This window comes from Candidatus Pantoea persica (assembly GCF_013753875.1).
Lineage (GTDB): Bacteria > Pseudomonadota > Gammaproteobacteria > Enterobacterales > Enterobacteriaceae > Pantoea > Pantoea persica.
In genome coordinates, this window is record NZ_SMDS01000010.1 from 172,037 (window position 1) to 228,350 (window position 56,314).

Below are 56,314 nucleotides of genomic sequence, written 5' to 3' on the forward strand. Positions count from 1 at the left end.
GTCACATCGCGCAGGTAGTCAGTTTTGCTTTTCGTTTCCGCTGAATCACTCATCCGTTTTTCCTTTTGCTGTTTTAACCAATAAATATCTCGCATCACTATTTAAACGTAGCGGAGAGTAATGAAGCGGCCTTCAGAATTGTCGGAAGACGCGGCTTGCGCGCGGTCACGGTTGACATGAATACGCGTTATGCTTTGCGCTCTTTTGCAGTTTTAACAGGACGTTAAAATGAAAAAATCCCTTCTGCTTGTCGCTTCGCTGCTGCTTTCCGCCTACGCCTCATCGCCGCGCCTAGCGCCATCAAATTGAGGGCTACGTGAAGTTTGCTTTGACGTCGGTAAAGCGGGCAAGGTAAGCGAAATGCGTATTGTGCAGTCGGAGCCGCGCGGGTTTTCGAACCCTATGTGATCGCGGCCGTCAGCCAGTGGCGCTATGAACTCAACAAGCCAACAAAAAATCTGTCGATGACCATCCGCTTCAGGCTGCACCACAACGCCGACCCCGCCAAAAGCACCATCATCTTCTGATAAAACAGGGGACGCTGCGGCCCCCTTTTGGCTGGCCATTGCCCGACTCCGCTACAGGTATTTACCCGCCAGGGTAAACAGCTCCTCTTTCGCTGCCGCGCCCAGATGCGCGAGACCCTGCTGCACGAAATCAAACGCGGTGTTGAAATCTTTCACGCCTGCGCTGAATTCGTTTTGTTCCGTGTGAACGGATGGGGAGGACGGCGCTGGCGCCTCGCTGCTGGCGGCAGGCTGCTGAGGCTGAGCAGCATCGTCAGCAGCCCGCTCGCTCGCCTGCCCGACAGCGGTATCCGACACGGATACCTGCGTCTGGGACTGCGGGTCGGCTGAAGCAGCATCAGGCGCTGCGGGTTCCGAGTTCTGCATCGCGATGGAGGGCTCGATCGGTACCGGTCTGCTCTTCAGACTGCACGGCGGCTGAGGTATCGGGCGGCGCGGGCCGCTCATCGAGCAGTACGGCAGTCGATATATCCACCTGGGCGGGCTGCGGCATCTGCCGGCGCAGGCTGCTCCGCAAGTTGTGCAGCGGCGGGATCCGCCGACGCGGCCGGATCGATCGCGCTGGTCGCCTTCATCCTCTACCGCAAAATGGGTGCGTCCGCAGCTGACGCGTAAACGCGAAACGGAAAAAGCGACCATGGAAGCCGCAGCGCAGCACGCCGTCGCCGCACAAGAGGAAGAAGCCTACAGCGTGCAGCTCAGCAAAGATGAGCAGGACGTAGAGCGTAAGTCTAACAACCGCATGAGCGCCGAGGCGATGAGCCAGCGCGTCCGCGATATGTCCGAAAACGAGCCGCGCGTCGTCGTGCTGGTTATCCGCGAATGAATGGATGAGTAAAGAGCTATGAGTCTGACCGGAACTGAAAAAAGCGCCATCCTGATGATGACCATCGGCGAAGAGCGCGCCGCCAGCCTGCTGGAGGGTATTCTTGAATCTCGCGAAACCACCAGCAAGATGGAAACACTCAACTTTATGGAGCCGCAGGCCGCTGCCGACCTTATCCGCGACGAGCATCCGCAAATCATCGCCACTATCCTGGTGCACCTCAAGCGTGGCCAAGCAGCGGATATCCTGGCACTGTTCGACGAGCGCCTGCGTCACGACGTGATGCGCTGCGTATCGCCACCTTCGGCGGCGCTGGCGGAGCTGACCGAAGTGCTCAACAACCTGCTGGACGGCACCAACCTCAAGCGCGCGAAGATGGGCGGCGTGAGAACCGCGGCCGAGATCATCAACCTGATGAAAACGCAGCAGGAAGAAGCGGTTATCGAAGCGGTACGCGACTTCGACGGCGAGCTGGCACAGAAGATCATCGACGCAATGTTCCTGTTCGAAAACCTGGTGGACGTGGACGACCGCAGCATCCAGCGTCTGCTGCAGGAAGTGGAGTCCGAGCAGCCGGTGCGCGAGAAGTTCCTCAAGAACATGTCGGCGCGCGCTGCCGATATCCTGCGCGACGACCTCGCCAACCGCGGTCCGGTACGTATGTCGGCAGTGGAAAACGAACGGAAAGCCATCCTGCTTATCGTGCGCCGTCTGGCGGAATCGGGCGAGATGGTGATTGGCGTCAGCGAGGAAACCTGTGTCTGATGCCTTGTCCGCTCGCCCCTGGCAGCTCTGGCAGCCTGAGGATTTAGGCCGTATCAATGGAGCCGGAGCCGGAGCTGTTCGCCTCAGAAGTGGACGAGCAGCTGCTGCAGTTTGAACGCCTGCAGCAGTAGGCGCCGTTACAGGCGCGCATGCAGCAGCTGGTGACAGAGTTCCAGCACTCGCTGGAGGCGCTCGACAGCGTTATCGCCTCGCGCCTGATGCCGCTGGCGCTGGAAGCAGCGCGTCAGGTGATCGGCCAAGCGACCACGATGGACGGCAGTGCCCTGCTGCGCCAGATCCAGCAGCTGCTGGCCGACAGCACCCTGCATCCGGTCGGCTGCAAGCTGAGCACTGAAGATGGCGACCTCGACACCAGCGTGGCGACGCGCTGGCAGGAGCTGTGCCGTCTTGCCGCGCCGGGAGAGTTTTAATGACCTCACGCCTTTCCCGCTGGCTCGGCGCGCTGGACGCCTTTGAAACCCGCATCGCGCAGGTGCAGCCAGTGCACCGCTACGGCCGCTTGACGCGCGCCACCGGTCTGGTGCTGGAGGCGACCGACCTGCAGCTGCCGCTCGGCGCCACCTGCGTGATTGAACGCAACGACGGCAAAAAACTGACCGAAGTCGAAAACGAAGTGTTTCTGATGCCGCTGGAAGAGGTCGACGGCATTCTGCCCGGCGCGCGCGTCTATGCGCGCGACAGCGGCCATAGCGGCAAACAGCTACTGCTCGGTCCTGAGCTGCTGGGCCGCGTGCTCGACGGCCTGCCCTTGCCCGATACCGGCTACCGCGCGCCGCTGATCACTCCGTCCTTTAACCCGCTGCAGCGCACGCCGATCACCGACGTGCTCGATACCGGCGTGTGCGCCATCAACGCCCTGCTCACCGTCGGGCGCGGCCAGCGTATGGGCCTGTTCGCCGGCTCCGGCGTCGGTAAAAGCGTGCTGCTCGGCATGATGGCGCGCTATACCCAGGCGGACGTCATCATGGTCGGGTTGATCGGCAAGCGTGGCCGCGAAGTAAAAGACTTTATCGAAAACATTCTTGGCGCCGAGGGCCGTGCGCTCTCAGTCAGTGGTGATCGCCGCGCCGGCCGACGTCTCGTCGCTGCTGCGTATGCAGGGCGCCGCCTACGCCACGCGCATCGCCAAAGATTTTCGCGATCGCGGCCAGCATGTGCTGCTGATCATGGACTCCCTGACGCGCTACGCCATGGCGCAGCGCGAGATCGCGCTGGCCATCGGCGAGCCTCCGGCCATCAAAGGCTATCCCCCGTCGGTGTTCGCCAAGCTGCCGGCGCTGTTGGAGCGTGCCGGCAACGGCACGCACGGCTGCGGTTCGATCACCGCCTTCTATACCGTGCTCACCGAAGGGGACGCTCAGCAGGATCCTGTCGCCGACTCGGCGCGCGCCATTCTTGACGGCCATATCTTGCTGTCGCGCCGCCTGGCGGAAGCGGGCCACTATCCGCCCATAGATATCTAAGCCTCGATCAGCCGCGCCATGACCGCGCTTATCGATGAGGATCACTACGCGCGGGTGCGCCAGTTTAAACAGCTGCTCTCCAGCTTCCAGCGCAACCGCGACCTGGTGAGCGTCGGCGCCTATGACGCCGGCGGCGATCCGATGCTCGACAAGGCGATCCGCCTCTAACCGCAGATGGAACAGGGCATATTCGAACACAGCCATTACGACGACGCCTGCCTGCACCCTGCACGCGCTGTTCGGCTAACCGTGGAGGAGTAAGCAATGAAAAGCGCCAGTGCCATCGACACGCTGCGCGATTTAGCGGGGCAGGATCTGGAAAAAGCGGCGATCTACCTCGGCGATATGCGCCGCGGCGTGCGCCAGGCGGACGAGCAGCTGACCATGCTGCTCGACTACCCGGAGGAGTACCGCAAAAAGCTGAACAGCGATATGTCCGGCGGCATCGCCACGACGCGCTGGACCAACTACCACCAGTTTATACAGATGCTGGAAAAGGCGATTGAGCAGCACCGCGCCCAGCTGAACCACTGGAACAAGCGACTGGAGCAGGCGCTGACCAGCTGGCGCGATAAGCAGAAGCGGCTTAACGCCCACCAGACGCTGATTAGCCGCGAGGCAGAGCGCGCGCTGCTGCGAGAAAACCGTCTCGCCCAGAAACAGATGGATGAATATGCCCAACGGGCCGCATTGAGGAAAGGCGAATGATTACGCTGCCAACTATTGCCACCGCGATCAGCGCGCAAGGTGACCTGAACAGTTCAGAGACCACAGACCTTTTGCACAGCGTCAAATATCTGCCGCAGGACTTTCTGACTGAGCTCGTCAACCGTCTGCTGACGCTGGCGAAACAGCAGGGAAACCAGGCACAATCTATTGAAAGCGCAGAAGAAAGTTAGCAAGAGCGCGTACCGGTGGGTCAGCTGAACGCGCTGCTGGCGACCTTTGAAAATCCCGGCAGCCTCGACGCGCGGTTGACGACGGAAAATATTAAAGCCGACAGCAAATCCGCCGATGATAAAGAGCAGGAAAGCACAGAAACGCTAAACAGCAGCGACGCGCAAACCATGCAGGCGCTGTTCGCGATGTTGCCGATAACGTCAACCGCCGCTGCGCTGACCAGCACCGCCGCAGAATCCCTGCCGGCTGCCGGCGGCGAGACGCGCCGCAGCATGCTGGCCGCACTGAGCCAGATCTTAAACAACACGCCGGGCCAGGCGTAAACGGCACGCTGGCGCACGGCCGGGCTGACCTTAGCCTGCAGGCGGATGTCGCCAGCGCGCCGCCGAGCGACGACGTGTTCAAAACGTTCGAGAGCAGCGCCGCCGCCGGCTCGCGGCAGGATATCGACCTGATTATGGATATCCCGGTGAAGCTCACCATGGAGCTGGGCCGCACCAAGATGACTATCAAAGAGCTGCTGCGCCTGACGCAAGGCTCGGTGGTGGCGCTGGACGGTCTGACCGGCGAGCCGCTGGATATCCTGATTAACGGCTACCTGATCGCCCAGGGCGAAGTGGTGGTGGTCATAAATATGGCGTGCACATCACCGACATTATCACGCCCTCTGAGCGCATGCGTCGCCTGAGTCGTTAAGAAAATGATGAATACCCAGTCCCACACGCTGCAACCCGCCGCACCCGCGGCTCCGGCCCTCTCTGCCGGCTCCGTGCTGGCCCAGGTCAGCAGCGTGCTGGCGGTGATTGTGCTGCTGATCCTCGCCTGCGCCTGGCTGGCGCGCCGTCTCGGCTTCGCGCCGAAGCGGATAAGCAGCCAGGCGCTGAAGGTGAGCGCGAGCGCGTGGTGATTGTAGATACCGCCGAGGCGCGCCTGGTGCTAGGCGTCACGGCGGCGCAGATTACTCATCTGCATACCCTGCCGCCGCCGCGCCGCAGGATTTTCGTCAGCTGCTGCAGAACCTGGTTAAACGTCCCGGAAAACCCCAATGATGCGTCGACTGCTCCCCTTTCTGCCGCTGCTACTGCTGGCACCGGCCGCTTACGCCCAGCTGCCGGGACTGGTGAGCCATGCATTGCCCAACGGCGGGCAAAGCTGGTCGCTTCCGGTGCTGACGCTGGTCTTTATCACCTAGCTGACCTTTATTCCGGCCATGCTGCTGATGATGACCAGCTTTACCCGTATAATCATCGTGTTCGGCCTGCTGCGCAACGCGCTGGGCACGCCGTCGGCGCCGCCCAACCAAGTACTGCTCGGCCTGGCGCTGTTTCTCACCTTCTTTATTATGGCGCCGACCTTCGACAAGATTTACGACGAGGCCTATCTGCCCTTCAGCCAGGACAAGATCAGCATGGAAGTGGCGCTTGGAAAAAGGCGCGCAGCCGCTGCGCGGCTTTATGCTGCATCAGACACGTGAAGCGGACCTCGCGCTGTTTGCCCGCCTAGCGAATACGCCGCCGATTCAGGGACGGAGGCGGTGCCAATGCGCATTCTGCTGCCTGCCTACGTCACCAGCGAGCTAAACACCGCGTTCCAGATTGGCGTTACCGTGTTTATCCCGTTTTTGATTATTGACCTGGTGGTCGCCAGCGTGCTGATAGCGCTGGGGATGATGATGGTGCCGCCGGCGACCATCTCGCTGCCCTTCAAGCTGATGTTGTTTGTTCTGGTGGATGGCTGGCAGCTGCTGGTCGGATCGCTGGCGCAAAGCTTCTATTCCTGATTATTCCGATTCCCCGGAGAGAAAAATGATGCCAGAATCCGTGATGGTAATGGGCCTGGAGGCGATGCGCCTTGCCTTGATGCTGGCGCCGCTGCTGCTGGCGGCGTTGGTCAGCGGGCTGATCATTAGCCTGCTGCAGGTGGCGACCCAGGAATCGGCCTTGCGGTGCTGATTACCTGGCTGATGGTGCCGATGCCGCCGCCGGTCGAGGTGACGCGGTTTTCGCCTGCCGGCTTCTGGCTGCTGCTACAGCAGCTGCTGATTGGCGTCGAGCTCGGCTTTACTATGCAGCTGGCGTTTGCCGCGGTGCGCCTGTCGGGCGAAGTGATTGGCTTACAGATGGGGCTGTCGTTCGCGACCTTTTTCGACCCTGGCAGCCGCCTGAACATGCCGGTGCTGGCGCGCTTTCTGGATATACTGGCGATGCTGCTGTTCCTGACCTTCAACGGTCACCTGTGGTTGATCTCGCTGCTGGCAGACAGTTTTCATACGCTGCCCATCGGGGTCGTGCCGCTAAACGCTAACGCTTTCAACGCGCTGGTCAAAGTGGGCGAATTAATTTTCCTTAATGGCATGATGTTAGCGTTACCCTCAATCGTTCTGCTACTTCTGATAAACTTGGTTCTAGGTTTGTTAAACCGTGTTACACCTCAGCTGTCGATCTTTGCGGTAGGCTTTCCAATTACCTTAACAGTGAGAATTTTAACAATGGGGCTGATGATGCCACTGGTTGCGCCCTTCTGTGAGCATCTGTTCAGCGAAGCCTTTGATTTGCTAGCCCAGTTTCTGACGGAACTGTCCCACCCCTGAAAATTAAGTATCTAATCATCTCGCTAAAGTGATATTTAAGCTACCCAGAACATTCTGTGTGTTTTTCAAACCAGTTTTCTCAGAAATCAACCAAGGAAATTCTGATAAATGAAAGCTGGCTCTGAAAATTATTCTTATTAACTCCCGCATCAAGTATTTTATTTCCCAAATTCCGAAGGTTGCTAACTCAGCGGATTCGTTGACAAAATCGGCAACAAGTTGTTTTCGAACCAAAAAATCTTTTAACGATTTTTCTTGTCAGAACTTTTTTCCAGCATTGTCAATGCTCGCTGAAACGTCACACTTTCGCGAATCAAATGTTTTTAAGAATCGTCCTATCAGCATTGAGTGAGTTATGCGAGATAGTGACGAAGCTCCCAAAACAGAGTGTTATGCACGCTTATTGCAAACCCCCAGCGATTCCCGCTATCACTGGAGAGATAAGTGACGTTAAGACCGCACAAAAAATCTTTGCAGAAACGGGTCAGGGAAGCATACTTTTGGCATGCGTATGGCCTGCCGCCAGACTGCTGAGCAGAATAAAAAAGTGTCTTAGAAATCTCTCTCGTACCGCAACGCGTAATTCATCGTTGATTTAAACGGATAACAAATCGGTGAGGGGCGCTAACATGCCAACGATTATTATGGATTCATGCAACTACACACGCCTAGGATTATCTGACTACATGTCCTGTAAAGGGGGCAAAAAGAAACACATCTTTTCCGTCCCCGACATTGACCAATTACAGCAGCGCTGCGAACAGCTAAAACCTAGCGTGCTGTTTATTAACTAAGAATGCTTTATTCATGAATCTGATTCCAGAGACCGCATTCGAAATATTATTATGCAGCATCCGGATACGCTGTTTTTCATTTTCATGGCAATCTCTAATATCCATTTTGAGGAATACCTCTACGTTCGTAATAAAATGATTATTAAATCAAAATCGACAAAAACCACGACGCTCGACTCCTTACTCAGCACCTATTTGCAGAAAAAACTTAACGCCTCTCCGCGTATTTCATCAAGCCTGGATATGCATCCGCTGACGCTAATCCAGACGGAGTCGAATATGCTGGAAATGTGGATGTCAGGACATGACACCATTCAGATTTCAGACAAGATGCAAATTAAAGCAAAAGCCGTTTCGTCGCATAAAGGCAATATCAAACGCAAAATCAAAACCCACAATAAACAGGTTATTTATCATGTGGTGCGCCTGACGGGTCACCTCTGGCATCTATGTCAACGTGCGATAATCGCTTCGCAAACAAACCGGCCTCGTGAGGCCGGTTTTTTTTCGCCTTTTTGGCGAGCGGAATCGCATTCATGGCCCTAACCCTTTTTCTTGCTCTGCCGATGTTAGCCTCATAACCACGATATGAGAGCAAGGATATGAACATAACACCGGTTTCTTCTGAGCAGTCCAGGCTTGCCCTGTGGCGCAAATTGCGCCTGATGCCTCTCTTCAGCGCCATCTTTAGCGGCATTATGCTGTTGTTCGCCCTCTGTATTGGACTCGCCAGCTACTTTCTTACCCAGAGCAACCAGTCGCTGTATGACGCCACCGATGAAATACAGGTGCGCATGGGCATCACCAACAGCTCCAACCATCTACGCACCGCCCGGCTAAATATCATCCAGGCGGGCGCCGCCGCGCGCATTAGCGAAATGGATGCGTTTCGCACCAACGTCGCCGCGACGGAAAAGCGTATCCAGCAGGCCAAAGATGGATTCAAGATCTATCAGGATCGCAAGGTGAAAACGCCGGATGATATGGCGCTCGACGCCGCGCTTCAGCGATTACGTCGAGAAGGGCCTGATCCCGATGATCAACGCGGGCAAACAGGGCAGCTTTGAGGGGATCGTCGCGCAGGAAACCGACGTCACCCGCAGGCTCGACGACGCCTATAACGCAGTGCTGCTGCAGGCAATTAAGCTGCGCACCGCGCGGGCGGACGCCATCAACGCCACGGTGGCGAATGAGTCGCGCATCGGCTTTATCACCATGGCGGCCGCCTTTGTCGCCGCCCTGCTGCTGACGCTGCTGACCTTTGTGTTCCTGCGCCGCGTGGTGAGCAATCCGCTGCGCCAGTCCGTGACGCGCATTGCACATATCGCCCAAGGCGATTTAACGGCGCCGATGGAGGCGCACGGCCGCAGTGAGATCGCATGCTGCTGCACAACCTGCAGCTGATGCAGGCGTCGCTGGTGAAAACCGTCGGCACGGTGCGCGAAGGTGCGGTGGCGATCTATCAAGGCTCCGGCGAAATCTCCGCCGGCAACACCGATCTCTCCTTACGCACCGAACAGCAGGCCACCGCGCTGGAGCAGACCGCCGCCAGTATGGAGCAGCTTACCGCCACGGTGAAGCAGAACGCCGAAAACGCCCACCACGCCAGCCAGCTGGCGGCGGACGTCTCTGGCAAGGCGCGCAGCGGCGGCGAACTGGTCGGCGAAGCGGGCAAAACCATGGGCGAAATCGTGGAAGCGATGCGCCGCGTGACCGATATTATGGCTGAGATTGCCGCCGCCTCGGACGAGCAGAGCCGCGGCATTCAGCAGGTGAGCCAGGCGGTGACCGAAATGGACAACGTGACGCAGCAGAACGCCTCACGGGTCGAGGAAGCCTCGGCGGCAGCGGCGTTGCTGGCAGGCCGGCAAGCTGACGAAGGCGGTGGCGGCATTCCGTCTGCAGGATACGCCTGTACGCTCTGCGGCACCCGCGACCCCTGCCCTGCCTGCCCTGAAAAGTCCGGCGCTGGCCGCGGTGAACGACGACAACTGGGAGACCTTCTGAGGTTGCTGTGACAGAGGCACACCCATGCCGCTGTCGCGCAGCGCCACACAGGCGCAGCCATAAAAAAATCCCGGCTCTCTGCCGGGATTTTTTTGCCTGTTAGTCAGCCGCGCGGGCTGAGGGCCTCAGGCCTCGCGGTAAGGTTCAACAAAGATGCCTTCCGGATGATCGCCCTCGTTAAAAAACCAGATCCCCAGCGGATAATCCTCCAGCGCCACCAGATACATTACGCCCTCGTTAAACGGCTCGACGGCGAGAACGGTGCCAAGGCGGCATGGGCCGCCATCGGTTTTGACGGTGACGCGGTCATTGACCTTCATGCGCGTTGCTCCTGATGTGGTAAATGATATTAGTGTAAACGAAGAGGCCGCCCTCAGCGACGCGCAATTACCCAAACCGCATGAATAATGCCGGGAATGTAGCCGCACAGCGTCAGCAGGATATTGAGCCAGAAGGCGCCGCCAAAGCCCACCTGCAGAAAAACGCCCAGCGGCGGCAGAATGATAGCGATAATAATACGTAACAGATCCATGGTATATCCTTGTCGCGTTATGATTTTACTACGCAACTAACTATAGCTGATCGCTATGATTGCAAAGGAAAAATAGGTAAATTTAGGTAAGCGGCGAGTTTTTCACTTTCTTAACGTTTCACGACAAGACCCCTGACAGGGCATCTTTTTACACTTTCCCTATTGCACCAACCCCAAAGGAGCAGTCAACCTAAAAGTAACAAGGATTTTGCCCGCGCAGCGCGGGCTTTTTTGCCTGCTATTCCCGCGCCCTCTCTCCCAACTCATCTACACTTGATCGATCCGCCGCCTGCGGCAGGAGAATCTGTAGATCCTTTTTATGAAAGGGATAGTGACGATGAAATCCAACGATAATCGCGACGCTGAGGTGCAGGGTGCGGCCGACCCGGAGGTCAACAGCGCTGCTGGAACCCCTTCCGCCCCACGCGTCCGCTTCGCCGGAAACAGCTGTCGAGGCAGACGACAGCCGCCATCTCGCCAGCGGCGGCCGCGCCTGGGTCAGCCATCCCGAGCTGGCTGACGAATATGAGCTGGATATTCGCGACTGCAGCTGCAACGAACTCAACCGTTGAGCAAGCGGCCAAAAAATACCCGGCAGGGAGTACCGGGTAAAAAGTGGGCTCCGGTGGTGCTCTGCTCCAACAAAACCGCCGCGGAAATCGCGCTGCTGCAAAAGCGCCTCGGCCTCGCCGGCATGCCTTTTATCGCCGAAAACGGCGCAGCGGTGCGTGCGCATTCCGCCGGACAGCGCCGACTACGACGCGCTCTGTCAGACGCTGCGCTCGCGCTGCAGGCCCACTTTCGCCTGCAGGGTTTTTATGACTTTACCGACACCGAAGTGGCGGCGATGACCGGCCTGACGGAGAGCGAATCGGCGCTGGCGCGCCATCGCGAAGCCTCTGAGGTAATTGTCTGGTGCGACGAGGAGGAGAAGCTGGAGGCGTTCCGCGCCGCGCTGGCGCAGGGCGGCCGCTTCTGGCACGTGATGCCGGCGGGCAGCGGCAAGGGTGAAGCCCTGCGCTGGCTGTTCGGCCAGTATGAACATCCGCCGGTCACCCTGGGCCTCGGCGACGGCCCGAATGACGCGCCGATGCTCGACGCGGTGGACTTCGCCGTGGTGATCAAGGGCTACAGCAAAACCCCGGTTACGCTCGCCAGAGCGGATACACAACAGGTCTACCATACGGCGTACTATGGCCCCGAAGGCTGGAAAGAGGGGCTTGACTATTTTCTGACCTCCTCCAGCTAAGCCGCCCCTACTGCTTACCAAAAGGATAGCGCGATGAGTGATTTCTATTAGAATAACGTGATTACCAATTTCCACAATCTCACCGACCGCAGCGTCGAGTCGCTGGAAAAAGAGATGGTGCGCTTTGCGCGCAAACGCAAAATGGGGCTGATCCTGCCGTCGCTCTTCTCGGAACTAGAAGGGCCCGCGCTGGGCAATATCGTCGACGAACTGGCCAAAGTGCCCTACCTCGACGAGATCGTGATTGGGCTGGATCGCGCCGACCGCGACCAGTTTCTCTACGCGTGGGAGTTCTTTTCGCGCCTGCCGCAGCACCATCGTATTTTATGGAACGACGGACCGCCGACGCGGAGCTGGATAAAGAGGGACTCTGTCGGCCCGCTGCTGCGCTCGCTGCAGAAGGTCTACGGCCACTCTGACTATCTCGACTACCTCGCCAGCTTCCGCTATCTGCTGTCGGAGGAGTTCGCCATGCGCACCCACGTGCTGAACAACATCAAAATTCCCGGCGACTGAGGGCTGGAGATCGGCGTGCTGTCGAAAATCTTCCGCAACTACACCACGCGCCAGTCGTTCTAGGTGGAGATTGCCGACAACTACGATCACAAGCATCAGCCGCTGGCGGAAGATGATGGCACCGGCGGGCTGAAGCGCATGAGCAGCGATATCGTGCAGTCGATGCTGCGCAAGCTGGCGACGATGGGCATGCCGCTTACCAGCGACTTCTTCCGCGTGCTGAAGGCGACCTACTACCGCAACGCGCTGGATATGATGGAGATTTACAACCACAAGGCGGCGGTGGAGATGTTCACCCAGTCGATTCTGGAGGCGGGCCAGGCCTTCATGGAGTGGCCGACCAAGATCACTTGTTGCAGACGCAGATGGCGGATGGTTTCATCTACCTGGTTCGCCATTGACGCCACGTCGTAACCCGCGATGCCCGCCGCCTCGCCAAACCCCGGCATATCAACTACCACGCAGCGGAAGCCGCGATCGAGATAAGGCAGCGTGGCGCACCAGGTGCTGTGTGAACCGCCCAGATAGTGCATCAACACAAAGGTGGTGTCGCCCATTCCCTGTACGCTGTAAGGCAGCATATAACCTCCTAAATCAGGGTACTGTGAATATCGCCCAACTGCGCAATCACTGCTTCGCTATAGCCCGCCTGGCACAGCGGCGCGACCACCTCGCGCGCCACATCGGGCACTTAGCCGATCAGCAGCTCACCGGCGTCGTGCAGCATTGCCGCTTTCAGCGCGGCGGGCAGCAGCAGCGATTCGGTGCGCTTCCGCGTCACGCTGACGCCGTTCGCCTCGACCGTTAACAGATCGCCGATATTGGTCACAATGCGCGCGCTGCTGACGTGCAGACGCTGTAGCTGGCTAAAGCGCCAGCGCTCCAGCACGAAGTAAGGCCCGGTGCAGCAGAAAAGGCGCGTTAATCCCTCTGCTTCCAGCGCCAGTCCCGGCTGCGGCGTGCAGCGCAGCTCGGGCCGTAGCTCCGTCAGCAGCGCATCGATATTTTCTTCCTGTTCCTGTTCCTGTTCCTGTTCCTGCCGCGACAAAGGCGTGCCATCCTCCATGCGCCACGGCATCACGTGCTGCTGAATATTGGAGGTCTGCTCAATCTCATAGAAGCTATGCGGCATGCCGCCCGGCACGTAAAAGGTATCGCCCGCTTTCACCGGCACCCGGTGTATCACCGCATCGTATTCCTGCGCCAGCAGCGCCGCCTTGAGATGGGCGTGTCCACCCCGTCGCGCATGCCCAGCAGGCAGGTGGCGTCCGGCGCGGCCCACAGAATATGCCAGGCTTCGGTTTTGCCGTTCGGCTGCTGTTCCAGCCACTGCGCCAGCGCGTCGCTAGCGTGCAGATAGACCGGCAGCATGCCGCTGCCGTCGATAAACTTGCTCAGCAGCGGAAAATGGGGGGCGCGCCAGCCGGGCGCGACCATCTCGTCAGGGTAGCGTTCGGTCAGCTCACGCAGGCTGCTGCCCGCCAGCTCGCCGTTGGTCACCGTGGCGATCATGCCGTCGACGTCGCTGATTTCCCAGCTTTCCGCCTCCGGCCCATCGGGCAGACCCGCTTTTCCCAACTGCTCCCTGATGCGACGACTGCCAAAAACGTGGGTAGCGATCGGCGTCGTCAGCTTTAAAGGGTAGGCTTTAATCTCTCGCCCTGAAGCAGGTTTAAATCACCGCCACGCCGCCCGTCACGGCAATGGTCGCGCTGGAGACATAGCTGCTCTCGTCGCTGGCCAGCATCACATAGGACGGCGCCAGTTCGGCGGGCTGCCCCATGCGCTGCAGCGGCACCTGGTCGCCGAAGCTCTCGACCTGTTCCGGCGGCATGGTGGCCGGGATCATCGGCGTCCAGATAGGACCGGGCGCCACTGCATTGGAGCGAATGCCTTTCTCAGCCAGCAGCTTCGGTTTCGGCTGGTCGGCGTTGATTGAAGCGGTATTGATAATCGAGCCGCCGGCCAGTATATGCGGCACCGTCGCCTTGCAGATATAAAACATGGCGTAGAGGTTGGTTTTCATGGTGCGGTCGAACTCATCGTCGCCGATCTCCTCCAGCGCGCTGTGCGTCATCTGAAACGCCGCGTTATTCACCACGATGTCGATTTTGCCGAAGCGCTCGGCGGTCTACGCGACGATGCTGCGGCAGTGCGCCGCCTCGGTGATGGCGCTGAATCGTTATCAGCATGAGCTATAAGTGTAAGCAGCCATGTCAGAATCGCAAGGGCAATAGCTAAGCATAACGGTTTGATGGGTAAACAGTTTTAAGCCGCCACGGCCTTAAAAAGCCCGCGCAGCCGGGGCTGGGCCACGCCTGACGCCGCACTAAGCGCGTCGGCTAAAGCAGATCGTCCCAGGTGGTAATCAGCTTCGCCGGCAGTGGCAGCAGCGTTTCGTCCAGCTGCCAGCTCTCCCAGTCGCGAAAGGCGTCGAAGTTCAGTCCGGTGAGCGTCTCTAGCGCGCCTACCGTGACGCGGTACTCGTCGACATTGAGCTGCTGCGTGCCCTGCGCGCGCGGCAGCACGCGGCGCGGCTCATCCAGCAGCTCCGCTTAGCTCACCAGCAGCGCCGTGGCCTGCGGCTTGCCCGCCACGTTGACGCGCAGCACCACCTTCCAGAACATCAGCGGCACCCGCCAGTCGGCATACTGTCGCCACTGATCATCCAGCACCGGTCCGGTCAGCACGCTGATCTTACGCTTCAACGCCAGCACCCCCGACTCAAGGATATAGCGCTCCACGCCCTGCCAGTACTGCAGGCTCTGGTTAAAGCGGAAGTGCTGCGGCGAGCAGTTAGTGAAGTGGAAGGTGTCCTTGTTGGCGCACACCGCCTCAGCCGCCGTACCCCAGGTGGGATCGCTGCGGCGCGTCAGATGGCCGCGGTCGAACCAGCGGCTGTATTCGCTGTAGAAGGCCTGGCCAGTGACATAGAGGCTGTCGATGCGGCTGTCCTCATATCAGCGATCCCCCTCCTCCAGCAGCGATGGCTGGCCACTGCCGTGATCGATGGAAAGATAGCGCGCGCCCTCGATATTGGTGGCAGTAAAAAAGGCGAGCCGCCGCTCCGCGCTCATCAGCAGCGAAAAGTGCTGATAGTCGAGCCGCGCCTCCGCGCCCTGCCTGCCGTCGCGCAGTGGTGCCACCTCGGCGGCGCGCGGCGCGATAATGGCGGCGAGATCGATCGGCGCGCCGTCGAGGAAGTCGGGGCGGAAGCCGTCGCGGTTGCCGTAGTTGGTATCGGGCGCGGCGGCGCTAGCGACGGCCGTGGTCGCCGCCGCACTATAGGCGGTGAGCGCCTGCATCAGCCGCGCCTGCTGCGCGGCGGGCAGCTGCGGCACTTGCAAAAAGGCGATCGGCAGTAGATCGTTGCTGTCGCCGGCGATCACGCCCTGATGCAGATGCCGCTGAAAGGCGTAACGCTGCGCGCCTTGCGCCAGCACAGTGCGGGTCTGCGCGCGCTCGTTTCGTTGTCGCTCATTTGCTTCTCCATGAAAAAAGCCACGACGCCCTTTTAACGATAGCCGCTGCAGATGAACGATCGGCAAACTTACACCTCGGTCCAGCCGCGCAGCAGATTATGGTCGAGGTTGAGCAGCGACAGCACCTCTTCGCTCTCGCCGTGGCGCGCCTTCAGGCTTTGCAGGGTGCGGTCCAGCTCGAACAGCATGGCGCGCTGTTTATCGTCGCGCACCATCGACTGGATCCAGAGAAAGGTGGCGGTGCGCACGCCGCGCGTCACCGGCGTGACGCAGTACAGGCTGCTGGCGAGATAGAGCACCAGATCACCCGCCGCCAGCTTCACCTTATGCTGGCCGTAGGTATCGTTGATCACCAGCTCGCCGCCGTCGTAACTCTCTGGTTCGCTAAGAAACAGCGTGGCGGAGAGATCGGTACGCATCCAGCCGCTCTGGCCGTTGTTGCGCACCGCGCCGTCGATGTGAAAGCCGTAGGTTTCGCCCTGCTGGTAGCGGTTGAACAGCGGCGTAGAGATAGTGCGCGGCAGCGCGGCGGCAAAAAAGAGCGGATGGCTGTGCAGCGCCTTCAGCACCGCCGCCTGCAGCGCGTCGTAGAGCGGTGTGCGGGTGTCGATCTGCTGATTGTTTTTCACCTGCGTACCCTGGCTGCCCACGGTGACGCGGCCGTCGACCCAGCTGGCCTGGGCTAAATGCTGCTGAAACTGCGCGACCTTGTCGGGCGTCAGCACGCTGGAGATTTGGTACATCATGGTTCTGCTCTCGCTAAAAAAATGGGGCCTGCGCCTCACGCTTGTTTCTAGAAATGCACGTTCGCCGTAAACAGGAAGGTGCGCGGCTCGCCCGGATGATAGCGATAGCCGCTCTTGTTGATCGACGCCACATAGTGGGTATCGAACAGATTATAGACGTTAAGCTGCAGGTAGAGGTTGTTGTTGACCTTATAGCCCAGCTTAGCATCCGCCACCCAGTAGCCGTCGGTTGAGGATGGCGTGCCGACCACGCCGTCGCTGCCGCGATGCATGGCGCCGCCGCCAACGGAGAGGGCGTCGGTTGCCTGGTAGTTGCTCCAGAGCGTAAAGGTGTGCTCCGGCGTGTAGGGCAGATCCGCGCTGCCGTCCTGCGCTACCGCGCCGCCGTTGCGCACCGAGGCGTGCTGCAGCGTATAGCCGGCGATCACCTGCCAGTCCGGCGTAATATTGCCCATCATCGACAGCTCATAGCCCTCGACGCGCTTTTTACCATACTGCGAATAGGTACCGTCGTCGTTCTGCGCCACTTCATTTTCGACGTCGGTGCAGAACAGCGCGGCGTTAAGCAGCAGGCGCTTGTCGAGCACCTCCCACTTGGTGCCAATTTCGCTGGTTTCCGCCTTCTGCAGCTTGAAATCGGTGCGGTTGGCGTTGTTGCTGGTGCCGCTCTGCGCCAGGGTAAAGCTGCTGCCGCCCGGCGGCGGCTGCGAGATGGCGTAGTTGACGTAGAGGTTGCCGCTGTCGGTCAGATGGTTGAGCGCGCCCGCCTTCCAGTTCACCAGGTTGCCCGATTTCGCCGTATCCACGGTGGTGATCGGCGTGCCGCAGGCGGTGGCGCTGTCGTACTCGGTATGGTAGTTGTGGAGACGAATGCCGCCGTTCAGCTCAAAATCGCGGGTAATCTGCAGCGTATCAAAGGCGTAAATGCCGAAGGTATCGCTCTGCCTATTGGCGTTGGCGCCGTTGCGGTCCAGCCCGCCGACACAGAGATTGCTGACCGGGTGATAGATATTGACCGCGGGCGGCGTGATGGCGTTGACGCCGTAGTTGATCTGGTTCTCGCGCGTGAACTCCACGCCTGCGCTGAAATCATGATCCAACGAACCGGTGGCAAATTTGGTGGTGAGATTGATCTGGTTGGTCAGAATGCGATTGCTGACATCTTTGGTGTTCTCCAGACGCGCCCACTGCCAGCTGCCGACGTCCGCCGGGTTCGGCTGAATGATATTGCTTGCCCCGCCCATTACCACGGTCAGCAGGTAATCCTGCTTTACGCGCGACCAGCGCGTGGTGTTGCGGACATTGGTGCTGTCGTTGATGTCGTGCTCGAAGCGAATGGTTGCGCTGTCGGTAGTGGAGTCGTCGTAGTCGGAATCGGTGCCGTAGAAGTTATGGGGGTTAACCTTGCCGACGCCGTTGAGCGCGGCGGTCGCGGCGTTGGGGGCCGAGTAGTGCGGCAGGCCGATGGTGGGAACACTGCCGTCCGGCGTGTTGTACTGCTGCACGTGCAAGTAGTTCAGGGCGTCAAGGTCTCGAGGCCAAACGCCAGCGACGGCGCGAAGCCGTAACGCTCATTCTGCACCCTGTCACGCCCTTCTTCGTGGCTCTTTTCACCCATGAGGTTGAGGCGGGTCGGTGCCGGAAGGCCCTTTGATCACCTCGACCTGCTCGGTGTTGAAGGTATCGCGCGTCACGCTGCCGATGTCGCGCACCCCGTCGATATAGATACTGTTAGAGCTGTCGGCGCCGCGCATATAGACCGCGTCGCCCGTTGAGGAGCTGCCGTTTTCGCCGGCAAAGAACGCGCCGACGCCCGGCACGTTTTTCAGCGCATAGCTGAGGTTGGTCACGCCCTGGTCATGCATAACGGTTACCGTGCGCGTGGTGTCGACCAGCGGGCGCGTAAATTTCGGATCGGCGGAGTGGGACGGCGCGTAGAGCGACGACGTCTCGGCGTTGACCACCAGCGTCTCTCATCAGTCGCCGTGGCGTTCTCCGTCGCCAGCGCCGAGGCGGCGGGCGCGATGCCGAGGCACAGACCGGCGAACAAGGTTAATGAATTAAAAGTTGTAAAAGGCTGGTTGCGATTTTTATCCATTTTCAACGATACGCATCTTTTTTTATTGTTTTTCCTCTCCCCCCGCCACTGCGCGCGCATTGCACGGCGCCGACTTCACCTTCGGGATATGCATGAAATGATAAAAATAATGATTATCATTTATTTTCTTGTTTTTATCACGAAATCCTGTAAATAAGAATACGTTTCTTTACACTTTCGAGACGCTTCGATTACAAAGCAACGTTATGTAAAGAAAGCGTTTTTCCCGGGACGAAAAAAGCCCGCTGTGATGAAGCGGGCTCAGGTAGAGAAGAAGCAACAGACGCTATTTTTCAAGATAGCGCTCTATCGCAGGTAGGTATTCGAAGCCGTAGAGCTAGCTGACCGGGATCAGCAGCTCCGTTTCCAGGCTCGCTTCTGTTTCTGCATGCGCACGGCCTCCTCTCTCAAGGTAAGCGGCAAGCCGGTTTTTCCACTGCTGCAGTAAGGTTGTCATCAGGTCGCCCTTGCAAAGTCAGGGCTTCAGTAAAGCCTGTTTGCGCGGCGGACTGAAGCAACCCTTTCTGCGCGGCTCTGCGCGGCAATGCCGAAAAGCGCATAAGTCTTGCCCGCCGACGGCGCGGCGTTACGTCTGTTTCGCCGCCATCTTGCAGTAGTTATCCAGCCACTTGCCGCTGTTCAGCCGCCACCAGAAACAGACACCGCGCACTGCCCAGTCTAGGAACATGCCGAGCCAGACGCCGATAACGCCCATGTCGAGCACGATGCCCAGCAGATAGCCCACCACAACGCGCGCCCCCCACATGCTGAACATCGACACATACATGGTGTAGCGCGCGTCGCGCGCCCCCTTCAGCCCCGACGGCAGCACCCAGGAGGCGGCCCAGATCGGCATAAAGGCGGCGTTCAGCCAGATAAGGTGCTGCGTGACGCTAATCACGTCGGGATCGCGCGTGTAGAAGCGGGCCAGCACGCCGGAGAGTGGCACGGTAAGAAACGCCAGCGCGCAGAGGCAGAGGCTCGCCAGCCAGAAAACGTGGCGGATCTGGCGCTCCGCCTGATAGACCTGATTTCGCCCCAGCCGCGTGCCGGTAATAATGGTCGACGCCGATCCCAGCGCGTTGCCCGGTAGGTTAATCAGCGAGGCGATAGAGAAGGCGATAAAGTTGCCGGCGATGGCGTCGGTACCCATGCCCGCCACAAACACCTGCGTCAGCAGCTTGCCGCCGTTGAACAGTACCGACTCGATGCTGGCCGGTACGCCGATGCCCAGTACCTCCATCAGGATCTTGCGGTTCCAGCGGCGGAAATAGCTCGGCAGGCTGATCTTCAGCGAGGCGTTGAAGCCGATCATCAGCACGTAAATCACGCCAATCGCGCCGATATAGCGTGAGATGGTCAGCCCCAGCCCGGCGCCGATAAAGCCGAGCCCCTCCCAGGAAAAGGCACCGTAGATCAGCATGCTGCTAATGACGATATTGAGGATATTCATCCCGCCGTTAATCAGCATCGGGATTTTGGTATTGCCCGCCCCGCGCAGCGCGCCGCTGCCGATCAGGGCGATCGCCGCCGCCGGGTAGCTCCAGGCGGAGGTTTGCAGATAGCTCAGCGCCAGCTCCTTCACCTTCGGCTCGGCGCCGCCCGCGATCAGGTCGATGATCACCTGGCCCCAGAACTCGATCGCCAGCACCAGCACCAGCGAGAGCAGCGTCATCAGCGCTAGCGACTGCCGTGTGGTGGCGCGCGCGCGCTTGCTGTTGCGCTTCGCTAGGCTGAAGGCGACTACCACCGTGGTGAAGAGATCGATCGCGGCGAAAAAGGAGAGGATGATGATGTTAAAGCTGTCCGCCAGCCCCACACCCGCCATCGCCTCTTTGCCCAGCCAGCTCACCAGGAATGTGCTCAACACGCCCATCAGCATCACGCACAGGTTTTCGATAAAGATGGGCACCGCCAGTGGCGTGATCTCACGCCAGAACAGCGTGCGATAAAAGCGACGTTTGGGATACCACGCCGTGCGCTTTATCGCCTGCATCACTGCTACGCCAGGATTTTGCAAGGGAATAACCAAATTAGAACAGATTGGACAGGAGTTCTAATGATGAGTGCGCTTATCGGTTTATGCAAAGCGTTTCCTAAGCTTTTTTAATCATTATTACAATCTTTTACTGTCGTCCACCTCAGCGGCTGCCGAGCCCCCCAGATAGGCGCTGCGTACCTCTTCATTGTCGAGCAGTTCGCGGCCGCTGCCGCTGAGGCGGATCTCGCCGTTCGCCATCACGTAGCCGCGATCGGCCAGCGCCAGCGCGTGGTGGGCGTTCTGCACCACCAGAAAGATCGTCATGCCCTGCTGCGCCAGCTCGCGCAGGATGGCGAAAATCTGCTTCACCACAATCGGCGCCAGCCCGAGACTCGGCTCGTCCAGTAGCAGCAGCCGCGGCCGGCTCATCAGCGCACGGGCGATTGCCAGCATCTGCTGCTCGCCGCCGGGGAGGGTCATCGCCCGCTGCCGACGACGCTCCAGCAGGAGCAGGGAAGGTGCGCGCCAGCCCGGCGCGGTTCACTAGATGCGCGCCCCCAGCTGCGGCGGACGCAGCCAGTCCTGCGACTGAATTCTTTGCCCGAGAATCTGCATAACGTCAGTGCTGCGCGCCTGCGCGTTCAGCTGAATGCGCCCGCCGCTGGCGCGGTAAAAGCCGGTGAGGCAGTTGAACACGGTGGTTTTGCCCGCTCCGTTGGAGCCGATCAGCAACGTAACCGAGCCGCGCTGTACGCGCAGGCTGACGTCGTTGAGCGCTTTGATGCCGTCGAAGCGCATCATCAGGTGCTCCACCTCAAGAATTGCGTTACTCATGGCGAACTCCTTTGCGCGGCGCCACGCCAACACGGGTGGTGCGCACTAGCCCGCGCGGACCAGACTCACCATCAGCATGCCGAACAGCAGCACGCAGTATTCGGCGAAGCTGCGCAGCAACTCCAGGGCCACCGTCAGCACAAAGGCGGCGATCACCATGCCCAGCGTCGATTCCATGCCGCGCAGCACCACGATGGCGAGGATCAGCGCCGACTCTAAGAAGGTAAAGGAGGTCGGATTGACGAAGCCCTGGTCGCTGGCGAAAAACACGCCCGCGATGCCCGCCGTCGAAGCGCCGAGCAATAAAGGCCGACAGCTTGACCAGCACATGATTAAGCCCCATGGCGCGGCAGGCAATTTTATCTTCGCGCAGCGCCCACGCCCGCCCGATCGGCATGCGCGTCAGGCGATGCTTGATAAACAGCACCAGCACCACATAGATAAAGATAAACTTCATGTTGGGGTTGTAGTCGAGGTGGAAAAATTCATGGAACGGCGTGCCGCCCTCGCTCGCGCGGCGGCCAAACTCCAGCCCGAGAAAGGTGGGCGACGGCACGGAAACGCCGTTCGGTCCGCCGGTAAAGCTCAGCCAGTTGGTCAGCACCAGGCGAATAATCTCGCCGAAACCGAGCGTGACGATAGCCAGGTAGTCGCCGTGCATGCACAGCACCAGAAAGCCGAACAGCGCGCCGGCGAGGGCGGCCAGCGGCAGCATGCTCCAGAACCCTAGGCCGAGATACTGATAGCCGAGCGCCAGCCCGTAGGCGCCGATGGCGTAAAAGGGCACGTGACCCAGCTCCAGCAGCACGTAGATCAGGCCGAGGATCGCCACCGTCAGCAGATACTTGCTGGAAAGAAACGGAAAGGTCAGCGCCACCACCAGCAGCAGCGGCAGAATCCAGCGCAGCCGCGAGCGGTAGCCCGGCGCGCGCACGTAAACGCCGCCGTCCGCGCCTTCGACGCGCCACAGCAGCGCGCGCCCGCGAGAGACGAGAGACGAGAGAAGAGTGCAGAAACAAACTGAGCAGCAGCCGGCCCGCCATCACCGCCCGCCACTAGCCAGGCGACGCGCGCGGTCGTCAGGGTAAAGCTGTAGCCCTTCAGCACCACGCCCACCACCGGCCCAAACACCACACCAGCGCGATCAGCCCGGCCAGCAGCGTGTCGCGCAGCGCCTGACGTACATCGAGAGAGTCTTTCATCGCGGCGCCAGAGCAGGTCAGCGGAATGGTCAGGGCGGTGACGGTCACCGGCGCTGCCGTGGTGACATCTTTCCAGTCAATTTCCGCTATGCCAAAGGCCATCAACACCGCCACGAACAGCAGCTTCAGGGCCGTCGCGTAGACCGGCACGCTGCCGGCCAGCGGCGAGAAGAAAAGCGCCAGCAGGAACAGCAACGCCACCACAATCGCCGTCAGGCCGGTACGGCCGCCCGCGCTCACGCCGGCGGCGGACTCTACATAGCTGGTGGTGGTCGAGGTGCCGAGCAGCGACCCAAACAGCGCGGCGGCGCTGTCGGCCACCAGCGCGCGGCTCATTTTCGGGATATTGCCCTGCTCGTCCACCAGACCGACGCGTTTGGTCACGCCCAGCAGCGTGCCGGTATTGTCGAACACGTCAACAAACAGGAAGGCGAAAATCACGCTGACCAGACCGACGTTGAAGGCACCGGCGATATCGAGCGGCAGGAAGGTCGGCAAAATCGAGGGCGGCGCAGAGAAGACGCCGGTGAAAGGTCGATGACCATAGAGATAAAAGGTGATCAGCAGAATGCCGATCAACACCGCGCAGCCGAACGTTGTAGTCGGGCACCTTTTCCAGCAGCGTCAGCATTAGCTGCTTGCCCAGCCCGAGCCCCTGCTACTGACCGCGGACGATCACCAGTCCGATGGTGGCAGCGCGTTCGCCCCAGCGCCAGAGAATGGCACTGCCCAGCAGTTTGCCCTGCTCCTCAATCGCTACACCTTCGCCGAACTGCAGCGCCTGCTGCCAGTCTTCGCGGCAGTGCGGCCAGTTCAGCCGTTGCGTCATGGCGTAGCCGTGTTCATATCGTGGCTAATAAACAGCACCGACAGCCCCAGCTCGCGGCGCAGCTCGCCGATCAGATCCAGCACCACCGCCGCTACGGTATCGAGCGTCGAGGTGACTTCGTCGCACAGGATCAGATCCGGCTCCGCCGCCAGAGCACGCTGCGCGGCAGCTTTACCAAGTCGAGCAGCTGGTGCAGCCGCTGGGTCAGCGCCGCGCAGGCCGTGGAACAGCGTCAGCGGGCGCGACAGAATGCGCTCGACGCTGTGTGCCGGGTTGAGCGCGGTGTCCGCCATCTGAAACACATACTGAATGCGGCGCAGCTCGTTGTCAGGCCGCTTGTGCATATCGCCCGAAATATAGTGGCCGTTAAACAGCATATGGCCGTGACAGGAGGGGTTGGGGCCGGCGATGGCGTGCGCCAGTATGGTTTTGCCGGAGCCTGATTCGCCGATAATGCCGATAGCCTGCCCCTTCCACTGCCGCAGGTTGATATCTTCCAGGATGCGGATCTGAGGATCACCGCGCCGATCAGCGTGCCGGTGATGCGTCCGACGCCGCCCATCAGGCTGCTGCCGCCGCGATGGCGTCCAGCTCGTAGGACATGCCCATGCTCGACTGGCCGCGGCTAACGCACGCCAAGCCAAAGAGCGCCCCCGCGATAGTATAGACGATCACCAGGTATTTATTGACGTTGATGCCGGACACCTTCGCCGAGGTCATATTGCCGCCGATGGCATAGACATACTTGCCGTAACGCGTATGTTTTAGGGCGATATGGAACACCAGCGCCACCACCAGAAAGATAATCACCGGCATCGCGCCCTGCCCGATGGCGGTAAAGCCTTCGGAGAGAAAGCTGATGGGGTTGCCTTGGGTGTAATACTGCGCCAGGCCGCGTGCCGACCACCGCGGTCAGCGCGATCACCGAGCCGGAGGAGAGATCGATACCGGTGGTGATGATCACCTGCGTCACCCCAACGGCGATAACCCCAATAATCGCCACCTGCAGCACAATCAGGATCAAACGGTCGGCGTTCATCAGAAACGACTGGTCGCGCACATACCAGCCCGCCCCTTCGAAGATCAGCGCAATGCCGACCATCACGATAAAGATACGGTATCTTTTGGCTGCTTATGCCGCAGGCTAGCAAAGAATGACGACTGTTCAGGTGCCGCCGCTCAGGTTATTGATGATCTGATCCATGGTGGGCGTTTTGATATTCAGGCGACGGATCTGCTCCATGCAGTCCTGCGCCATTTTCACATGGCTGACGAAGCAGCTTTTGCTGCTGTACTCCGGCATATTGACGATGCTCATGTTCTCCAGCACCGACAGCACCAGAAACAGTCTCGATTTTTTGCGGTCTTCGGTTAAAAAGGCCATGCCCTTCTCAATCACCGTCGAGGGTAAGTCGATCTTCACCGGCACGCCGGCAATCAGCATCTCGCCGCTGTCGATGCTTTCCATGACCTCGCTGCGTCCGGAGCCCACTAGCCCGGCCACGCCGAGGGTCTCGCCGCGCCGCAGGCTGAAGCTGACATCATGGAAGCGATCTTTGCTGGTCAGGTTGCGTACCATCAGCACCTCTTCCCCGATGGCGTTATTGAACTTGGGAAAAAGCTGCGTAAGCTCGCGCCCGACCATCTGGGTAATCAGCGACTGGAGGGTAAACTGCGCGGTGTGGTTGCTGGCGACCCAGCTGCCGTCGCGGAAGATGCTGATTTCATCGGTGATAGCGAAGATCTCATCCATTTTGTGGCTGATATAGATAATCGCTTTGCCCTGCGCGCGCAGGTCGCGAATGATGGTGAACAGATGAGCCACTTCGCTTTCGGTAAGCGCCGAGGTCGGCTCGTCCATGATGACGATATCGGCATTCCAGGAGACCGCCTTGGCGATCTCCACAATCTGCTGCGCGGCAATGCTTAAATCGCCCACCAGCCGGTCCGATTTCTGGCGGATATTGAGCTGGTTAAGCAGCGTCTGGGTCTGCTGGTTAAGCTTGCCGTGATCGACAAAGCCATATTTCATCGGTTCGCGCCCCAGCCAGATATTCTCGGCCACGGTCATATAGGGCACCAAGTTAAGCTCCTGATGGATCATGGAAATGCCGGAACGCAACGCGTCCAGGGTGTCCTGAAACTGCACCGGCTCCCCTTTAATGCGGATGGAGCCCCGATCGGGACGATACATCCCGATCAGGCAATTCATTAAAGTGGATTTGCCCGCGCCATTTTCGCCCATTAAGGAATGTACCGATCCCGGACGCACCCGCAGCGACACGTTATCGCGTGCCTTCACACCAGGAAAGAACTTGCTGATGCCTTCGGCTTCAAGCGCAAAAGCGGTCATACATAACCTCCGTACGGCTGAGTCGGGATCGGTTATTTCTGGTTACGGTTGACGAACTGCTGCATATTCTCTTTGGTGATCAGCGAGTAAGGGATGTCGATCACCTTCTGTACTTTTTAGCCCTTCGCCAGTTTTACCGCCGCCTGCACCGCGCCTTCCCCCTGTCCTTTCGCATCCTGGAACACTGTGGCGACGATTTTGCCTTTCTTTAGCATTTGCAGCGCATCCAGCATGCCTTCAACGCCGGCAATCAAGATATTGTTAGGATTTTTGCCCAGCGCCTGCAGGGCGCCGATGGCCATTTCATCGTTGTTGGAGGCGATAGCCTGGATATCGTCGCCTGCGGTCATCCAGTTGCTGACCACATCCACCGCATCGTTGCGCATAAATTTGCGCCGTCTGCTTCTGCACCACTTTGATACCGGGGTATTTGGCGACAACTGCCTCGACGCCTTTGGTGCGATCGCGCGTCGATTCGTTGGCGATATCGCCCATCAGAATGGCGACTTTGCCCTTGCCGTTCATCGCTTTCGCCAGCGCTTCCATATGCAGGCGGCCCACCAGCTCGGAATCTGAGCCAACGTAGGCCATTTTGTCGGTGAGTTCCGCCTGAGGACGACGGTTAAAGAAGATCAGCGGGATGCCCGCTTTGGTGGCCTGATCCATGATTGGCTTGACAGCGTTGGTGTCGACCGGATTGACTATAATGGCGTCAACGCCCTGGCCGATAAAGTTCTGCACCTGCTGCTGCAGCTGCGACACGTCGCCTTTGGCATCCTCTATCTGCCCCAGCACACCCTCTTTTTACATCTCTTTCTGTATGGCGGTGCGCAGAATCGTAAGGAAGTTGTCGTCGAACAGCGCCATTGAGACACCGACAGAGAGAGCTTTCGCCATCGCGGCGGCGGGCAACATGCAGGCTAACAGCGTGATAGCGAGCGTTTTTTTAATGTTTATTAATAACCCTTATTGTTGTTAACTTGCCGACACCGCTAATACCGTGAATGAAAAATATTTTTTACATTCACTCAACGTTGTGGCAGTTGAAGGTCTGATGTCAGAGGTAAGGCTCGGACATTTATCTTTTTTTGTGATCAACCCCTCATTTTACAGTCGTCTGTTTCCAAAGGCTTTATTTTAATAATCACGTTCCAGTTTCCGCGATTAATTACGGCCGTGACTATAATCAATTTATTTTTCTATTAATTCTTACTTTTGAATAATTTTATTATAAAAGCAACTGAAACAGTTGTTTTGATCTCGGCAAATAACAAAAATTTGACTTGCATCTAACATCTGCCGGGAAATGCCTTTAAAGTGAGGTCCTGTCGGCAGTTTGAAATCTCGCCGTTTTTGTTGAAAAAGCGCCAATCCGCTGCTTTTGCTAGCATTCAGACGGGAAAAGTGAAATCGTGCTTTGACAAGCCAGAACGGCGTCGCTAATATTCGCCCCGTTCCAACGATTCCTCTGTAGTTCAGTCGGTAGAACGGCGGACTGTTAATCCGTATGTCACTGGTTCGAGTCCAGTCAGAGGAGCCAGATTTAAAAAGGCCGCTCAGGTTTCCCTAAGTGGGCTTTTGGTTTTTTTGCAGCCTGTTTGACGCATCCGTTTAACTGAAAGCCTTCATCTCTTTTCCTTGCCACGGTATAGTCCTTCCGAAGTTAAATTAACTCATGGAAGAGGATGCAGTGACGACCATTTTTATCAATGGCGAAGATCGCACAAAGCAAATTAAAGAGTGGAAACTTAGCCGCAATAACACGTTGCAAGAAATCGAGCTTATTTGGGGCAAACAGCGCTTTCCATGGCATCTTTGCAGTATTTACCCCATTGAAGGGCTTTCTGGCAGGCTATTGATTAAAAATGGGAAGTCTGAAGTTCAGCCCATTAAACGCGCTCAAAGCGTCGGCAATAAATACCTGCTGGTGACCTACGAAAATGGCCAATGTTATCTCGTTCTCGCTAAAAAACGCGCGGGTGGTCGAAGCCGCTGATTTCAAACAGAGCAGCCTCTACGCCTACTTTTTGCAAAATGCCGAAGCGCGCATCGCATGTGCAGACGAAGATAAGCGCGTTATAACCGAGAATATGCGGGATCGATTACACAGTCTGCCAGCCGTACCGACCTCTGCCCTCAACGCCTATTTAAATCGCAGCAACGTTGCACGCCAGCCGCCTGAGCATTTGATTTATCCTTTCGGCCTGAATCTGAGCCAGATTCAGGCCGTGGAGCAAGCGTTTTCTTCCCAGATTTCCATTATTGAAGGCCCGCCAGGCACTGGCAAAACTCAGACCATCCTGAACATCATTGCTAACGTTTTGTTGCAGAATAAGCGGGTCGCCATCGCAGAGAAGGTGTCTCCAGTCGGCATCGGCATTGCAGTAGAAAAGCTCAAAACAACGCTTGAACTCCAGTATGCCAAGGCCCGCTTTCTTGCGGAAATCAACAACTGGAAACAGAAGCAAGCTATCTGGATCGCTGGATGCAGACTCAGTCTATTGAAGAGGATTGGCTGGTAGAAAAATATCGCTTCACACCTCAAAAAATTACCCGCCTGATGGCATTGATTCAGACATGCTCGCGTGACCGCCTGAGACTTGGCGATCGCCTTCAGCTGGCTTTCCACTTCGGCATTATTGACTCTCGCGCTTTCACTACTCGCAAACAGCGACAACAGCGATTTTACCGACTTCAGCTCTACTACTATCTATCAGCTGCGGCTTGAAACTGTTAGGCAGGGGCTGGCGGAGACAGCCTTGCAGCTTGAACAAGTCGAAGTGGAAACATTGGTTAAAAATCTCGCGCAAGATTCTTTTACATGCCTGAAGGTGCATCTTGCTTTCAGGATCAAGGATAATGAAACGTTCAGTGAAGAGAATTATCGTCGCAGACTCGACGCATTTTTCGATCGCTACCCCATAATTGGTAGCACTACCCATTCACTCATTTCGCCTGTTGGCTCTAAGACCCAACTTAACTATGTTATTGTGGATGAGGCATCGCAGCAGGATATATTACCAGGCATATTTGCGTTCGCCTGCGCTCGCAACGTTATCGTGGTTGGCGGTCGAAAACAGCTGACTCACGTACCTGTGAATATACCCCAACCTGCGGACTGTCAGCGCTACGGCCTGCTGGACTCCCTGCTTCACCTGTACGGCGAGCAGGTTCCAGTAACCTTACTTAGGGAACATTACCGCTGTCATCCTAAAATCATTCAGTCGTGTGCTGTGATACCATGCAGTTTTGATCTTCTTTGTTGCTGAGCGCTATGTCGGACACTATCCCAAAAAGAAAAAATGACCCGGAAGGGCTAAAAAAACGCATTCTCGCTGGCGCGCTGACGACCTTTGCCGAGTTCGGCATGCAGGGCGCGCGCCTCGAGCAGATCGCCGAAAATGCTCAGACCACCAAACGCATGGTGATTTACCATTTCGGCACCAAGGAGAAGCTATATATCGAGGTGCTGGAGCAGGTCTATCAGGCGATTCGCCAGCATGAGACCGGCCTGAACCTGAGGGCGATGGAGCCGGAGCTGGCGATGAGCAAGCTAATGGAAGCGAGCTTCGACTATCACGTCACTCATCCCGACTTTATGCGGCTGGTCTGCACGGAGAACCTGCTGCGCGGCCGCTATATCACCCAGTCGCCGCGCATCAAGGCGCTAAACCGCAGCGTGCTGGACGTGCTGGACGATATCTTGACGCGCGGCCAGCAGCAGGGCCTGTTTATCAGTGAAATCGAAACCATCGACGTCCATCGCCTGATTAGCAGTATTTGCGTGCACCACCTCTCCAACCGCTACACCTTTAACGCACCGTTCAGTCCGGACAACAGCGAAGAGGAGAGTATTCGCCGTAACCGGCAGCTGGCAGTGACGGCAACGCTGTGCTACATCCGTAAAACCGTTTAAGGGAAGCGACAACACTGCGATGGGCTACGCTTATCTGACGAACTTTTACAGTTCTCAACACAGGAATGCAGTCGTGAGCAGAGATGTCGAACGTTATCCCCTTCGCCATACCACCCTGAGCACCCAGGACGAGTCGCTTTGGAACTGGGCACAAAACGCCCGCGTCGGCAGCCGCCGGCAGCTGGTGCGCGCGACCCAGGGCCACGTGCGCGTGGTGGGCAGCCGACTGTCACCAAGCCGTATGCTGGACGTGGAAGAAGATGACGTGCTGGTAGATATCAGCGCCCTCTCCGACGTGCTGGCGCAGGATGCGCAGAGCGTGACCGTGGCGGCGGGGCCCCCCCTTTAACGATATCTATATCCAGCTGACGGCGATGGATCGCATGCTGACCGCCTCGCCCGGCATGATTGCGGTGCAGAAACTGGCGGGCGCGATGGCAACCGGCACCCACGGCCAGGGGCTGCGTCAAAGCTCGCTAGCGGATGAGGCGCTGCGCATTCGCATGGTGCTGGCCGACGGTTCCGTGCGCGAGTTCACGCGCGGCGAGCCGGACTTTCCCCCGCCGCGCCCGCCGCGCAGGTGTCTCTGGGCGCGCTCGGTATCGTCATCGCCGTCACGCTGCGCACCTAGCCCTTCTGTATCTACACCTGCCATAAAAATGCCGTCACGGCGGATAACCTTGAGCAGGATCTGCTGCGCTGGAACAATTGAGTTCGCGCTGAGCAAGGCCTGGTGGTTCGTCGACGACAACCTGATGCACGTCTGGAGCGCTCATGAAGCAAGCGTCGAGGAAAGCGCTGAATGATGCCGTGCCCGGCGGAGACGCAGAAGCTGGCGTAGTCGGGGTGCGCCGGTCCGGTGAGGATGGTTTTGAAGCCCTGACGCCCCGCCGGATCTTCATACAGGTAGAGCGCCAGCTCCGCCATGCGGGTATAGCGCAACGTTCCTTTGGTGCCGGTGACCACGATAGGTGAGGTCTCAATCACGCCGTGCGCGCCGTTCTGAAAGCGCAGCAGCTCGCTGGCCTGATCCTCATTCTCCACCGGCGGCTGGGGTCCTGGGCGTCGGGACGGGTTTTGATTACCGTCATCATATCGCCGCTTGACCTTCTCGATATCGCCCACCAGATAGTGCGCCATATTGACGATATGCGCCGCCAGATCGCCCAGCGCACCGAGACCCGCCAGCGCCTTCGGCAGTACCAGCCGCGCGGCGTCTCCGGCTTCGCCAGATAGTCCTCGTTGTGGGTGCTGTAGAAGTGCACCACCTCGCCGATTTCACCGCGCGCAATAGTCTCTTTCGCCAGCTGGCTGGTGGGATTTTTCATGTAGTTGAAGCCTACCAGGGGTTTCACGCCCGCGCGCTGTGCTCACCATCTCTTCGGCATCGGCCACCGTCAGCGGCTTTTCCGAATAAGCATGTTTGCCGTGGCGAATCGCCTCCAGCGCCATCTCCTTGTGCAGAAAGTTGGGCGCACAGATATCCACCGCGTCGATGGCGGGAGCGCACACCAGCTCGCGCCAGTCGCCGGTGTAACGACTGAACCCAAAGGCAGCCGCCTGCTTCGCCGCCAGAGCCGGGTTCACCGTTCACCTCCGCCAGCATTTCCCGCACGATTTCGCCCTTCAGCGCGAATACCGTCGGCGCCTGCGCATAAGCGATAGCGTGGCAGCGCCCGATATAGCCGCTGCCGATCATGCCGATTCTGACTTTATTAATCATCTGCCCCTTAGTTTCATCTGGTGAGTAATGCGGAATATACGCTCCACCTGTTGTGCAGGCAAACGCCAGAGACAAGAAGTGTGAGCGGCGCCAGAATGTTGGCGAGAGTGGAAGCACTGCGGGTGAAATACCGCCTTAATCACTGAGGGGTTAAAAGGCTTTTTTATTTCATAAATTAAGGAGGAAGCAAGGAAGTTGTATTTCATCACCTGGCTTGCGCTCATGCCGCCCGTGCCCGTCGCCCTGACGTTTATTTCAGCAGTTGAACAGATTTGTGAAAAACGGCTTTGACAAGGCCGGTGCAGGTCGATAATGTAGCTCTGCTACAACGATTCCTCTGTAGTTCAGTCGGTAGAACGGCGGACTGTTAATCCGTATGTCACTGGTTCGAGTCCAGTCAGAGGAGCCATATTTAAGAAGCCCGCTCAGGGAAACCTGAGCAGGCTTTTTGCTTTCTCGCCGCGCGGGCGGTGCGCTACTGTTGCTGTTTCAGCGCACGGATCCCCGGCACCAGGCTGGCCGCCGCCGCGCAGCTCAGCAGCACCGCGCGGGTGCTGAACTGCATCGCCAGCGGCCCGGTGGCCAGCTCGCCTAGCGGAATGGTAATAAAGGACCCAATCTCGTCGTAAGCGTAAACGCGCGCCAGCCGACTCGCGTGGAATATGGGTCTGCAGCGCCTGCGCCCACACCACGCCGAACTGACAAAATCCCATGCCCGCCACGCAAAAGGCGCCCATCAGCCGGCAGGCAGGCAGGCGCGCCGCTCGCCAGCAGCAACATGGGAGAGAAAAACGCAGAGCGCCACCAGCTTCACGCTGGTCAGCATCGGCCGCTGCGGACGCCATCGCAGGGCGATGCCGGAACCGATAATCAGCCCGACGCTTTGCGCCGCGATCATCATGCCCCAGCGGGCGAGGCCAAACGCGCCGTCGGCAATCACCGGGCCGAGCACCATCACCATACCGGTAAAGGCAGCGTTGACCTCGGCGAACTGCGCCACCACCGCCCAGACTCAGCTGCGGACGGTAAACTCCTGCCAGCCGTAGCGCAGCGCCTGCCAGAACGAATAGCCTGTTTCTCCCTGCGGCATGCCGGTGCGCACCGCATAGTAGAGCGGCGCGGCCAGCGCGAAGCCCAGCGTGTCTACCGCTAGCCCCCAGCCTGCGCCTACCGTGCTGATCAGCAGGCCGCCCAGCGACGCGCCGATAATGGTTCCGGCGTAGACGCTCGACTGGATAAAGGCGTTCGCCTGGCGCAGCCGCTGCGTCGGCACGGTTTGCGGCACCAGCCAGGGGCGACGCAACTCTGGGTGACGGCGGCGATGGCGGAGGCGAGCAGCAGCACCCGATTGCGCGAGTAGCGATCGGCGAGCACGCCGCCAAACAGCAGAAAGATGACGTAAAACAGCGAGCGGGCGGCGACCACTATGCCAAGATCGGTGGCGGAGCCGCCCATATCGAGCACGGCGAAGGCGAGCGCCACCGGATCGATGCTGTTGCCCAGCACCGTGAGCGTGCGGGCGAAGAAGAGACAGCGAAACGGCGCGTAGTGAAACGCATGGCGCAGCACACGAGCGTTCACAGGCGTCTCTCCCGGCGCTTCGCGCTGTACGGCGCGTGCACCACGCGGCCGCCTGGACTGCCCGCATCCTTCACTGTTCTCTGCGATCACTCTGTGCCTCCCTGCCGCTGACAGCGTGTCTTAAAAAGAAGGCGAAATCATAACCGCAGCCGCGCGCGCCGCACAATCCTTCTGCGCAAGGCAAAAAAAAGCCTCCCGCCAATGCGAGAGGCCTGCATAGCAAGGCGAAGCTTAGCGTCAGCCCAGCTCCGGCGCGACATACTTCAGAATCGCCTCGATTACATGGGCGTTGTACGCCACGCCCTGCTGGTTTGGCACCGTCAGCAGAAGCGTGTCCACTTCGGCAATCGCCTCATCCTGCGCCAGCTGTTTGATCAGCGCTTCCGGCTCCGCCGCGTAGCTGCGGCCGAAAATGGCGCGCGTCTTCTCGTCGAGGAAGCCGACTGAATCCTGCTCCTGAACGCTGCGGCCGAAGTAGGCGCGGTCCATATCGTTCACCAGCGCAAAAATGCTGCGGCTGACCGAGACGCGCGGCTCGCGCTGATGCCCCGCCGCTTTCCAGGCTTTGCGGTAGGCACGGATCTGCTTCGCCTGCTGCACGTGGAACGGCTCGCCGGTTTCGTCATCTTTCAGCGTCGAGCTTTGCAGGTTCATACCCATTTTCGCCGCCCACTCTGCGGTGGCGTTGGAGCCGGAGCCCCACCAGATGCGCTCGCGCAGGCCCTCTGAGAACGGCTCAAGGCGCAGCAGCCCCGGCGGGTTCGGGAACCATCGGCTGCGGATTGGGTTTAGCGAAGCCTTCGCCTCGCCGCACCTCTAAAAAGGCTTCCGTATGGCGACGGCCCATATCGGCGTCGGTTTCGCCCTCCTGCGGCGCATAACTGAAAGAGCGGTAGCCTTCTACCACCTGCTCCGGCTCGAAGTGGTCGCGCAGCGCTGACGACAGCGGTAGCGCTTCTAGATTGAGCCGCGCCGGCGTCTTCCGCCATGTAGAGCGGGTTTTCGTAGCGCATATCGATGACGCCGGTGCCGAACTCGATTTTGCTGGTGCGCGCGCCAACCGCCGCCAGCGGCGGGAACGGCGAGCTAAGCTGACGCGCAAAGTGATGCACGCGGAAGTAAGCGCCGTCCGCACCCAGCTCCTCTGCAGCCACCGCCAGATCGATAGACTGCAAAACAGCACATCCTGCGCAGAACGGGTGGCGGACTGGGAAGACGGGTTCCAGTGACCAAAGGACAAGAAGCCAATTTTTTCATGATTCAGTTCCTTTCGCGGGCAGGTTTCGCCCCTGCGTGTGAGATACGTTTCGATGAGCAAAGGTTACGTCAGCCGCCTTCACACTGATAGCCAATAGTTTTCAACCGTATCATCAACTTTCTCGACATAGGCCAGCCCCGCCGCCTCTTGCTCTTTATCGCCGCCCTGCCGCATGCTGTTCTGAATGCCGTCGCGCCGGGCGGATGCCTCCTCCCGGTTTACTCCAAAGCGCCACGCTGTCGGCGGAGCCAGAGCCAGCCGGGGTGCGACGGCGCAAATCTGGGTCTGGCGCGACAGCGCCACGAAAGTGAACGCCTCTCAGGCTGGCAGCAGGATTTTCTCTATGAAACGGCTTGCGTTACCGATGTACGATATTCATCGCCCCGACACGCTGGCGCGGCGCCTGCAGGCGGAGCTGGAGTGACCGACGGATCTGCTGGCGCACTGGTGCGTCGACGATCTGCTGCTGAGCCAGACCTGCGGCTACCCGCTGATGACCGTGCTGCCTGAGGCGCAGCTGGTCGGCGCGTTTCAGCTCAGCGCGCCGGACTGCGAGGGCATGCGCTACCGTAGCTGGCTGGTAGCGCGTCAGGAAGATGCGCTCCACGCGCTGGCCGACTTTCGCGGCCGCCGCGCGGTGGCCAACAGCGTCGATTCCCACTCCGGCTATAACGCACTGCGCTACGTTATCACGCCGCTGTCAGCGCGGGGACGCTTCTTCAGCGCCCTGCGGCTCAGCGGAAGTCATCGCCGCTCGCTGGCTTGCCTGTGCGCGGGCGAGACGGATCTTGCCGCCATCGACTGCCTGACGTGGGCGCTGCTGTGGCGGCACGCCGCGTCGGAATTGCAGGGCCTAGCTATTATTGGCGAAACGCCGCTCTACCCTGCGTCGCCGCTGATTACCTCGGCGCAGACCGACGCGCAAATGCTGGCGACGCTGCGGCGAGTCGTCGCGCAGGTTGCCGAAGAGAAGGCAGCGCGCGACAGCTTTATCAGCGGCTTCGCCGTGCCAGAGCGCACCGACTATCAGGAAATCCTCCGCTGGGAAGAAGACGCCGCCGCGCTCGGCGTGACGGCTCTGTAACGCAGGCGATCCGCCACGGCAGGCGCAGCAGCGCCAGGCTCATCTTCTCCTGATCGCCTTTGGCTTTCGGCTCGATAGAGAGCGAGATCACCGGTTCCGGGAACTCCATGCGCTCCAGCGTGATAATGGCGTTGGGGTCGCACAGCGTTTCGCCGGTGGTCACATCTTTCAGCCCGAAGCAAGCGGCGATGTCCCCGGAGTGGATATCCTCAATATCATGGCGCGCGTTGGCGTGCATCTGCACGATGCGGCCGATGCGCTCTTTTTTTTGCCCTTGACCGCGTTCCACCAGACGATGTCGCCTTTGCGCAGCACGCCGGAGTAGACGCGCACAAAGGTCGCTCGGCAACCCGATTCGCCTCGCCGTCGTGCGCGCGCTGGCACAGCTCGGCGAACAGAGCTGCAACGATCTGCGCAGCGAGACGGCCAAATCGACCACGACGCATCACTGGCGCGTGCTGCGCGACAGCGGCGTCATCTGGCAGCGCCCGGTCGGGCGGGAAAATCTGATTTCGCTGCGCCGCGACTGCCTCGAGCAGCGCTTCCCCGACCTGCTTGATGCGCTGGCTCGCAGCTGAGCGCCGCGGCGCTGGTAACCGCCGCCGTCAGGTTTAAGGTAGGAGCCTTGACGGGCTAACGTGATATCTATCATGCGCATTCTTATCGTAGGCGCCGACGCAACCGGCGGATATTTTGGCGCGTGTCTGGCGCAGGCGGGACGCGACGTCACCTTTCTGGTGCGCGAGCGCCGCTTCAAACAGCTGCAGGAGAACGGCCTGGTGCTGAGAACGCCGCAGGGCGTGGAGAAGCTACAGCCGCAGCTGACGCGCATCCAGCAGGCGCTGGCTGAAGGCGGCATTCTCGCCGCTGTTGCGCGACGCCTCCTCCAGCAGCAGCTATCCTGCGCCATGCCGCCAAACCGCTGAGCGATCTGCGCCAGCATCTGCGCCTCGCTCTGGCCGCGCGTGTCGAGGGCGCGGTAGCGCGGGTGCTGCGCCATCGCCAGCGCCACCACCCCTTCGATATTGGGCAGCACCGCATGGACGGCGAGGATCGCCATATCGACCGCGACTTTGCCGTCAAACAACTCGCTTAGCGCCAGCCATGCGGCAATCTGATTGAGATCCCGAACGGCCTGTTAGTCAAACTGCATGCTTCCTCCGTTTTGCGCCGCGCGCCGCCGTAACGGGCGCCCGGTCGCGACAAGATTTTGCTACACTGCCCACCTCACTTTTGTAGAGCAATGAATGACTTCCCGCGCCATCACTCTTGACGACGTTGCTCGCCTGGCGGGCGTTTCTTACCAGACCGTTTCACGTGTCCTCAACCATTCGCCGCAGGTCTCGCCGCGCACGCGCGCGAAGGTCGAAGCGGCGATGCAGCAGCTCAACTACGTGCCAAACCGCGTGGCGCAGCAACTGGCGGGCAAAACAACGCGCACCCTCGGGCTTGCCACCAGCGACCTGGCGCTGATGGCGCCGGCGTAGATCGCCTCGGCGATCCAGCAGGGCGCCAGCCGCGCCGGATACCATCTGGTGATTGCGGTGCGTAGCCACAACAGCGCCGCCGATACGGTCAATGAACTGCTGGCGCAGCGCGTGGATGCGCTGATGATCAATCTGCCGCCCGCCGCCGACGAGGCGGAATAGATTCAGGCGCTGTGCGGCGACAAGCCGGTTATTTTTATGGATGTCGAACCGCAGGCGGCGGTGGCGCAGTGCCAGTACTCCAACGCGCACGGCGCGTGGGCGGCGGTTGAGCACCTAGTGGCGATGGGACATCGCCAGATCGGCCTGCTGAACGGCCCTAAAGAGGCGATCTCGGCGCAACTGCGTGACGCGTGGCGTGAGGCGCTGGCGGCGCACCAGCTGCCGGATCGGCTGCCTACCTCTCTGGGCAGTTCGCCGTTGAAAAAAAACCGCAGACTTAAAAGGCTGCGGTTTTTAACGTTACGACTACAGCTTCAGTTTATGGGCCTGTTACTGCGCTTTGGGCTCGCCCATCGACTTCAGTTTTTTCGACAGGTCGCGACGCTCTTTCGACAGATCGGCGTTTTTGATGATGTACTCATCCACGCGATCTTCATAGTCGGAGCGCATTGAGGCGATGATTTCCTGAATCGCCTCGATGCTCATTTCTGGTTTGATGTACTCGCTCAGGTTGTCGAGCAGCAGAACGCGCTTCTGGTTGTCGCGAATTTTCTTTTCGTTATCAGCGATTTCGCGCTGAAGTTTATTTTTACGACGGAACATACGCACAAACTCAAGTACGTCCTGAAACGATTGCTTGGCATTTTCCATGGTGGCACCTTTATTGGGCCTGCTTGCGCAGGGAGTAGAGTCATAGCCTTCAGCTTAGCGGTTTGCCAGTCGGGGCGACAATTGTCGCTGCTAAAATCGGACTGGCACTTATCTTAGCGCAAAGAATGCGCCCTTCGCATTAAGTCATTGTCTCTGGTTATTATTTACGCAGCGCAAGGCGCATCAGGTCTGTCATGCGATCCAGCTGCTTCGCCAGCTCCAGGCTCAGCCAGACGTAGCCGTAAATCGGCGCCTCCTCTAGCCGCTCGCTGCCCGCATCGGCGATCAGCTGCTTCAGCTCGCGCGTAATCTCCGTCAGCTCGTGGCTGTTGGCCACCACCTCTTCCGTCTCACCGCGCAGCGTCGGCGCGTTCAGCAGGATCAGGTGAGTTTCCCTCAAGGCCTACCAGGCTTCAATCTGCATCTCTACCGTGTTAACCATATTGCGGTTGATGGTCTGGATCGCCTCGAACACCGATTTCGGGATACGCGTCTCTTTACTCGCCGGCACCAGCAGCGCGCGCATTTTCACCACGCTGGTGAGCAGCTTGCCAATCGGCTTCTTGAGGCGCGGCTTCTCAATCAGGTTGGGCGAGAAGCCGACATGATAAACCTTGACGATGTCCGGCAGCTGAATGCGCCAGTGCGTATAGGCGCGCTGCGACCAGATGGCGCTGAACAGCAGCGCCAGCAGCGAGCCGAGAATAACGTCGCCGGCGCGCCTACCACTACGCTGAGCGTAATGCCGATCAGCAGCGCCATATAGGGATGCTTGCCCAGCGTCAGGTAGCCGCACACCACCCTCACCACGCCGCACCAGACAAGCATCGCCGGCAGCGATATCAGCTCCAGCTTCAGGGCGATCAGGCCGGAAATCGATCCGGCGAAGGTGCCCCAGATGCGCTGGATGGCGCGCGGAAAGACGTTGCTCCAGGTGGAAATCGGCCCCATCACCACCACCAGCGTAATCAGCGGCCAGGTGCCCTCCGGGATGCCAGTCAGCCGCACCAGCAAAAGGTCAGTAAAAAGGCGATGGCGATACGCACCGCAGTGCACGCTGCGGTAGTGGCGATAGAACCAGAATTCGATGCTCGATATGGGCTTGTCAGGACGCACAGTGGGTTTCCGGCTAAGGGATCATAAAGTGCGCTATTTTATCCCATGACGTTGCTAAGGCTTACTGTCACTTTTACATTTCAATACATTTTTGACGCCTTCTTACACTTATCAATAACAACCTTACACCAGAACAAAAATACAACAACTACGCAACGGCTTATTTCATCTTTGTTTTTTGTTAACAGGACAAAAGGAAACGACATGAAGAAAAGAGCCAAAACGCTGCCGGACGTCATGCGACGGCAGGTGTTGACCTGAACGATGCTGGGCGTTGCCGCCAGCGTCACCCACGCCGTCGAGCCGTCTCTCTTAAAGGTTCCCCAGGCTGGACGCCCTTCACCGATAATCCCCCCCGAAACCCTCGACCAGCCCGGCTGGCTCTTTTTAACCCCGCAAGAGGCCAAAACCCTGGAGGCGATCGTCGATCGGCTGATCCCCGCCGACGAGCTGAGCGTGGGCGGCAAAGAAGCGGGCTGCGCGCAGTTTATCGACCGCCAGCTGCACGGCTTTTACTGCACCTTTAAGTAAGCGCATCATGGAAGGGCCGTTTCAGAAAGACACACCGAGCAGGGCGACCAGTCTCCGCTGACGCCGCAGCAGCGCTACCGCCAGGGCCTTGCCGCGCTCGACAGCTACGTTCAGCAGACGTCACAGAAACGCTTTAAAGAGCTGACGCCGCAGCAGCAGGACGCGCTGCTGGCGGCGATGGAGGCGGGCAAGGTGCACTTTGAGGGCTTTGACGCGCAGTCGCTGTTTATCGAGGAGCTGAACAACACCATGGAGGGCTTCTTCGCTGACCCCATCTACGGCGGCAACTGGGAGATGGCGTCGTGGAAGATGCTGGGCTTTCCCGGCGCACGCTACGACTATCGCCCCTACATCGAACGCCATAATGAGGATCTGCACCTCGAACTCCTCCGCATCGGCTTGTGGAAAGCGAAGGATAAGCCAACATGAAAAAACTACCGAAAAAGGATGTCGTGGTCATCGGCCTCGGCTGGGCGGGGTCGATCATCGCCAATGAGCTGGCCGACGAGGGGCTGGAGGTGATCGGCATCGAGCGCGGCCCGTGGCGCGATACCGCGCGCGATTTCAATATCGGCACCGTGACCGACGAGCTGCGCTACGTGATGCGCGAAGAGCTGATGCTGTGCACGCGCCAGAATACCTGTACCATGAGCAACAACCCGTCACAGACCGCGCTGCCGATGCGCACCTGGGGCTCCTTTCATCCCGGCAACGGCACCGGCGGCGCGGGCAACCACTAGGCGGGTATCACCTTCCGCTTCCAGCCGCACGAGTTTCAGTTGAAAACCCATCTCACCGAGCGCTATGGCGATGCCCGATGAGCTGGTACTGCAGGACTGGGACACCAGCTGGGAGGAGATGGAGCCACACTATATGCAGTTCGAGCGTGTGGCAGGCACCTCCGGCTACGCGGGCAACCTCCAACGGCGAGAAGCGCGCCGGCGGCAACCCGTTCGAAGCCCCACGCAGCGGCGACTACCCGACGCCGCCGCTGATGCGCAAAGAGAATTTTACCACCTACACCAACAGCGAGGTGCTGGAGGTGCTGGCCGACGCCAGCGACAAAAGAGCCACCGGCGTGACCTATATCGACTCCTCCGGCGACGAGTGGGAACAGCCGGCGGATCTGGTGATCGTCGCCGCCTTCACCTTCGAAAATGTGCGCCTGATGCTGCTGTCCGGCATTGGCGAAGCCTACGATCCGGTCACCAACAAGGGCACCACCGGCCACAACTACGCCTACCAGACCACCAACAACGTGACCCTGTTATTTCGATAATAAAAACTTCACCCCCTTTATCGGCGCGGGCGCGGTCGGCATGGGCATTGACGAGTTCAATAACGACAACTTCGACCACAGCGACCTCGGCTTCTTCGGCGGCGGCAGCATTTGCGTGACGCCAATCGGCGCCGCCCCAATCGGCTATCGCCCGCTGCCGCCCGGCACGCCAAAGTGGGGTTCGAAGTGGAAGCGTGCGCTGAAGGATAACTACCTCAGCGCCATGTCGATCGGCTGCGAGGCGAGCAGCTACACCACGCGCACCAACTACCTGTCGCTCGATCCCAACTATAAGGATCCGCACGGCCGCCCGCTGCTGAGCATCACCTTCGACTTTGCATAGAACGACCTGAAAATAGCGTAGTACTGCACAGGCAAGGTGGCGGAGATCGCTAAATCGATGAACCAGTGCGAGATAATCGTCAAGCCGATGACCGGCCACTAGAGCAGCGTGCCCTACCAGTCCTCGCACGTCGTCGGCGGCTTTATCATGGGCGCCGATCCCAGCACCAGCTCAGTGAACAAACACCTGCAGGTGTGGGACGTGCCGAACCTGTTTGTGGTGGGCGCCTCTGCCTTTCCGCAAAACCCCGGCTACAACCCGACCGGCACCGTGGGCGTGCTGGCCTTCAAGGCGGCGCATTTCATCCGCACCTGATATCTGAAACGTCCAGGGGAGATGATCACCGCATGAAAACGCTGAATGCCCTCTCCGCCGCCGCGCTGCTGCTCGCCGCAAGCTTCAGCAGCCAGGCGCAGCCGGAATATGCCAGTACGCGCACGGCAGCTATATCGCCACGCTCGGCGACTGCACCGCCTGCCACACCACCGACACGAAGCAGCCCTATGCGGGCGGCGTCAAAATTAACACCCCCTTCGGTGTGCTGGCGGGCACCAATATTACGCCAGATCGCGAAACCGGTATCGGCGACTGGAGCTACGACGATTTCCGCCGCGCCGTGACCGACGGGATCGGCCACGGCGGCAAACGGCTCTACGGCGCGATGCCCTTTACCGCCTATACCAAAATGTCTGAGCAGGACCTGCAGGATCTCTGGGCGTGGATACAGACCTTGCAGCCCATTCATCACGAAGTCGAAACCAATCAGCTCCCCTTTCCGTTCAACATCCCCACCAGCCTGATCGCCTGGAACTGGCTTAACTTTGATAAGGCACCTTTGAACCCGACCCGAAACAGTCGGTGGATTGGAACCGCGGTGCCTATCTGGTGCAGGGGCTCGGCCACTGCGGCACCAGTCATACCTTGAAGAATTTCCTCGGCGGCGACAAGGGGGATCGCTTCCTCAGCGGCAGCGAAGTCGAGGGCTGGTATGCGCCGAACCTCGGCGCAGACGATCATACCGGGCTAGGGAAATGGACCCAGGAGGATATCGTCAGCTACCTGCGCAGCGGTGTAAACCGCTATGCCATCGCCTCCGGGCCGATGGCCGACACGGTACGTCACTCTACGCAGCACTGGCGCGACGAGGATCTGCGCGCGGTGGCGACCTATCTGAAAGCGGGCAAACCCCATGACGAAGAGGTGCCGCAGCCACTGTCCGCCAGCGACGATCGCATGAAGCTCGGCGCGCAGATCTACGAGGCGAAGTGTTACGCCTGCCACAGCCCGGGCGGACGCAGCGAGCGGAATATCTTCCCCAGCTGGCGTCCAATCCGCTGGTCAATTAGCCCAACGCCACCTCGCTAATCCGCGTGGTCAGCGCCGGCAGCCGCGGCGTCTATACCGATGCGTGCCCGACGGCACCGGAGATGCCGCCCTTTGCCGGCGTGCTGGACGATGAGCAGATCGCCGACGCGCTGATCTATGTACGCAACAGCTGGGGCAACGCCGCCGCGCCGGTATCGACCAGCGACGTGAAGGAAGTGAAAGAGGAAGTGAAGTCGGTGCGACAGGCGGCACGGAGGCCGCCTGCTGCTATTTAAAATTTCTGTTTCAGATAGTCCTGCGCGCGCGTAAAGATCCCCGCCTCTTCAACGGTGCTCAGCGCCACCAGCGGATAGCTCGCCAGCTGTTTATCTTTGTCCATCATCTGAATCTCGCCGATGGTTTTGTTCGCCTTCAGCGGCGCTTCAAGGTCCTTCCGGTTAATCACATATTTGGCCCCCACGTTCTGGATCTCGCTGCGCGGCAGCGACAGGTAGACATCCTGCGCGGTGCCGACGGCGACGCTGTGCGGATTGCCGTACCAGACGTTTTCCGTGCCGATCTTCTTGCCCGCGTGAAATAGCTGCACGGTATCAAAGGTGTTCTGCCCCCAGACCAGCAGCTTGCGTGCCTGCTCTTCGCGCCCTTTCGCGCTTTTGCCGCCCATTACCACCGCAATCAGGCGATGCTGCCCCACCACGTTCGAGGCGATAATGCTGGCGAAAGCCGTTGCTGGAGCCATTCGAATCCGAAACTTCAGACCGGTCAGAATATGGTTTACCATGTATAAAACGCAGGTAGCTAGCATCCAGGCCATACTCTCTGACAACCGCTGTTCAGAGAAACGTTCGGGTAGCGGTAAACGCACCGCTGCCTGTCATAATGACATTGATGAACAAGCATAAGCAGAAAGCACTCTGTAAGAGAAGTCTCTTTTGGCTTTTTTATCAAGGAATTAATGAACAATCATCCACGGTAATGACATTTGAAAAACGATCGCGCACAGCTTACGTTCCTCTTCCACGATTACGAAACCTTCGGTAAAAGCCCGTCGCTGGATCGCCCGGCGCAGTTTGCCGCGCTGCGCACCGACAGCGACTTTAACCCGGTCGGCGAACCGCAAATTTTCTACTGCCGCCCCGCCGACGACTATCTGCCGCAGCCGGAAGCGGTGATGATCACCGGCATTACACCGCAGGTGGCGCGCGCGCGCGGCGTTTCAGAGGCGGAGTTCGCCGCCCGTATCTATGCGCTCTTTACCGAAGAGCAGACCTGCGTGGTGGGCTATAACAACATGCGCTTCGATGATGAAGTGACGCGCAATATCTTCTACCGCAACTTCTACGATCCCTACGGCTGGAGCTGGCAGAACGGCAATTCGCGCTGGGACCTGCTCGACGTGATGCGCGCCTGCTATGCGCTGCGTCCTGACGGCATCGTCTGGCCGGAAAATGAGGATGGCTTCCCCAGCTTCAAACTCGAGCACCTGACCAAAGCCAACGGCGTGGCGCATGAAAACGCGCACGACGCTATGTCCGATGTCCATGCCACGTTGGCGATGGCGAAGCTGGTGAAAGAGAAGCAGCCGAAGCTGCTTGAGTTTTTGTTCGCCCACCGTAACAAAAACAAGCTGATGACGCTGATCGATATTCCGCAGATGAAGCCGCTAGTGCACGTCTCGGGCATGTTCGGCGCCGCGCGCGGCAACACCAGCTGGATCGTACCACTGGCATGGCACCCGGATAACCGCAACGCGCTGATCGTCGCGGATCTGGCCGGCGATATGACGCCGCTGCTGGAGATGGATGCGGACGCCCTACGCACGCGTCTCTATACGCGTAAAGATGATCTGGAACCGGACGCGTCGCCGGTACCGATCAAGCTGGTGCATATCAACAAATGTCCGGTACTGGCGCCGGCCAATACGCTGCGGCCCGAGGATGCAGCACACTTGGGCATCGACCGCGAAGCCTGCCTCGCCAACCTGGCGCTGCTGCGCCAGCATGTGGAAGTGCGGGAAAAAGTGGTCACGCTGTTTGCCGAAGCGGCGCCTTTTGCCTCGTCCGAGGACGTCGACGCCCAGCTCTATGACGGCTTTTTCAGCGACGCCGACCGCGCGGGAATGAATATCCTACGCCAGACCGCGCCCGCCAATCTGCCGGCAATGGATCTCACCTTTCAGGACGCACGCGTGGCGAAGCTGCTGTTCCGCTATCGCGCGCGCAACTTCCCCGGCACACTGGACGATGCCGAGCAGCAGCGCTGGCTGCAGCACCGCCGCGAGGCCCTGAACGCGGAGCGCGTGCAGGCTTTCCTGCTGGAGCTGGAGTCGCTGGCCAGCCTGCATGAAGAGGATGCGGACAAGATAGCGCAGCTGAAGGCGCTCTATCTCTATGCGCAGGAGCTGGTCTCCTGAGGAGCATAATGAGGAGCAAAACGACATCCTACACGCAGGAACTGGTATTCTGAGTAGCTGAGCGACGTCGGGCCGTCTCGCGACTGGAGGCGGCCAGCTTTGTCGCCGCCTCTTTTAGATTGCGCGCTGTTCAGGCGGTTTTATCGTGGCGTCACTTCACCGCGCTGGCAGCGCGGGGCGCCTTTTTCGCCCACGCGATAATCTCCCGCTAGCGGGTAACAGGACGCCACCTGCCGCCTGCATTCTTGCTGCGCCCTCAACGCCTGCCGCTTTTACCTTCGTTTGCGCCTGGCCGGCCACCTGCCGTTTTCCATTTCTTTTGCATCCGCCTTATCCTTTGCCGCCTTACCTCCCTGCTGCCCCGGCCTTGAGCCTCACGGGCGAAGCATGCCGCACAGCAGGCTTCAATAACGCCCTTTCTGCGCTGCGCCTGACATAGCCGGCAAAGCGTCGCTCATGCGTGCCCCGGCATGAAGAAAAAAATAAAAACAGCACTCACTCCATCCTTGCTGGGCGCGATAAAAACCGCAAAGCATCAGGGATGACGCGCTGAATTTTACTAAGGAAATTTTAGAAATGCTTAATTCACTTAAATAACGCCCAGGTTATTAGCAACCCCAAAAAACAGAGTGCCAGTTAAATCCCATAAAAATTAATCACCTGAAATTTTATTTAGCTTACAGTAATCTAAGCTAGCCGCTAAGGCAAAGCGAAACGCCCTGCGGCCATATTGAAGCGCCTAATGACTCTGCCATAATGACACCCCGTTTCTTATCGGACCGAAAATCACCTGACGACAGCGGTAATAAAAGCCGGCACAAGAGCAGCAGAAAATTGTATTAACAACGCACCGGCGTTGAAAAAAACAGTTATCGCCACCGGCTAACGACGCGATGAATAACCTCCACCGTTTGCGCCAGAAAGCGACAGCGCGGGGGTGCAAACAGAGCAACGCGATTTTCGTCGCGTAAATGAATGTTTACACGCTAATTATCCGTCATGTCTGTCAGAGGAAAGGAATATTCATGACACTACGCCAGGGGAAATATCTGCATGAGTTATTGCGCTGTCGCCGGAGCAGTCGCGCTGTCCAGAGAAGCACGCAGCTGTCTATTCAGATATCCGGCAACCGCAACGCTGATGAAAATAAGCAATTAACTCTGACGACCTGTTTTCATCCGGTGGGAAGCGAGAGGCGCTTTTTTATTAGCGAAAAGAGTAACGCTTATATAGCAGAGCCAGTTTCAACACTGAAAATAAGGCAGCGAACGGGTTGTAACCTGACTGGCTGCCGTTAACCTTAAATCCAAGGATGACATGCTAATGACTTTGAGAACACAGTTATCTCTTTCACTGGCGATAAGCAGCGCGCCGTTTACCGTATCCGCTTTTGCCGCATCCGATAACACCATTAACTTTCAGGGAGAGATTGCAGAAGAAACCTGCTCCGTGACGGTGAACGGTAATACCACGTCACCGTTGGTGCTGATGCCAACCGTCAGCGCCTCCGAGCTGACCACCAAGGGCAATATTGCCGGCCAGACCACCTTCACCGTCGGCCTCACCGGCTGCACCGGCGACAGCAAGGCGGCATCCACGGTTTCGACCGTGTCGGCAACAACGTCAGTTCGGCGGGCAACCTGACCAACAGCGGCACGGCAAAAAATATTGAAGTACAGCTGCTCGACACCAAATACGGGGTGATCAACCTCACCGGCGGCTACACTGGCAGCGGCGACCTGACGCTGGCCGCAGGCAAAACGGCGTCGACGGCAACCTACAGCACGCAATATTACGCTACCGTCGCGGCTACCGCCGGTACCGTTGCCAATACGCCGTGACCTATCTCAGCGCCCATACCAGCCAGGTCAGCGCGAAGCCGCTCAGCCCCATGATGGTGGTCAGCACCGTCCAGGTTTTCGGGCCGTCGCCCACGACAGCCCCAGATAGCGCGTCACCACCCAAAAGCAGGCGTCGTTGACGTGCGACAGCCCCAGGCCGCCGAAGCAGGCCACCAGCACGCGCACCATATCGCTCTAGCCGCTGACCGCCGAGGTCAGCAGGCCGCTGGTGTTGAACAGCACCAGCTGCAGATTGTTGTCGTCCAGCAACTGCTTCAGCTACGCCGCCGGATAGTCGTAGGGAAAAAGAAACTCCACCGCCTCGAAGCCCGCCAGCCGCGTCAGATCTTCCGCCAGACGCGCGTCGCCAGGCTTGTAGCAGGGCACCACCGGCACGTCGCCGACGCGCATCACCACGTAGGGCGTGAACGGGTGGATGCAGTTTTGCGCGTCCAGCCCCTCCAGGCAGGAGAGCGCGCTCAGGTAGTGGCTGTGCAGGTGCACCACCGCCTTGCAGGCAGGATCGTTCAGGTTGAGATCGCGGTGAAACGCCACCTCTTTAGAGGCTTGTCGCCGGAAAGCCACTCCCCCGCCAGCGTCACCTTCGAGAGCCGCTCGGCCTGCAGCTCACCGAGGCAGGAGCCGGTCGGGGTCGCCAGCAGGTGGCCATCCTCGTTGCACCATTTCTTCACGCGCCTGTTGTTCAGTCATCAGAAAACTCTGTTTACGCGCGGCGGAAAAATGTGTTCGTCGCCAAAATTGCCCGACTTCAGCGCCAGCGGTTGCTGGATGTCGCGCACCCAGGGGACGCCCGGTGAAATGGTCGGGCCGATATAGAACGCGGTGACGCCGAGGCTCTGCGCCACCACGCCGGAGGTTTCGCCGCCCGCCACGATAAAGCGCTGCCAGCCGCGCGCCTTGAGGCCGAGAGTGACGGCAGCAAACAGCTGCTCCACAGCCTCGCTGCTGCGCTGCGCACCATATTCGCGCTGAATCACCTGCAGCTGCTGCGCATCGGCGGTGGCGTAAAGCAGCGGTGCCAGCTGCTGGTCGCTGTGGGCGACGACCAAGTCGCACAGTGCCTGCGCGTAGGCGTCGGCGTTCTCAAGGCAGCGCGTCACCTCAACCTCCTGTAACGGCGCCTGCTGGCGGTAGCGCGCGACCTGACGGTTGGTCATCTGCGAGCAGGAGCCAGAAATCACCACCGCGCGCGCGCCCTGCGGCCGACCTGAGGCCTCCGCGCTGGCGCGATCGCTGTCGCCGCTCGCCCACTGGCGCGCCAGCCCCGATCCGCCGGTCACCAAGCGCATATCGCGCAGCGCCTCGCCCTGCGTCAGCAGGTGCTGCTCATGGAGGGTATCGAGCACCACAGTAGTTAGTGCCCTGCTCTTTCAGCTGGTTCAGCCTGCTGCGCACCGCCCGCGTGCTCTGATCGAGCAGCGGCGCGGCGATCAGCCCCGCCTTGCCGCTCGCCTGACGTTTCATCAGGCGCAGCAGGTTGCTGTCGGTCATCGGCGTCACCGGATGGTGGCGCATGCCGGAGTCGCTCAGCAGCTGCTCGCCGACAAACAGGTGGCCAAGATAGACGGTGCGGCCGTTGATCGGCAGCGCCGGGCAGATCACCGTCTGGGTTTCCCCCAGCGCCGCTAGCAGCGCGTCGGTGACCGGGCCGATATTGCCCCTGCTCGGTGCTGTCGAAGGTGGAGCAGTATTTGAAGTAGAAGCGATCGCAGCCCTGCGCCTCGAGCCAGCGCAATGCCGCCAGCGACTGAGCGACGGCCTGCTCCGCCGGGCAGGAGCGCGATTTCAGGCTGACGACAATCGCCTGCGCGCTCAGCGCAGCATGGCACTGCGGCACGCCGTTGAATTGGATGGTGGAAAGGCCGTTCTGCACCAGAAAGCTGGCGATATCGGTGGCGCCGGTAAAGTCGTCGGCGATAATGCCCAGATGCGTCATGCGGACTCCTTGCCCTATGGCAACGCGATACCGCTGAAGATTTTAATCACCGCGCTGTCATCTTCGCGGCCGTAGCCGGCGTTGCTCGCCCCGGTGAACATATTGAGCGACGTCAAGGCGAGCGGCAGCGGGAAGCGCAGCAATTTAGCGGTTTCCGCTACCAGGTTGAGATCTTTGACGAAAATATCGACGGCGGATTTCGGGCTGTAGTCGCCGTCCACCACTTGACGCATGCGGTTTTCGAACATCCAGGAGTTGCCCGCCGCGTTGGTCACCACGTCACACACGGTTTCCAGCGGAATGCCGGCGCGCACTGCCATCGCCATCGCCTCCGCGCCAACGGCGATATGCACGCCCGCCAGCAGCTGGTGAATGATTTTCACGGTCGAGCCGAGGCCGATCTCTCTGCCGACGCGGTAGACCTTCGCCGCCACCGCATCCAGCACCGGCTGCAGGCGGGCAAACGCCGCGTCGCTGCCAGATGCCATGACCGTCATCTCTCCGGTGGCCGCCTTCGCCGCAACGCCGGAGACCGGCGCGTCCAGCATCAGCAGCTGATGCTGCGCCAGCCGCTGCTCGATCTGCTGCGTGTCCTGCGCAGCGGGATTGAGATCGACGCCCCAAGTATTCAGACCGGCGCGAATGCAGGACGTCGCTGCGCCCATTTCCATGGAACCGAAACCGATAACGCAGACATTTGAGAGTGGCACAGAGAGCCTAATTAAAGTAATTATTTATTAAATGTTGTTAATTCTGGCAGAGAGTCTGGCGGATAAATGTGCTTTACGTCACACATATTCACTTAACATACCATTTAATAACAAATACTCACATCTCATTTATCCTGTCGACATGCTTTAACTTTAAGAAAGATAAGGCGATTTCCCTGCAAAAACTTTCCGTTTTGCCGCCCGCGCAAATCCATTACACTGTGAAAAATTGATAAGAGTGGAGGGCCCAATGATCCCGATTGAACGACATCAACAGATCCTTGCGCTGGTGGCGGAGCGCGGCGTGATCAGCATCGCCGAGCTGACGGAGCGGCTGGGCGTGTCGCATATGACCATTCGCCGCGACGTGCAGAAGCTGGAGGAGCAAGGCGCAGTACTGTCGGTTTCCGGCGGGGTGCGCTCCGCCGACCGGCTGGCGGTGGAGCCGTCGCACCAGGCGAAAACCACGCTCTATAACGCGGAAAAGAGTGCGATCGGCCGCTGCGCCGTGCAGCATATTCCGCGCCACAGCTGTATCTATCTTGACGCCGGCACCACCACGCTGGCGCTGGCGCGCGAGCTGCTGGATCGCGACGATCTGCTGGTGGTGACCAACGATTTTATGGTGACGAATCTGCTGATGGAGGTGAGCAACTGCCGCGTCATTCACACCGGCGGCAAAGTATGCCGGGAAAACCGCTCCTGCGTGGGCGAGAGCGCGGCGCGCAGCCTGCGCAGTCTGGCGATCGATATCGCCTTTATCTCCGCCTCCTGCTGGGGGCCGCGCGGCCTGTTCACCCCTGACGAGGATAAGGTCACGGTGAAGCAGGCGGTCAGCGAGGTCAGCAGCAAGCGCGTGCTGCTGAGCGACAGCTCCAAATACAACAAAATCGCCACCTTTCTGACGCTGCCGCTGCAGCGATTCGACCGCATCATCACCGATACGCAGCTCGGCAGCGCTGCGCGTAGCGCACTGAGCCAGGGCAGCTGGGAGCTAGTGCTGGCGGAGTAGCCCGCCCGTAAAAATTTTCCTTAAGTCGCGTGCTGTAATAAAATCGTCATCCTGAAGCGTTACCGTCGAAGCCGTCAAGGTAATTCACTGAATAACAGGATAAAAAATGAAAAAGTTAACGGTTATTGCTGCAGCGCTGCTGCTAGCGCATCAGGCTCAGGCGACCACGCTGCCGCAGGCGGCGGCGCTGGCGCGCACCACCACGCCGGAGGCGCACGGCCAGATGTTCGATGCACTGGAGCAACAGATCCTGCAGGCGGAGCGCCAGGCGTTGCAGAACGGCGCCCCGGCGCTGACGCGCCCGCAGCTGGAGCAGGCGAAACAGTCGACCACCCAGGCGGATCGCGCCTGGCTCAAGGCGAGCGGCTACGATTTCCAGGTCAAGGCCAACCAGCAGGCGGGCATCACCCTGCTCTCTGCTTTTTCCACCCTGCCGCAGCCGGTGCTGGAGGCCAACCGCGCCACTGTGGCTGACGTCAATCTCAATGCGACGCAGGGTACGCGCCACCAGGCGCTGGCCGATGCGGAGGGCATCAGCTACCTCTACTTCACCGCCGACGCGCTCGGCCCGCGCCTTGGCAAAGCCTTTTTAGCTGCCTACGACAAAGGCGAGCTGAGCAAGGCGGCGGCGCAGCGTCGCGCGCTGCCGGCGGGCTATCCGCTGTCGGGCGCCACGCCGGAGCAGCAGTTCTGGCAGCGTCTGGATCTCAGTGCGGCCAACGCGCAGGCGAAACATCAGGGATAAAAAAAGGGTGAGGCTTGCGCCTCACCCTTTTTTCACCGCAGGCGAATTATACTTCTTAGCTGTACTGCAGCACCGGATTGCGGAAGCTGCGGGTGACGAACGCGAGGTAGACAATCCCCACGGCGGCCCAAATCAGGCTCATCACCATCGAACTCTCTTCTAGGTTGATCCACAGCGCGCCAAGCACTGGCAGCACCAGATAGTTCAGGTCGTCGCTAAGCATGCGGTTACGCTTCTCGCGGATCCAGAACTGTGCAATCACCGACAGGTTAACAAAGGTGAAAGCCACCAGCGCACAGAAGTTGATCAGCGCGGTCGCCGTCACCAGGTCGAAACGGATCGCCATCAGCGCAATCGCGCCGACCAGCAGCACGTTCAGCGATGGGGTGCGCCATTTCGGATGGATATAGCCGAAGAAGCGCTCCGGGAAGACGCCGTCGCGGCCCATCACGGACATCAGATGCGACACGCCCGCATGCGCCGCCATACCCGAAGCCAGCACCGTCACCACCGAAAAGATCAGGATGCCGAACTTGCAGCTCGTGGCCCTCCACATAGAGCATAATCTCAGGCTGCGACGAATCCGGATTCTTGAAGCGCGAGATATCCGGGAAATAGAGCTGCAGGAAGTAAGAGGCCACAATAAAGATCAGGCCGCCAATCAGTGCGTTCAGGAAAATCGCGCGCGGAATGGTGTGCTCCGTATCTTTGGTCTCTTCCGACAGCAAGCTGATGCCGTCGAAGCCGAGGAACGAGAAGCAGCAGAGGATGGTCGCGCCGGTAATCATCGGCACCACGTGCGCGTCGGCAGACCAGAACGGCTGCGAACTGCTCAGCGTGCCCGCGCCTTCGCCGTGCGCGACACCGTAGATCACATTCCTGTAATCCCGATCATCACCACGACCTGCATCCCCACAATCAGGCTGTTGAAGTTGGCGACGGTTTTAATGCCGCGCAGGTTTGACAGCGTCATAAACGTCACCAGCAGCACCACGAAAATCCACGACGGGATGCCGGGCACCAGCGCTTCGAAATAGTTTTTCGCCAGCAGAATGTTGATCATCGACATGAACAGGTAGTCCAGCAGTGATGACCAGCCGACGTGCGGACTGATAGCCTTCTATACATAGGTATAAGCGGAGCCCGCAGATGGGAAGCGGCGTACCAGCTTACCGTAGCTTATGGCGGTAAACAGAATCGCAGTCAGCGCAAAGGCGTAAGCGGTGGCAACGTGACCGTTAGTCAGACCCGACACGAGCCCAAAGGTATCAAACATGGTCATCGGCTGTATGTAGGCCAGGCCCATCATGAAGACCGGAAGAAGAGTCAGAGTTTTTTCAGGTGCGCACGCTGCGGTGCTGAGGTATTAAGCGACATGTTTCAGTCCTCCCATGATGCACGCCAGCCAGGCGGCATCATGGGAGAGAGAGGCGGCAACAGAAGCCGGCGTGGCGCCGTAGTCGTCACGGAAACGAGAGCCAGCGTGGGCCGGCTGAATGAAAAACATCCCCATCATATTTGTATCCTCAGTTCTTACGCTTACACGTTTTTTTTAACGTGTATCTATCAGGGTGCGCCCGGCCTCATGCGAATCGGTTAAATACATGCAAAAAAATAACCGAGGCTCTGATAAGCATCGGTTATATTCGTTTTTTGCAGGCCGCGTATTCTGCCCCAGAATGCAGGAAAAACACAAGACCTGCTAAATAAGTATAGCGACTTTCGTCAGACGTTTTTTAACATCCAGTCAATCTCCGTCGCGGTGACTAGCCGTTCAAACTGCATCAGCTCGTGGCGCTTGCAGCTGTACCAGATGGCGCCAAAACGCTCGCCCAGCAGCGTCTGCAGCGGATAGCTGTTTTCGAACTTATATAGCGCGTCGCTCTGGCGCACCGGCAGCGGCATGCCCTCCGCCTCGTGGCCGTTGCCATGCACCGGCTGCGGCAGCGGCAGCGCGGTGTCCAGCCCGTGCAGGATGCCTGCCAGTATCGCCGACATCACCAGATAGGGGTTGGCGTCCGCGCCCGCCACTCGATACTCCACGCGGTGGTTTTCTACGTCGCCGCAGGGAATGCGCAGCGCCACAGTGCGGTTGTTGTGCCCCCAAGAGGCGTGCAGCGGCACGTAGGCCTCCGGCACGAAGCGGCGATAGGCGTTGACGTTGGGCGCCAGCAGCGCCATCGACGCCGGAAGCAGATCGAGCATGCCCGCCAGCGCACGCTTCAGCAGCGGCGAGTCGCTGCCGTCGTCGGTGGCGAAAGCGTTGTGTTCAGCGTCGTCCAGCATGTTGATATGCACGTGCATGCCGCTGCCCGCGTACTCCTCGTAGGGCTTCGCCATAAATGTGGCGGTCATGCCGTGGTTTTCCGCCACCTGGCGGATCAGCCTTTTCAGCTGTACCGCGTGCTCGCAGGCGCTCAACACGTCACGGGTGTGATGCAGGTTGATTTCGAACTGGCCGGGCGAGGCTTCTGCCAGCGCGCCGTCGGCGGGAATGTTCTGCTGACGCGCCAGCGCGTCGATGTCGCGCAGCACGTCGCCGAAGCGATCGAGATTGTCGACCGAGTAGACCTGGGTCTGCATATTGCGTTCGCCGCTACCCGGCGCACACGGCGGCTGAATATAGCCGTCGGCGTCGCGGATTTTGTCGACCAGATAGAACTCCAGCTCTACAGCTACCACCGGAAACAGCCCTCGGTTGCGCAGCTGCTGCCAAAGCCGGTTAAGGACATTACGGGGTTCAACGTCAAAGGGAGTGCCATCTTGGTTGCACATGGTCAACAGAAGCTGCGCGATGTGTTGCGGATCGGATGCGGAGGGAACTAGGGTGCCGGGTACCGGCATGCAGAGGTTGTCAGGTTCGCCGAGTGACTGCCCTAGCCCGGCTTCTTCGACGGTGTTACCGAGAATATCCATGGCGAAAACCGAGGCGGGGAAATAACACCCTTTCTCCAGCGTCACCAGCGCACTGACCGGGATACGCTTACCGCGAAAGACGCCATTTAAATCATTTAATAAAATATCGACATACTGCGTTTCCGGATGGCGTTCCAGCCAAGTTTTCACCTCAAGCTGGAACGCGCTGGTTCGTCTCTCTTCACTGTGACACGTGAAGTCTTTCACTTCCACGAGGTTCGTCATGTCCCACCCGCCTTCTACCGTTAGTTGGTTTGCGCAATGCTCAAAATAACAGCCACCCATCTAATATAGCGCTAACACAAAAAGTGTGCAAATGTAACAAGACTGTTTGAGAAACAAACAGCACGTTGCTAGATTGAAAAAAATATTGCACGCTTTACGCTTCTGCACGCCCGATCGGTGAATTTTTTGAACAGCAAGTCGAGGAGAGTTATGGGCATTATTTTTGACAAACCCTTGATTGGCGTAGCAATGTGCCATCTGCATCCTCTTAACCTCGCACTGGGAGAAACGGAGGCGATTCGCTGTCACGGCGGGCGCATCTACGAGCGCTCCGTCGCCACCGAGGTGAAATATGGCGCGCCCAACCGGGTGAAAACCGTGCGCGGCAAAGCAAGCGCCACCTTCGTGATTTTCGCTGGCAAGGCCTATCTGCCCTCGCAGCTGGAGCCGCGGCTGAAAAGCATGGCGTGTGGCTCGCAGATCGTCGCCAGCGAACCGCTGAGCCGCGATCGGGTGCTGGCGCTGCTGCCGAACAACTACTGCGTCGAGGACTGCAACTATCTGCTCGACTACTTACGCCCCACCGCGAACAACCAGCTGCTCTACGGCGGCGGCGTGGTTTACGGCGCGCGCAAGCCGCAGGATATCGAGGCGTTGATCCGACCCAAGCTGCTGCGCACCTTACCCGCAGCTGCGCGACATTCAGTTTAGCTACTGCTGGAGCGGCAACTTCCTGCTGACGCTCTCCAGGCTGCCGCAGTTCGGCCGGCTGGAGCGCAACGTCCACTTTAGGGAGACAGCGGCCACGGCGTCACCAGCACCCACCTCTCCGGCAAGCTGATTTGCGCGGCGATGCAGAGCGCTTCGACACCTTTGCGAAGCTGCCGCACCTGCCCTTCCCCAGCGGTCGGCGCTTCAAGGTGCCGCCGACCGCCATGGGCGCCGCCTGGTATACGCTGCGCGACCGGCTCGACGTTTAAAAGGCGGAGATTACTCCAGTGGCATTTTCGCCGGGTCGTCGTAGCGGTAGGTGAAGCCCAGCGCGTCGCAGATGCGCGAACCGTCGATCAGCTTGCCCGTTTCCGCCCGATCGGACGGGACAAAGGTGGGCGACGTCAGGCCCAGCTGGCGCGACACGGCGGGGTAAAAGTCCGCCCGTGCCGCGGATGCTGTGGCTCGCAGAGGTTGAAGACGCGCCCGCCTGCCGGCGACTGCAGCAGCAGCAGGATAGCGCTGACCACGTCATCCAGATGCACCAGGTTGACGCCGTGTGCGCCGCGTTGGTCAGCCCGCTTTTTCCCGCGAGGAAGCGGCCGGGATGGCGACTCGGCCCCACCAGGCCCGCCAGGCGCAAAATATCCACCTGGGTGCCGAGCAGATCGTGCAGCCAGCTCTCAAGCTCAGCCAGCGTCTTGCCCGCCACCGTTTCCGGCTGCAGCGCGCTTCTCTCCGTCATCACGCCGCTGCCGCCGCCGTAGACCGACGTCGAACTGGTAAAGATAATGTGCGGCACCTGATTAGCCAGCGCGCTGTCTACCACGCTCTGCACCGCCTGCATATAGCTGTCGCCGCCCTCCGCCGTGCGGCTGGCGGACAGTGTCACCACCAGCGCGTCGGTGTCCAGCAGCGTGGCGAGATCCTCGACGTCGCACGCGATTTCCGGCGTCAGCTGCAGCTGCACCGCCTCAATGCCGCAGCGGCGCGCCGCCTCGACGCCGTCCGGCGTGGTTTTGCTGCCGGTCACCTGCCAGCCGCGCGCCGTCAGCGCCATCCCCAGCCAGCCCAGACCGATAATTGCGACCTTTTTCATTTGCTCTCCTGCGCTTGTCTTACTGCTGTTCATCCTTAGTGCGCTCCGACGCCGAACCCGCAAAGGTTAAAAAAGAGTTGCGCATTGGCGCTATCTTCGCTAGGTTAATCAGCATGCAAATGAATACTCGTTCAGCAACGGAATTTACTATGACGCGCGTTCAGTTTAATCATCATCACCATCACTCTGACTAGTCTTTCAGGCGATGGGTGCTGGGAGACATTCAGCTCTTCCAGTGGTGCGAACGAAATTTTTTAGAGAACCCCCGGAAGATCGTCTTCCGGGGTTTTTTTATGGGCTGGCGCAACACCTTTTCAGACAGGAATGAAAACGAGGACAGGACCGATGTTAGATAACAAACGCATTCGCATAGCTATGCAGAAATCTGGCCGTTTAAGCGATGACTCACGTGAACTGCTGGCGCGCTGCGGCATTAAAATCAACCTGCAGCAGCAGCGCCTGATCGCCTTTGCAGAGAACATGCCGATCGATATTCTGCGCGTGCGCGATGAC

At 59.3% G+C, this 56,314-nt stretch carries 41 protein-coding genes, 2 tRNA genes, 41 pseudogenes and 1 other annotated feature (2 of these 85 cut by a window edge); of the genes and pseudogenes, 45 read left to right on the forward strand and 39 right to left on the reverse strand.

Features of this window, described 5'->3' with window-relative positions:
• A pseudogene (locus tag EIO60_RS02980) lies at window positions 1–53 on the reverse strand (hypothetical protein) (it extends 224 nt beyond the left edge of the window).
• A gap of 351 nt (window positions 54–404) precedes the next feature.
• On the opposite strand from EIO60_RS02980, the gene EIO60_RS02985 reads away from it, so the two are divergent.
• Window positions 405–527, forward strand: coding sequence for a hypothetical protein (locus EIO60_RS02985; RefSeq protein ID WP_258575875.1), 123 nt, complete (start codon window positions 405–407; stop codon window positions 525–527).
• A 51-nt stretch (window positions 528–578) separates the two neighbouring features.
• On the opposite strand, the gene EIO60_RS02990 is transcribed toward EIO60_RS02985, so the two are convergent.
• Window positions 579–824, reverse strand: coding sequence for a hypothetical protein (locus EIO60_RS02990; RefSeq protein ID WP_258575876.1), 246 nt, complete (start codon window positions 822–824; stop codon window positions 579–581).
• Between the two features lie 258 nt (window positions 825–1,082).
• Here EIO60_RS02990 and EIO60_RS02995 point away from each other — a divergent pair.
• From EIO60_RS02995 to EIO60_RS03065, 15 genes and pseudogenes are all read left to right on the forward strand, one after another.
• Window positions 1,083–1,375, forward strand: a pseudogene (locus EIO60_RS02995) (flagellar basal-body MS-ring/collar protein FliF); the annotation flags it as partial.
• Between the two features lie 38 nt (window positions 1,376–1,413).
• Window positions 1,414–2,118 (forward strand): annotated as a pseudogene (gene fliG / locus EIO60_RS03000) (flagellar motor switch protein FliG); the annotation flags it as partial.
• Window positions 2,111–2,549: pseudogene (locus EIO60_RS03005) on the forward strand (FliH/SctL family protein). The pseudogenes fliG and EIO60_RS03005, both read left to right, overlap by 8 nt.
• Window positions 2,549–3,767, forward strand: a pseudogene (locus tag EIO60_RS03010) (FliI/YscN family ATPase); the annotation flags it as partial. The pseudogenes EIO60_RS03005 and EIO60_RS03010, both read left to right, overlap by 1 nt.
• 99 nt (window positions 3,768–3,866) lie before the next feature.
• Window positions 3,867–4,310 carry a flagellar export protein FliJ gene (gene fliJ, locus EIO60_RS03015; RefSeq protein ID WP_258575877.1) on the forward strand — a complete coding sequence of 148 codons (444 nt, stop codon included), beginning with the start codon at window positions 3,867–3,869 and terminating at the stop codon, window positions 4,308–4,310.
• On the forward strand, window positions 4,307–4,501 hold the full coding sequence (locus EIO60_RS03020) for a hypothetical protein (protein WP_258575878.1): 195 nt from the start codon (window positions 4,307–4,309) through the stop codon (window positions 4,499–4,501). The genes fliJ and EIO60_RS03020 overlap by 4 nt, the downstream gene beginning before the upstream one ends.
• 15 nt (window positions 4,502–4,516) lie before the next feature.
• Complete coding sequence (locus EIO60_RS03025; protein WP_258575879.1) at window positions 4,517–4,825, forward strand: hypothetical protein; 309 nt, start codon at window positions 4,517–4,519, stop codon at window positions 4,823–4,825.
• A gap of 35 nt (window positions 4,826–4,860) precedes the next feature.
• Window positions 4,861–5,198: pseudogene (gene fliN / locus EIO60_RS03030) on the forward strand (flagellar motor switch protein FliN).
• Between the two features lie 7 nt (window positions 5,199–5,205).
• Window positions 5,206–5,551: pseudogene (locus tag EIO60_RS03035) on the forward strand (flagellar biosynthetic protein FliO).
• Entirely contained in the window at window positions 5,548–5,694 is a 147-nt protein-coding gene (locus EIO60_RS03040) for a hypothetical protein (protein ID WP_258575880.1), read from the forward strand. Before EIO60_RS03035 ends, EIO60_RS03040 begins: the two are co-directional and overlap by 4 nt.
• 30 nt (window positions 5,695–5,724) lie before the next feature.
• A pseudogene (gene fliP, locus EIO60_RS03045) lies at window positions 5,725–6,282 on the forward strand (flagellar type III secretion system pore protein FliP).
• Between the two features lie 25 nt (window positions 6,283–6,307).
• Window positions 6,308–6,433: pseudogene (locus tag EIO60_RS03050) on the forward strand (flagellar biosynthetic protein FliQ); the annotation flags it as partial.
• A 2-nt stretch (window positions 6,434–6,435) separates the two neighbouring features.
• Window positions 6,436–7,092 (forward strand): annotated as a pseudogene (fliR, locus tag EIO60_RS03055) (flagellar biosynthetic protein FliR); the annotation flags it as partial.
• 629 nt (window positions 7,093–7,721) lie between these two features.
• A pseudogene (gene rcsA / locus EIO60_RS03060) lies at window positions 7,722–8,352 on the forward strand (transcriptional regulator RcsA).
• 136 nt (window positions 8,353–8,488) lie between these two features.
• Window positions 8,489–9,893, forward strand: a pseudogene (locus EIO60_RS03065) (methyl-accepting chemotaxis protein).
• Between the two features lie 125 nt (window positions 9,894–10,018).
• On the opposite strand, the gene dsrB reads toward EIO60_RS03065, so the two are convergent.
• Complete coding sequence (dsrB, locus tag EIO60_RS03070; RefSeq protein WP_258575881.1) at window positions 10,019–10,213, reverse strand: protein DsrB; 195 nt, start codon at window positions 10,211–10,213, stop codon at window positions 10,019–10,021.
• 53 nt (window positions 10,214–10,266) lie between these two features.
• Window positions 10,267–10,425, reverse strand: coding sequence for a YqaE/Pmp3 family membrane protein (locus EIO60_RS03075; protein ID WP_258575882.1), 159 nt, complete (start codon window positions 10,423–10,425; stop codon window positions 10,267–10,269).
• A gap of 374 nt (window positions 10,426–10,799) precedes the next feature.
• Between EIO60_RS03075 and EIO60_RS03080 the strand changes: the two genes are divergently transcribed.
• From EIO60_RS03080 to EIO60_RS03090, 3 genes and pseudogenes are all read left to right on the forward strand, one after another.
• The gene (locus EIO60_RS03080; protein WP_258575883.1) at window positions 10,800–10,997 is read left to right on the forward strand and encodes a DUF2525 domain-containing protein; all 198 of its coding nucleotides are present in this window, start codon (window positions 10,800–10,802) and stop codon (window positions 10,995–10,997) included.
• A 53-nt stretch (window positions 10,998–11,050) separates the two neighbouring features.
• Window positions 11,051–11,674 (forward strand): HAD-IIB family hydrolase, encoded by a 624-nt coding sequence (locus EIO60_RS03085; RefSeq protein WP_374058108.1) that lies wholly within the window; start codon window positions 11,051–11,053, stop codon window positions 11,672–11,674.
• A 57-nt stretch (window positions 11,675–11,731) separates the two neighbouring features.
• Window positions 11,732–12,529: pseudogene (locus EIO60_RS03090) on the forward strand (hypothetical protein); the annotation flags it as partial.
• Here the strand turns inward: EIO60_RS03090 and EIO60_RS16460 are convergent.
• The 9 genes and pseudogenes from EIO60_RS16460 to EIO60_RS03130 form a co-directional block, all read right to left on the reverse strand.
• Window positions 12,454–12,771, reverse strand: coding sequence for an alpha/beta fold hydrolase (locus tag EIO60_RS16460; protein WP_374058109.1), 318 nt, complete (start codon window positions 12,769–12,771; stop codon window positions 12,454–12,456). The pseudogene EIO60_RS03090 and the gene EIO60_RS16460 sit on opposite strands and share 76 nt — an antisense overlap.
• 110 nt (window positions 12,772–12,881) lie before the next feature.
• Window positions 12,882–13,376 carry a hypothetical protein gene (locus EIO60_RS03095; RefSeq protein WP_258575884.1) on the reverse strand — a complete coding sequence of 165 codons (495 nt, stop codon included), beginning with the start codon at window positions 13,374–13,376 and terminating at the stop codon, window positions 12,882–12,884.
• Window positions 13,373–13,768 carry a cupin domain-containing protein gene (locus EIO60_RS03100; protein WP_258575885.1) on the reverse strand — a complete coding sequence of 132 codons (396 nt, stop codon included), beginning with the start codon at window positions 13,766–13,768 and terminating at the stop codon, window positions 13,373–13,375. Before EIO60_RS03100 ends, EIO60_RS03095 begins: the two co-directional genes overlap by 4 nt.
• 94 nt (window positions 13,769–13,862) lie before the next feature.
• Window positions 13,863–14,291, reverse strand: a complete 429-nt coding sequence (locus EIO60_RS03105; RefSeq protein ID WP_258575886.1) for an SDR family oxidoreductase — start codon at window positions 14,289–14,291, stop codon at window positions 13,863–13,865.
• Window positions 14,292–14,532: 241 nt separating this feature from the next.
• Window positions 14,533–14,718, reverse strand: coding sequence for a hypothetical protein (locus EIO60_RS03110; protein WP_258575887.1), 186 nt, complete (start codon window positions 14,716–14,718; stop codon window positions 14,533–14,535).
• 27 nt (window positions 14,719–14,745) lie between these two features.
• Window positions 14,746–15,135: a DNA/RNA non-specific endonuclease gene (locus tag EIO60_RS03115; RefSeq protein ID WP_258576049.1), complete on the reverse strand. Its 390-nt coding sequence runs from the start codon at window positions 15,133–15,135 to the stop codon at window positions 14,746–14,748.
• A 15-nt stretch (window positions 15,136–15,150) separates the two neighbouring features.
• The gene (locus tag EIO60_RS03120) at window positions 15,151–15,633 is read right to left on the reverse strand and encodes a hypothetical protein (RefSeq protein WP_258575888.1); all 483 of its coding nucleotides are present in this window, start codon (window positions 15,631–15,633) and stop codon (window positions 15,151–15,153) included.
• A gap of 107 nt (window positions 15,634–15,740) precedes the next feature.
• Window positions 15,741–16,418 carry a PKHD-type hydroxylase YbiX gene (gene ybiX / locus EIO60_RS03125; RefSeq protein WP_258575889.1) on the reverse strand — a complete coding sequence of 226 codons (678 nt, stop codon included), beginning with the start codon at window positions 16,416–16,418 and terminating at the stop codon, window positions 15,741–15,743.
• 47 nt (window positions 16,419–16,465) lie between these two features.
• Window positions 16,466–18,516 (reverse strand): annotated as a pseudogene (locus EIO60_RS03130) (catecholate siderophore receptor Fiu).
• Between EIO60_RS03130 and EIO60_RS03135 the strand changes: the two are divergent.
• Window positions 18,404–18,673 (forward strand): hypothetical protein, encoded by a 270-nt coding sequence (locus EIO60_RS03135; protein WP_258576072.1) that lies wholly within the window; start codon window positions 18,404–18,406, stop codon window positions 18,671–18,673. The pseudogene EIO60_RS03130 and the gene EIO60_RS03135 overlap by 113 nt on opposite strands.
• Before the next feature lie 429 nt (window positions 18,674–19,102).
• Here EIO60_RS03135 and EIO60_RS03140 read toward each other — a convergent pair whose 3' ends face one another.
• The 9 genes and pseudogenes from EIO60_RS03140 to EIO60_RS03180 form a co-directional block, all read right to left on the reverse strand.
• Window positions 19,103–20,512, reverse strand: coding sequence for an EmmdR/YeeO family multidrug/toxin efflux MATE transporter (locus EIO60_RS03140; RefSeq protein ID WP_258576050.1), 1,410 nt, complete (start codon window positions 20,510–20,512; stop codon window positions 19,103–19,105).
• 120 nt (window positions 20,513–20,632) lie between these two features.
• Window positions 20,633–21,331: pseudogene (locus tag EIO60_RS03145) on the reverse strand (ABC transporter ATP-binding protein).
• Window positions 21,324–22,533, reverse strand: a pseudogene (locus EIO60_RS03150) (ABC transporter permease subunit). Before EIO60_RS03150 ends, EIO60_RS03145 begins: the two co-directional pseudogenes overlap by 8 nt.
• 9 nt (window positions 22,534–22,542) lie before the next feature.
• A pseudogene (locus EIO60_RS03155) lies at window positions 22,543–23,118 on the reverse strand (solute carrier family 23 protein); the annotation flags it as partial.
• Window positions 23,108–23,362, reverse strand: a pseudogene (locus EIO60_RS03160) (GNAT family N-acetyltransferase); the annotation flags it as partial. The pseudogenes EIO60_RS03160 and EIO60_RS03155, both read right to left, overlap by 11 nt.
• A gap of 11 nt (window positions 23,363–23,373) precedes the next feature.
• A pseudogene (locus EIO60_RS03165) lies at window positions 23,374–23,883 on the reverse strand (ATP-binding cassette domain-containing protein); the annotation flags it as partial.
• Window positions 23,874–24,505 (reverse strand): annotated as a pseudogene (locus EIO60_RS03170) (ABC transporter permease); the annotation flags it as partial. The pseudogenes EIO60_RS03170 and EIO60_RS03165, both read right to left, overlap by 10 nt.
• 28 nt (window positions 24,506–24,533) lie before the next feature.
• Window positions 24,534–25,715, reverse strand: a pseudogene (locus tag EIO60_RS03175) (sugar ABC transporter ATP-binding protein); the annotation flags it as partial.
• A 32-nt stretch (window positions 25,716–25,747) separates the two neighbouring features.
• Window positions 25,748–26,672, reverse strand: a pseudogene (locus EIO60_RS03180) (substrate-binding domain-containing protein).
• A 507-nt stretch (window positions 26,673–27,179) separates the two neighbouring features.
• Between EIO60_RS03180 and EIO60_RS03185 the strand changes: the two are divergent.
• From EIO60_RS03185 to EIO60_RS03210, 6 genes and pseudogenes are all read left to right on the forward strand, one after another.
• A tRNA-Asn gene (locus EIO60_RS03185) sits at window positions 27,180–27,255 on the forward strand.
• Between the two features lie 150 nt (window positions 27,256–27,405).
• Window positions 27,406–27,711, forward strand: a complete 306-nt coding sequence (locus EIO60_RS03190; protein ID WP_258575890.1) for a hypothetical protein — start codon at window positions 27,406–27,408, stop codon at window positions 27,709–27,711.
• Window positions 27,656–28,237, forward strand: coding sequence for an AAA domain-containing protein (locus EIO60_RS03195; RefSeq protein ID WP_258575891.1), 582 nt, complete (start codon window positions 27,656–27,658; stop codon window positions 28,235–28,237). Before EIO60_RS03190 ends, EIO60_RS03195 begins: the two co-directional genes overlap by 56 nt.
• A gap of 78 nt (window positions 28,238–28,315) precedes the next feature.
• Window positions 28,316–28,984, forward strand: a complete 669-nt coding sequence (locus EIO60_RS03200; protein WP_258575892.1) for a hypothetical protein — start codon at window positions 28,316–28,318, stop codon at window positions 28,982–28,984.
• A gap of 5 nt (window positions 28,985–28,989) precedes the next feature.
• The gene (locus tag EIO60_RS03205; protein ID WP_258575893.1) at window positions 28,990–29,631 is read left to right on the forward strand and encodes a TetR/AcrR family transcriptional regulator; all 642 of its coding nucleotides are present in this window, start codon (window positions 28,990–28,992) and stop codon (window positions 29,629–29,631) included.
• A 73-nt stretch (window positions 29,632–29,704) separates the two neighbouring features.
• Window positions 29,705–30,425: pseudogene (locus tag EIO60_RS03210) on the forward strand (FAD-binding protein); the annotation flags it as partial.
• Between the two features lie 202 nt (window positions 30,426–30,627).
• Here the strand turns inward: EIO60_RS03210 and EIO60_RS16465 are convergent.
• A pseudogene (locus tag EIO60_RS16465) lies at window positions 30,628–30,771 on the reverse strand (Gfo/Idh/MocA family protein); the annotation flags it as partial.
• Between the two features lie 138 nt (window positions 30,772–30,909).
• Window positions 30,910–31,218 carry a Gfo/Idh/MocA family protein gene (locus tag EIO60_RS16470; protein WP_374058110.1) on the reverse strand — a complete coding sequence of 103 codons (309 nt, stop codon included), beginning with the start codon at window positions 31,216–31,218 and terminating at the stop codon, window positions 30,910–30,912.
• 469 nt (window positions 31,219–31,687) lie between these two features.
• On the opposite strand from EIO60_RS16470, the gene EIO60_RS03220 reads away from it, so the two are divergent.
• Window positions 31,688–31,763 (forward strand) — tRNA-Asn (locus tag EIO60_RS03220).
• Between the two features lie 66 nt (window positions 31,764–31,829).
• On the opposite strand, the pseudogene EIO60_RS03225 reads toward EIO60_RS03220, so the two are convergent.
• From EIO60_RS03225 to EIO60_RS03235, 3 genes and pseudogenes are all read right to left on the reverse strand, one after another.
• Window positions 31,830–32,860: pseudogene (locus EIO60_RS03225) on the reverse strand (MFS transporter).
• A gap of 312 nt (window positions 32,861–33,172) precedes the next feature.
• Window positions 33,173–34,199, reverse strand: a pseudogene (locus tag EIO60_RS03230) (LLM class flavin-dependent oxidoreductase).
• Between the two features lie 72 nt (window positions 34,200–34,271).
• Window positions 34,272–34,496 (reverse strand): hypothetical protein, encoded by a 225-nt coding sequence (locus EIO60_RS03235; protein WP_258575894.1) that lies wholly within the window; start codon window positions 34,494–34,496, stop codon window positions 34,272–34,274.
• Between the two features lie 190 nt (window positions 34,497–34,686).
• Between EIO60_RS03235 and EIO60_RS03240 the strand changes: the two genes are divergently transcribed.
• Window positions 34,687–35,277, forward strand: a complete 591-nt coding sequence (locus EIO60_RS03240; RefSeq protein ID WP_374058111.1) for a phosphate/phosphite/phosphonate ABC transporter substrate-binding protein — start codon at window positions 34,687–34,689, stop codon at window positions 35,275–35,277.
• Between the two features lie 19 nt (window positions 35,278–35,296).
• Here EIO60_RS03240 and EIO60_RS03245 read toward each other — a convergent pair.
• Window positions 35,297–35,616, reverse strand: a pseudogene (locus tag EIO60_RS03245) (EF-Tu/IF-2/RF-3 family GTPase); the annotation flags it as partial.
• Here EIO60_RS03245 and EIO60_RS03250 point away from each other — a divergent pair.
• From EIO60_RS03250 to EIO60_RS03260, 3 pseudogenes are all read left to right on the forward strand, one after another.
• A pseudogene (locus EIO60_RS03250) lies at window positions 35,616–35,855 on the forward strand (ArsR/SmtB family transcription factor); the annotation flags it as partial. The pseudogenes EIO60_RS03245 and EIO60_RS03250 sit on opposite strands and share 1 nt — an antisense overlap.
• 72 nt (window positions 35,856–35,927) lie before the next feature.
• A pseudogene (locus EIO60_RS03255) lies at window positions 35,928–36,107 on the forward strand (2-dehydropantoate 2-reductase N-terminal domain-containing protein); the annotation flags it as partial.
• Window positions 36,108–36,524: 417 nt separating this feature from the next.
• Window positions 36,525–37,148 (forward strand): annotated as a pseudogene (locus EIO60_RS03260) (LacI family DNA-binding transcriptional regulator); the annotation flags it as partial.
• A 108-nt stretch (window positions 37,149–37,256) separates the two neighbouring features.
• Here EIO60_RS03260 and EIO60_RS03265 read toward each other — a convergent pair.
• Both EIO60_RS03265 and EIO60_RS03270 read right to left on the reverse strand, forming a co-directional pair.
• Window positions 37,257–37,577 carry a DUF496 family protein gene (locus EIO60_RS03265; RefSeq protein ID WP_258575895.1) on the reverse strand — a complete coding sequence of 107 codons (321 nt, stop codon included), beginning with the start codon at window positions 37,575–37,577 and terminating at the stop codon, window positions 37,257–37,259.
• Between the two features lie 160 nt (window positions 37,578–37,737).
• Window positions 37,738–38,693: pseudogene (locus EIO60_RS03270) on the reverse strand (FUSC family protein).
• Between the two features lie 264 nt (window positions 38,694–38,957).
• Between EIO60_RS03270 and EIO60_RS03275 the strand changes: the two are divergent.
• The 8 genes and pseudogenes from EIO60_RS03275 to EIO60_RS03295 all read left to right on the forward strand — a co-directional run bounded on the left by EIO60_RS03275 (window position 38,958) and on the right by EIO60_RS03295 (window position 42,447).
• Window positions 38,958–39,653: pseudogene (locus tag EIO60_RS03275) on the forward strand (gluconate 2-dehydrogenase subunit 3 family protein).
• On the forward strand, window positions 39,650–39,964 hold the full coding sequence (locus tag EIO60_RS17070) for a hypothetical protein (protein ID WP_445082585.1): 315 nt from the start codon (window positions 39,650–39,652) through the stop codon (window positions 39,962–39,964). Before EIO60_RS03275 ends, EIO60_RS17070 begins: the two are co-directional and overlap by 4 nt.
• A 146-nt stretch (window positions 39,965–40,110) precedes the next feature.
• Entirely contained in the window at window positions 40,111–40,503 is a 393-nt protein-coding gene (locus EIO60_RS17075; protein ID WP_445082586.1) for a GMC family oxidoreductase N-terminal domain-containing protein, read from the forward strand.
• 40 nt (window positions 40,504–40,543) lie between these two features.
• Window positions 40,544–40,846: a hypothetical protein gene (locus EIO60_RS17080; protein WP_445082587.1), complete on the forward strand. Its 303-nt coding sequence runs from the start codon at window positions 40,544–40,546 to the stop codon at window positions 40,844–40,846.
• 108 nt (window positions 40,847–40,954) lie between these two features.
• Window positions 40,955–41,161, forward strand: a complete 207-nt coding sequence (locus EIO60_RS17085; RefSeq protein ID WP_445082588.1) for a GMC oxidoreductase — start codon at window positions 40,955–40,957, stop codon at window positions 41,159–41,161.
• Between the two features lie 133 nt (window positions 41,162–41,294).
• Window positions 41,295–41,771: a c-type cytochrome gene (locus EIO60_RS03285; RefSeq protein WP_258576052.1), complete on the forward strand. Its 477-nt coding sequence runs from the start codon at window positions 41,295–41,297 to the stop codon at window positions 41,769–41,771.
• Complete coding sequence (locus tag EIO60_RS03290; protein WP_258575896.1) at window positions 41,732–42,211, forward strand: c-type cytochrome; 480 nt, start codon at window positions 41,732–41,734, stop codon at window positions 42,209–42,211. Before EIO60_RS03285 ends, EIO60_RS03290 begins: the two co-directional genes overlap by 40 nt.
• A gap of 5 nt (window positions 42,212–42,216) precedes the next feature.
• Window positions 42,217–42,447, forward strand: a complete 231-nt coding sequence (locus EIO60_RS03295; RefSeq protein WP_258575897.1) for a c-type cytochrome — start codon at window positions 42,217–42,219, stop codon at window positions 42,445–42,447.
• On the opposite strand, the pseudogene EIO60_RS03300 reads toward EIO60_RS03295, so the two are convergent.
• A pseudogene (locus EIO60_RS03300) lies at window positions 42,444–42,899 on the reverse strand (serine-type D-Ala-D-Ala carboxypeptidase); the annotation flags it as partial. The gene EIO60_RS03295 and the pseudogene EIO60_RS03300 overlap by 4 nt on opposite strands.
• A gap of 255 nt (window positions 42,900–43,154) precedes the next feature.
• Here EIO60_RS03300 and sbcB point away from each other — a divergent pair.
• Both sbcB and EIO60_RS03310 read left to right on the forward strand, forming a co-directional pair.
• The gene (gene sbcB, locus EIO60_RS03305; RefSeq protein WP_258575898.1) at window positions 43,155–44,585 is read left to right on the forward strand and encodes an exodeoxyribonuclease I; all 1,431 of its coding nucleotides are present in this window, start codon (window positions 43,155–43,157) and stop codon (window positions 44,583–44,585) included.
• Between the two features lie 1,317 nt (window positions 44,586–45,902).
• A pseudogene (locus tag EIO60_RS03310) lies at window positions 45,903–46,426 on the forward strand (fimbrial protein).
• 1 nt (window position 46,427) lies between these two features.
• Here the strand turns inward: EIO60_RS03310 and EIO60_RS03315 are convergent.
• The 4 genes and pseudogenes from EIO60_RS03315 to EIO60_RS03330 all read right to left on the reverse strand — a co-directional run.
• Window positions 46,428–46,657 (reverse strand): annotated as a pseudogene (locus EIO60_RS03315) (GntT/GntP/DsdX family permease); the annotation flags it as partial.
• Between the two features lie 99 nt (window positions 46,658–46,756).
• A pseudogene (locus EIO60_RS03320) lies at window positions 46,757–47,137 on the reverse strand (class II aldolase/adducin family protein); the annotation flags it as partial.
• A pseudogene (otnK, locus tag EIO60_RS03325) lies at window positions 47,137–48,383 on the reverse strand (3-oxo-tetronate kinase). The pseudogenes otnK and EIO60_RS03320, both read right to left, overlap by 1 nt.
• A gap of 14 nt (window positions 48,384–48,397) precedes the next feature.
• Window positions 48,398–49,054, reverse strand: a complete 657-nt coding sequence (locus tag EIO60_RS03330) for an NAD(P)-dependent oxidoreductase (protein WP_258576053.1) — start codon at window positions 49,052–49,054, stop codon at window positions 48,398–48,400.
• 289 nt (window positions 49,055–49,343) lie between these two features.
• Between EIO60_RS03330 and ygbI the strand changes: the two genes are divergently transcribed.
• The gene (gene ygbI / locus EIO60_RS03335) at window positions 49,344–50,105 is read left to right on the forward strand and encodes a DNA-binding transcriptional repressor YgbI (protein ID WP_258575899.1); all 762 of its coding nucleotides are present in this window, start codon (window positions 49,344–49,346) and stop codon (window positions 50,103–50,105) included.
• Between the two features lie 106 nt (window positions 50,106–50,211).
• Window positions 50,212–50,748: pseudogene (locus tag EIO60_RS03340) on the forward strand (acid phosphatase); the annotation flags it as partial.
• A gap of 157 nt (window positions 50,749–50,905) precedes the next feature.
• Here the strand turns inward: EIO60_RS03340 and EIO60_RS03345 are convergent.
• From EIO60_RS03345 to EIO60_RS03355, 3 genes and pseudogenes are all read right to left on the reverse strand, one after another.
• A pseudogene (locus tag EIO60_RS03345) lies at window positions 50,906–52,180 on the reverse strand (APC family permease).
• 36 nt (window positions 52,181–52,216) lie between these two features.
• Complete coding sequence (locus tag EIO60_RS03350) at window positions 52,217–52,366, reverse strand: hypothetical protein (RefSeq protein WP_258575900.1); 150 nt, start codon at window positions 52,364–52,366, stop codon at window positions 52,217–52,219.
• Window positions 52,367–52,575: 209 nt separating this feature from the next.
• Window positions 52,576–53,991: a glutamine synthetase family protein gene (locus tag EIO60_RS03355; RefSeq protein WP_258575901.1), complete on the reverse strand. Its 1,416-nt coding sequence runs from the start codon at window positions 53,989–53,991 to the stop codon at window positions 52,576–52,578.
• Between the two features lie 255 nt (window positions 53,992–54,246).
• Between EIO60_RS03355 and EIO60_RS03360 the strand changes: the two are divergent.
• A pseudogene (locus EIO60_RS03360) lies at window positions 54,247–54,971 on the forward strand (NAD(P)/FAD-dependent oxidoreductase); the annotation flags it as partial.
• 10 nt (window positions 54,972–54,981) lie between these two features.
• On the opposite strand, the pseudogene EIO60_RS03365 reads toward EIO60_RS03360, so the two are convergent.
• Window positions 54,982–55,801, reverse strand: a pseudogene (locus EIO60_RS03365) (SDR family oxidoreductase).
• A gap of 169 nt (window positions 55,802–55,970) precedes the next feature.
• Window positions 55,971–56,097, forward strand: a sequence feature (His leader region).
• Between the two features lie 49 nt (window positions 56,098–56,146).
• Here EIO60_RS03365 and hisG point away from each other — a divergent pair.
• Window positions 56,147–56,314, forward strand: partial view of an ATP phosphoribosyltransferase gene (hisG, locus tag EIO60_RS03370; protein WP_258575902.1) — the start only. The gene runs 732 nt beyond the window's last position; only the first 168 of its 900 coding nucleotides appear in the window; the start codon lies at window positions 56,147–56,149; the stop codon falls past the right edge of the window.

Coding starts and splice junctions, on each gene's coding strand:
- EIO60_RS17070 (WP_445082585.1), top strand. CDS start 39,650: ATGAAAAAACTACCGAAAAAGGATGTCGTGGTCATCGGCCTCGGCTGG.
- EIO60_RS03350 (WP_258575900.1), bottom strand. CDS start 52,366: ATGATGGGGATGTTTTTCATTCAGCCGGCCCACGCTGGCTCTCGTTTC.
- EIO60_RS03330 (WP_258576053.1), bottom strand. CDS start 49,054: ATGGAAATGGGCGCAGCGACGTCCTGCATTCGCGCCGGTCTGAATACT.
- EIO60_RS03240 (WP_374058111.1), top strand. CDS start 34,687: ATGACCGTGCTGCCTGAGGCGCAGCTGGTCGGCGCGTTTCAGCTCAGC.
- EIO60_RS03140 (WP_258576050.1), bottom strand. CDS start 20,512: ATGCAGGCGATAAAGCGCACGGCGTGGTATCCCAAACGTCGCTTTTAT.
- EIO60_RS03205 (WP_258575893.1), top strand. CDS start 28,990: ATGTCGGACACTATCCCAAAAAGAAAAAATGACCCGGAAGGGCTAAAA.
- ybiX (WP_258575889.1), bottom strand. CDS start 16,418: ATGATGTACCAAATCTCCAGCGTGCTGACGCCCGACAAGGTCGCGCAG.
- EIO60_RS03075 (WP_258575882.1), bottom strand. CDS start 10,425: ATGGATCTGTTACGTATTATTATCGCTATCATTCTGCCGCCGCTGGGC.
- EIO60_RS03265 (WP_258575895.1), bottom strand. CDS start 37,577: ATGGAAAATGCCAAGCAATCGTTTCAGGACGTACTTGAGTTTGTGCGT.
- EIO60_RS16460 (WP_374058109.1), bottom strand. CDS start 12,771: ATGCTGCCTTACAGCGTACAGGGAATGGGCGACACCACCTTTGTGTTG.
- ygbI (WP_258575899.1), top strand. CDS start 49,344: ATGATCCCGATTGAACGACATCAACAGATCCTTGCGCTGGTGGCGGAG.
- fliJ (WP_258575877.1), top strand. CDS start 3,867: ATGAAAAGCGCCAGTGCCATCGACACGCTGCGCGATTTAGCGGGGCAG.
- EIO60_RS03355 (WP_258575901.1), bottom strand. CDS start 53,991: ATGACGAACCTCGTGGAAGTGAAAGACTTCACGTGTCACAGTGAAGAG.
- EIO60_RS03195 (WP_258575891.1), top strand. CDS start 27,656: ATGGCCAATGTTATCTCGTTCTCGCTAAAAAACGCGCGGGTGGTCGAA.
- EIO60_RS03040 (WP_258575880.1), top strand. CDS start 5,548: ATGATGCGTCGACTGCTCCCCTTTCTGCCGCTGCTACTGCTGGCACCG.
- EIO60_RS17080 (WP_445082587.1), top strand. CDS start 40,544: ATGGGCATTGACGAGTTCAATAACGACAACTTCGACCACAGCGACCTC.
- dsrB (WP_258575881.1), bottom strand. CDS start 10,213: ATGAAGGTCAATGACCGCGTCACCGTCAAAACCGATGGCGGCCCATGC.
- EIO60_RS03020 (WP_258575878.1), top strand. CDS start 4,307: ATGATTACGCTGCCAACTATTGCCACCGCGATCAGCGCGCAAGGTGAC.